Annotated in this window: 54 protein-coding genes and 1 tRNA gene (2 of these 55 cut by a window edge); 44 read left to right on the forward strand and 11 right to left on the reverse strand. The window is 59.2% G+C overall.

The annotated features are described in order from the left end of the window. Nucleotides 1-547, forward strand: partial view of a lipid-A-disaccharide synthase gene (gene lpxB, locus AC13QE_RS19660; protein WP_488484920.1) — the 3' portion only. Its footprint begins 635 nt before the window's first position; 547 of the gene's 1182 nt are visible here — the last part of the coding sequence; the start codon falls outside the window, past its left edge; it ends in the stop codon at nt 545-547. Between the two features lie 27 nt (nt 548-574). Here the strand turns inward: lpxB and gltA are convergent, their stop codons facing one another. Continuing rightward, nucleotides 575-1864 carry a citrate synthase gene (gene gltA, locus AC13QE_RS19665; protein WP_015339806.1) on the reverse strand — a complete coding sequence of 430 codons (1290 nt, stop codon included), beginning with the start codon at nt 1862-1864 and terminating at the stop codon, nt 575-577. Nucleotides 1865-2155: 291 nt separating this feature from the next. On the opposite strand from gltA, the gene AC13QE_RS19670 reads away from it, so the two are divergent. Then, nucleotides 2156-4624 carry a ComEC/Rec2 family competence protein gene (locus tag AC13QE_RS19670; RefSeq protein ID WP_488485011.1) on the forward strand — a complete coding sequence of 823 codons (2469 nt, stop codon included), beginning with the start codon at nt 2156-2158 and terminating at the stop codon, nt 4622-4624. Here AC13QE_RS19670 and lexA read toward each other — a convergent pair. After that, on the reverse strand, nt 4605-5327 hold the full coding sequence (lexA, locus tag AC13QE_RS19675; protein WP_015339808.1) for a transcriptional repressor LexA: 723 nt from the start codon (nt 5325-5327) through the stop codon (nt 4605-4607). The two genes, AC13QE_RS19670 and lexA, sit on opposite strands and share 20 nt — an antisense overlap. Nucleotides 5328-5745: 418 nt before the next feature. Here lexA and AC13QE_RS19680 point away from each other — a divergent pair, with 418 nt between their 5' ends. From AC13QE_RS19680 to AC13QE_RS19745, 14 genes are all read left to right on the forward strand, one after another. Continuing rightward, nucleotides 5746-6633, forward strand: a complete 888-nt coding sequence (locus AC13QE_RS19680; RefSeq protein ID WP_488484921.1) for a VOC family protein — start codon at nt 5746-5748, stop codon at nt 6631-6633. Beyond that, nucleotides 6630-7469, forward strand: a complete 840-nt coding sequence (gene kdsA, locus AC13QE_RS19685; RefSeq protein ID WP_488484922.1) for a 3-deoxy-8-phosphooctulonate synthase — start codon at nt 6630-6632, stop codon at nt 7467-7469. The genes AC13QE_RS19680 and kdsA overlap by 4 nt, the downstream gene beginning before the upstream one ends. Nucleotides 7470-7617: 148 nt before the next feature. Next, entirely contained in the window at nt 7618-8892 is a 1275-nt protein-coding gene (eno, locus tag AC13QE_RS19690) for a phosphopyruvate hydratase (RefSeq protein WP_015339811.1), read from the forward strand. A 219-nt stretch (nt 8893-9111) separates the two neighbouring features. Further along, a complete protein-coding gene (locus AC13QE_RS19695; RefSeq protein WP_488484923.1) occupies nt 9112-9423 on the forward strand; it encodes an FtsB family cell division protein in 312 nt (103 codons plus the stop codon). A gap of 156 nt (nt 9424-9579) precedes the next feature. Then, the gene (gene pdhA / locus AC13QE_RS19700) at nt 9580-10623 is read left to right on the forward strand and encodes a pyruvate dehydrogenase (acetyl-transferring) E1 component subunit alpha (protein ID WP_488484924.1); all 1044 of its coding nucleotides are present in this window, start codon (nt 9580-9582) and stop codon (nt 10621-10623) included. Between the two features lie 16 nt (nt 10624-10639). Then, on the forward strand, nt 10640-12022 hold the full coding sequence (locus tag AC13QE_RS19705) for a pyruvate dehydrogenase complex E1 component subunit beta (protein WP_488484925.1): 1383 nt from the start codon (nt 10640-10642) through the stop codon (nt 12020-12022). A gap of 15 nt (nt 12023-12037) precedes the next feature. Further along, the gene (locus AC13QE_RS19710; protein WP_488484926.1) at nt 12038-13390 is read left to right on the forward strand and encodes a pyruvate dehydrogenase complex dihydrolipoamide acetyltransferase; all 1353 of its coding nucleotides are present in this window, start codon (nt 12038-12040) and stop codon (nt 13388-13390) included. A gap of 25 nt (nt 13391-13415) precedes the next feature. Beyond that, complete coding sequence (locus AC13QE_RS19715) at nt 13416-14057, forward strand: SGNH/GDSL hydrolase family protein (RefSeq protein ID WP_069612108.1); 642 nt, start codon at nt 13416-13418, stop codon at nt 14055-14057. Nucleotides 14058-14109: 52 nt separating this feature from the next. Then, nucleotides 14110-15555, forward strand: a complete 1446-nt coding sequence (lpdA, locus tag AC13QE_RS19720) for a dihydrolipoyl dehydrogenase (protein WP_488484927.1) — start codon at nt 14110-14112, stop codon at nt 15553-15555. Nucleotides 15556-15610: 55 nt separating this feature from the next. Then, nucleotides 15611-15865 carry a GlsB/YeaQ/YmgE family stress response membrane protein gene (locus tag AC13QE_RS19725; RefSeq protein WP_488484928.1) on the forward strand — a complete coding sequence of 85 codons (255 nt, stop codon included), beginning with the start codon at nt 15611-15613 and terminating at the stop codon, nt 15863-15865. A 70-nt stretch (nt 15866-15935) separates the two neighbouring features. Continuing rightward, nucleotides 15936-16184, forward strand: a complete 249-nt coding sequence (locus AC13QE_RS19730) for a GlsB/YeaQ/YmgE family stress response membrane protein (RefSeq protein ID WP_488484929.1) — start codon at nt 15936-15938, stop codon at nt 16182-16184. Nucleotides 16185-16220: 36 nt separating this feature from the next. Beyond that, nucleotides 16221-17192, forward strand: coding sequence for a lipoyl synthase (lipA, locus tag AC13QE_RS19735; RefSeq protein WP_132716520.1), 972 nt, complete (start codon nt 16221-16223; stop codon nt 17190-17192). A gap of 157 nt (nt 17193-17349) precedes the next feature. After that, nucleotides 17350-17943, forward strand: a complete 594-nt coding sequence (locus AC13QE_RS19740; protein ID WP_488484930.1) for a P-loop NTPase family protein — start codon at nt 17350-17352, stop codon at nt 17941-17943. 9 nt (nt 17944-17952) lie between these two features. Continuing rightward, nucleotides 17953-18399 (forward strand): type II toxin-antitoxin system RatA family toxin, encoded by a 447-nt coding sequence (locus AC13QE_RS19745; RefSeq protein ID WP_132716523.1) that lies wholly within the window; start codon nt 17953-17955, stop codon nt 18397-18399. A gap of 12 nt (nt 18400-18411) precedes the next feature. Here AC13QE_RS19745 and AC13QE_RS19750 read toward each other — a convergent pair whose 3' ends face one another. Both AC13QE_RS19750 and AC13QE_RS19755 read right to left on the reverse strand, forming a co-directional pair. Next, nucleotides 18412-18909 carry a CinA family protein gene (locus AC13QE_RS19750; protein WP_488484931.1) on the reverse strand — a complete coding sequence of 166 codons (498 nt, stop codon included), beginning with the start codon at nt 18907-18909 and terminating at the stop codon, nt 18412-18414. Beyond that, nucleotides 18906-20126: a bifunctional 2-C-methyl-D-erythritol 4-phosphate cytidylyltransferase/2-C-methyl-D-erythritol 2,4-cyclodiphosphate synthase gene (locus AC13QE_RS19755; RefSeq protein ID WP_488484932.1), complete on the reverse strand. Its 1221-nt coding sequence runs from the start codon at nt 20124-20126 to the stop codon at nt 18906-18908. The genes AC13QE_RS19750 and AC13QE_RS19755 overlap by 4 nt, the downstream gene beginning before the upstream one ends. A gap of 221 nt (nt 20127-20347) precedes the next feature. Between AC13QE_RS19755 and dusB the strand changes: the two genes are divergently transcribed. The 8 genes from dusB (at nt 20348) to hflX (ending at nt 30565) form a co-directional block, all read left to right on the forward strand. Then, on the forward strand, nt 20348-21376 hold the full coding sequence (dusB, locus tag AC13QE_RS19760; RefSeq protein ID WP_488484933.1) for a tRNA dihydrouridine synthase DusB: 1029 nt from the start codon (nt 20348-20350) through the stop codon (nt 21374-21376). Further along, on the forward strand, nt 21373-22530 hold the full coding sequence (locus tag AC13QE_RS19765; protein ID WP_132716527.1) for a two-component system sensor histidine kinase NtrB: 1158 nt from the start codon (nt 21373-21375) through the stop codon (nt 22528-22530). Before dusB ends, AC13QE_RS19765 begins: the two co-directional genes overlap by 4 nt. Then, complete coding sequence (gene ntrC, locus AC13QE_RS19770) at nt 22527-23978, forward strand: nitrogen regulation protein NR(I) (protein WP_113240895.1); 1452 nt, start codon at nt 22527-22529, stop codon at nt 23976-23978. Before AC13QE_RS19765 ends, ntrC begins: the two co-directional genes overlap by 4 nt. Before the next feature lie 283 nt (nt 23979-24261). Next, on the forward strand, nt 24262-26535 hold the full coding sequence (locus AC13QE_RS19775; RefSeq protein ID WP_112338342.1) for a sensor histidine kinase NtrY-like: 2274 nt from the start codon (nt 24262-24264) through the stop codon (nt 26533-26535). Continuing rightward, nucleotides 26525-27889, forward strand: a complete 1365-nt coding sequence (ntrX, locus tag AC13QE_RS19780; protein ID WP_132716528.1) for a nitrogen assimilation response regulator NtrX — start codon at nt 26525-26527, stop codon at nt 27887-27889. Before AC13QE_RS19775 ends, ntrX begins: the two co-directional genes overlap by 11 nt. Nucleotides 27890-27938: 49 nt before the next feature. Continuing rightward, nucleotides 27939-28802 carry a D-amino-acid transaminase gene (locus AC13QE_RS19785; protein WP_132716529.1) on the forward strand — a complete coding sequence of 288 codons (864 nt, stop codon included), beginning with the start codon at nt 27939-27941 and terminating at the stop codon, nt 28800-28802. A gap of 107 nt (nt 28803-28909) precedes the next feature. Then, the gene (gene hfq, locus AC13QE_RS19790; RefSeq protein ID WP_003539403.1) at nt 28910-29152 is read left to right on the forward strand and encodes an RNA chaperone Hfq; all 243 of its coding nucleotides are present in this window, start codon (nt 28910-28912) and stop codon (nt 29150-29152) included. 78 nt (nt 29153-29230) lie between these two features. Next, nucleotides 29231-30565 carry a GTPase HflX gene (gene hflX / locus AC13QE_RS19795; protein ID WP_488484934.1) on the forward strand — a complete coding sequence of 445 codons (1335 nt, stop codon included), beginning with the start codon at nt 29231-29233 and terminating at the stop codon, nt 30563-30565. Nucleotides 30566-30571: 6 nt separating this feature from the next. Here hflX and mazG read toward each other — a convergent pair whose 3' ends face one another. Further along, nucleotides 30572-31420, reverse strand: a complete 849-nt coding sequence (mazG, locus tag AC13QE_RS19800) for a nucleoside triphosphate pyrophosphohydrolase (protein WP_488484935.1) — start codon at nt 31418-31420, stop codon at nt 30572-30574. Nucleotides 31421-31442: 22 nt separating this feature from the next. After that, nucleotides 31443-32030: a deaminase gene (locus AC13QE_RS19805; RefSeq protein ID WP_488484936.1), complete on the reverse strand. Its 588-nt coding sequence runs from the start codon at nt 32028-32030 to the stop codon at nt 31443-31445. A gap of 295 nt (nt 32031-32325) precedes the next feature. Here AC13QE_RS19805 and cysG point away from each other — a divergent pair, with 295 nt between their 5' ends. From cysG to AC13QE_RS19830, 5 genes are all read left to right on the forward strand, one after another. Further along, nucleotides 32326-33762, forward strand: a complete 1437-nt coding sequence (gene cysG / locus AC13QE_RS19810; RefSeq protein WP_488484937.1) for a siroheme synthase CysG — start codon at nt 32326-32328, stop codon at nt 33760-33762. Between the two features lie 3 nt (nt 33763-33765). Further along, nucleotides 33766-34080 carry a DUF2849 domain-containing protein gene (locus AC13QE_RS19815; RefSeq protein ID WP_132716533.1) on the forward strand — a complete coding sequence of 105 codons (315 nt, stop codon included), beginning with the start codon at nt 33766-33768 and terminating at the stop codon, nt 34078-34080. Nucleotides 34081-34097: 17 nt separating this feature from the next. After that, complete coding sequence (locus tag AC13QE_RS19820; RefSeq protein WP_132716534.1) at nt 34098-35777, forward strand: nitrite/sulfite reductase; 1680 nt, start codon at nt 34098-34100, stop codon at nt 35775-35777. An 11-nt stretch (nt 35778-35788) separates the two neighbouring features. Continuing rightward, entirely contained in the window at nt 35789-36301 is a 513-nt protein-coding gene (locus AC13QE_RS19825; RefSeq protein WP_488484938.1) for a DUF934 domain-containing protein, read from the forward strand. Between the two features lie 246 nt (nt 36302-36547). Beyond that, entirely contained in the window at nt 36548-37360 is an 813-nt protein-coding gene (locus AC13QE_RS19830; protein ID WP_132716536.1) for a ferredoxin--NADP reductase, read from the forward strand. Between the two features lie 53 nt (nt 37361-37413). Here the strand turns inward: AC13QE_RS19830 and AC13QE_RS19835 are convergent, their stop codons facing one another. The 3 genes from AC13QE_RS19835 to AC13QE_RS19845 all read right to left on the reverse strand — a co-directional run bounded on the left by AC13QE_RS19835 (nt 37414) and on the right by AC13QE_RS19845 (nt 38870). Beyond that, the gene (locus AC13QE_RS19835; RefSeq protein WP_132716537.1) at nt 37414-38028 is read right to left on the reverse strand and encodes a GntR family transcriptional regulator; all 615 of its coding nucleotides are present in this window, start codon (nt 38026-38028) and stop codon (nt 37414-37416) included. Nucleotides 38029-38212: 184 nt separating this feature from the next. Next, nucleotides 38213-38419 carry a hypothetical protein gene (locus AC13QE_RS19840; protein WP_132716538.1) on the reverse strand — a complete coding sequence of 69 codons (207 nt, stop codon included), beginning with the start codon at nt 38417-38419 and terminating at the stop codon, nt 38213-38215. A gap of 193 nt (nt 38420-38612) precedes the next feature. Then, a complete protein-coding gene (locus AC13QE_RS19845) occupies nt 38613-38870 on the reverse strand; it encodes a GlsB/YeaQ/YmgE family stress response membrane protein (RefSeq protein ID WP_015339842.1) in 258 nt (85 codons plus the stop codon). Nucleotides 38871-39247: 377 nt separating this feature from the next. Here AC13QE_RS19845 and AC13QE_RS19850 point away from each other — a divergent pair. Next, a tRNA-Lys gene (locus AC13QE_RS19850) sits at nt 39248-39323 on the forward strand. A 680-nt stretch (nt 39324-40003) separates the two neighbouring features. Next, complete coding sequence (locus AC13QE_RS19855; RefSeq protein WP_132716541.1) at nt 40004-40483, forward strand: hypothetical protein; 480 nt, start codon at nt 40004-40006, stop codon at nt 40481-40483. An 835-nt stretch (nt 40484-41318) separates the two neighbouring features. Here the strand turns inward: AC13QE_RS19855 and AC13QE_RS19860 are convergent. Then, nucleotides 41319-41600, reverse strand: coding sequence for a PsiF family protein (locus tag AC13QE_RS19860; RefSeq protein ID WP_041677417.1), 282 nt, complete (start codon nt 41598-41600; stop codon nt 41319-41321). Nucleotides 41601-41884: 284 nt separating this feature from the next. Here AC13QE_RS19860 and AC13QE_RS19865 point away from each other — a divergent pair, with 284 nt between their 5' ends. Together AC13QE_RS19865 and AC13QE_RS19870 are read left to right on the forward strand one after the other, a co-directional pair. Further along, nucleotides 41885-42637: a cytochrome c biogenesis CcdA family protein gene (locus AC13QE_RS19865; RefSeq protein ID WP_488484939.1), complete on the forward strand. Its 753-nt coding sequence runs from the start codon at nt 41885-41887 to the stop codon at nt 42635-42637. 37 nt (nt 42638-42674) lie between these two features. Next, nucleotides 42675-43664 carry an AEC family transporter gene (locus AC13QE_RS19870; RefSeq protein ID WP_488484940.1) on the forward strand — a complete coding sequence of 330 codons (990 nt, stop codon included), beginning with the start codon at nt 42675-42677 and terminating at the stop codon, nt 43662-43664. Here AC13QE_RS19870 and AC13QE_RS19875 read toward each other — a convergent pair. Then, nucleotides 43641-44843, reverse strand: coding sequence for a UbiH/UbiF family hydroxylase (locus tag AC13QE_RS19875; protein ID WP_488484941.1), 1203 nt, complete (start codon nt 44841-44843; stop codon nt 43641-43643). The two genes, AC13QE_RS19870 and AC13QE_RS19875, sit on opposite strands and share 24 nt — an antisense overlap. A 212-nt stretch (nt 44844-45055) precedes the next feature. Here AC13QE_RS19875 and pcsA point away from each other — a divergent pair, with 212 nt between their 5' ends. The 11 genes from pcsA to AC13QE_RS19930 form a co-directional block, all read left to right on the forward strand. Beyond that, entirely contained in the window at nt 45056-45781 is a 726-nt protein-coding gene (pcsA, locus tag AC13QE_RS19880) for a phosphatidylcholine synthase (protein ID WP_488484942.1), read from the forward strand. A 12-nt stretch (nt 45782-45793) separates the two neighbouring features. After that, nucleotides 45794-46777: a quinone oxidoreductase family protein gene (locus AC13QE_RS19885; RefSeq protein WP_488484943.1), complete on the forward strand. Its 984-nt coding sequence runs from the start codon at nt 45794-45796 to the stop codon at nt 46775-46777. A 42-nt stretch (nt 46778-46819) separates the two neighbouring features. Continuing rightward, a complete protein-coding gene (locus AC13QE_RS19890) occupies nt 46820-48394 on the forward strand; it encodes an ABC transporter ATP-binding protein (RefSeq protein WP_488484944.1) in 1575 nt (524 codons plus the stop codon). After that, nucleotides 48384-49469, forward strand: coding sequence for an ABC transporter permease (locus AC13QE_RS19895; protein ID WP_112338363.1), 1086 nt, complete (start codon nt 48384-48386; stop codon nt 49467-49469). Before AC13QE_RS19890 ends, AC13QE_RS19895 begins: the two co-directional genes overlap by 11 nt. Continuing rightward, nucleotides 49466-50386, forward strand: a complete 921-nt coding sequence (locus AC13QE_RS19900) for an ABC transporter permease (RefSeq protein ID WP_488484945.1) — start codon at nt 49466-49468, stop codon at nt 50384-50386. The genes AC13QE_RS19895 and AC13QE_RS19900 overlap by 4 nt, the downstream gene beginning before the upstream one ends. Before the next feature lie 53 nt (nt 50387-50439). Next, nucleotides 50440-51516 (forward strand): BMP family ABC transporter substrate-binding protein, encoded by a 1077-nt coding sequence (locus AC13QE_RS19905; protein WP_015339856.1) that lies wholly within the window; start codon nt 50440-50442, stop codon nt 51514-51516. 141 nt (nt 51517-51657) lie between these two features. Further along, nucleotides 51658-52620: a galactofuranose ABC transporter, galactofuranose-binding protein YtfQ gene (ytfQ, locus tag AC13QE_RS19910; protein WP_112338366.1), complete on the forward strand. Its 963-nt coding sequence runs from the start codon at nt 51658-51660 to the stop codon at nt 52618-52620. A gap of 130 nt (nt 52621-52750) precedes the next feature. Beyond that, nucleotides 52751-54274: a galactofuranose ABC transporter, ATP-binding protein YtfR gene (gene ytfR / locus AC13QE_RS19915; protein WP_488484946.1), complete on the forward strand. Its 1524-nt coding sequence runs from the start codon at nt 52751-52753 to the stop codon at nt 54272-54274. Then, nucleotides 54271-55299 carry an ABC transporter permease gene (locus tag AC13QE_RS19920; protein ID WP_488484947.1) on the forward strand — a complete coding sequence of 343 codons (1029 nt, stop codon included), beginning with the start codon at nt 54271-54273 and terminating at the stop codon, nt 55297-55299. The genes ytfR and AC13QE_RS19920 overlap by 4 nt, the downstream gene beginning before the upstream one ends. Then, entirely contained in the window at nt 55296-56264 is a 969-nt protein-coding gene (gene yjfF / locus AC13QE_RS19925) for a galactofuranose ABC transporter, permease protein YjfF (protein ID WP_132716551.1), read from the forward strand. Before AC13QE_RS19920 ends, yjfF begins: the two co-directional genes overlap by 4 nt. A 28-nt stretch (nt 56265-56292) precedes the next feature. Further along, nucleotides 56293-56885 carry the 5' portion of a FadR/GntR family transcriptional regulator gene (locus AC13QE_RS19930; protein ID WP_488484948.1) on the forward strand. Its footprint extends 142 nt past the window's final position, so only the first 593 of its 735 coding nucleotides appear in the window; it begins with the start codon at nt 56293-56295; its stop codon lies off the right edge, out of view.

Raw genomic sequence — 56885 nt, forward strand, 5'->3', positions numbered from 1 at the left:
GCTCCCGGTTTTTGAGCAGGCTATCGAAGAACTTAGCCGGAGAAATAACAATCTTCGTTTTCTGCTGCCGACAGTGCCGAAGCAGGAGGCGCTGGTTCGTTCGCTGACGGAAAAATGGCAGGTCAAGCCGGATATATTTGTCGGGCAGGATGCCAAGTGGAGCGCCTTTGCTGAGGCCGATGCTGCCATGGCCGCCTCCGGAACCGTGATCCTGGAGTTGGGCCTAGCCGGGGTTCCTGTGGTTTCGACCTATAAGACCGAATGGCTGGCGAAATTCGTGCTGTCGCGGATCAAGATCTGGACGGCCGCCTTGCCGAACCTCATCGCCGACTATGCTGTCCTGCCGGAGCTCATCAATGATGTTCTGCGGCCGGGCATGCTGGCCCGCTATATGGAGCGGCTGGCGAGCGAGACGCCGGAGCGTGCGGCGATGTTGGCGGGTTACGATCTGGTCTGGGAGCGAATGCAGACCGAGGAGCCGCCCGGTGATAAGGCGGCGCAGATTGTTCTGGATGTTCTAGCCCATAAAAAAACCGGTCATCTCTGACCGGTTTTTTTGTTTCAATACCGAAGCTTAGCGCTTGGAAACAGGCACATATTCGCGCAGCGGAGCACCGGTGTAGAGCTGGCGCGGACGGCCGATGCGCTGATGCGGATCCTCGATCATTTCGTTCCACTGGGCGATCCAGCCGACGGTGCGGGCAAGAGCGAAGAGAACGGTGAACATGGTCGTGGGGAAGCCGAGAGCCTTCAGCGTGATGCCGGAGTAGAAGTCGACGTTCGGATAGAGCTTCTTCTCGATGAAATACTCGTCCGTCAAAGCGATGCGCTCCAGCTCGATCGCGATGTCGAGCAGCGGATCGTCCTTGATGCCGAGTTCGCCGAGAACCTCATGCGCCGTCTTCTGCATGATCTTGGCGCGCGGGTCGTAGTTCTTGTAGACGCGGTGGCCGAAGCCCATCAGGCGGAACGGATCGTTCTTGTCCTTGGCGCGGGCGATGAATTCCGGAATGCGGTCGACCGTGCCGATTTCGTTCAGCATGTTCAGGGCCGCTTCGTTGGCACCGCCGTGAGCCGGTCCCCAGAGGCAGGCGATGCCTGCTGCGATACAGGCAAACGGATTGGCACCGGAAGAGCCTGCCAGGCGAACCGTCGAAGTCGAAGCGTTCTGCTCGTGATCTGCATGCAGGATGAAGATGCGGTCCATGGCGCGGGCAAGCACCGGGTTGACGACATATTCTTCGCAGGGAACGGCAAAGCACATGCGCAGGAAGTTGGACGCATAGTCGAGATCGTTCTTCGGATAAACGAAGGGCTGGCCGATATGGTACTTGTAGGCCATGGCGGCGAGCGTCGGCATCTTGGCGATCATGCGCAGGCTTGCGACCATGCGCTGGTGCGGATCGGTGATGTCGGTCGAGTCGTGATAGAAGGCAGAGAGCGCGCCGACACAGCCGCACATGACGGCCATCGGATGCGCGTCACGGCGGAAGCCTGTGAAGAAGCGCGACATCTGCTCATGCACCATCGTGTGGTGGGTCACGCGATAGTCGAAGTCCTTCTTCTGCGCTGCCGTCGGCAGTTCGCCGTAGAGAAGGAGGTAGCAGACTTCCAGGAAATCGCCGTGTTCGGCCAGCTGATCGATCGGATAACCGCGGTGCAGCAGAACGCCTTCGTCGCCATCGATATAGGTGATGCTCGACTCGCACGATGCGGTGGAGGTGAAACCAGGATCGTAAGTGAAAGTAGAGGTGTTCTTATAAAGGGCACCAATATCAATGACACTCGGGCCGATGGTTCCGGTCTTGACCGGCAGGTCCACCGTCTTTTCACCCCAAGTTAGTTTCGCGCTTTGTTCCGTCATGCTGATCCTCCAAGATTTGGCGGGATTGACGCCATAAAAAGCGCCAAAAGGTTAAGCGACTACCGACTAGCTATATGATCCAGAGCCTAATGCCAAGTTATCCTAACGCTGAATTGTGCAATGCAGTATCAACTTTTGGGCACTGCAGAAGCGCCCTTTCGTATGCTACGCCGGGAAACCGGCCCAATTGAGCTTTGTTCCCGCCGATTTCAGTTGAATTCACTGTGTGGTGACGGCACAAATCGCGCAGAAGCTGTAATTTGGCGCGGGGGCAGTCAGCGAGTGCCTAATTTGGAGGCATCCGACCAGCAGGAAGAGAGCAGGGACGTCACCGCGTCTCCGCAATCTCGCGCCTTTTCCGCCACGATTACCCCTAGCGCCAAAGCGCAACAATGGGAACGAACACAGGATCAGGCGCCGCTGACGTCGCGTTTGCTGCGTGTTCAGAAGCGTCTTGGAACTGCCGTCCTCGGCTTGATTGCGGAGGAAGCGGCCCATGGCCGCGCTGTTCTTTTCGCGCCGATCTATATGGGTTTGGGTGCGATTATCTGGTTCGAGGCGCAAGTCGATCCGCCTCCGCAGGCGTTTCTCGCAGGCCTCGTTTTGTTTGCTTTGGGTTTTTTGCTAAAGCGCGATGCGGGCAGGCTGCTTCATCACACACTTTTCGCCGGTATGCTCATCTGCCTGGGCATGGCGCTCGCGCAGTGGGAAAGTTGGCGGGTTTCCACCGTCATGCTCGACTCGGCCGTGACGACGACCGTGACCGGGCAGATCGAGCGACGGGAATCCTATGACAATGGGCGCTGGCGCTATGTCGTCCGCGTCGAGGCAACGGAAAAACCCTCTATCCGCCGCGCGCCGCAGCGGGTTACGGTCTTCGTGCGCAAGCAGGTAGAGCCGTTCGATCTGGGGGATCGGATCCAGGGCAGGGCGCGCCTGACGCCTCCGGCCGGACCGGCATTGACGGGTCTTAACGATTTCGCTTTCAGCTCTTATTTCAACGGCATCGGCGCGAATGGCTTTGCCTACGGAACGCCGGAATTATTGTCGCCATCCGGTGACGATGCTGCCGGCTCGTTACTGGATGCGGCCGATATCTGGCTCGCTGGCCTGCGTAACAGCATCGGCGACCGCATCAGGCAAACTTTGCCTGGAGACACCGGCGCCTTTGCAGCAGCGCTTGTCACCGATGAGCGACGTGCGATCTCGAAGGATACGACCGAAGCCCTGAGAATTGCCGGCCTGACCCACATCATTGCAATTTCCGGCCTCAACATGGCGCTGTCGGCCGGCATCTTCTATGTCGGTCTGCGCTATTTGTTCAGCCTGTTTCCCGGTGTCGTCCAGGCCTGGCCGACGAAGAAGTTCGCAGCCTTCGGCGCGCTTCTGACGGTCACGGCCTATTACCTCATTTCCGGCTTCGGCGTCTCTGCCGAACGCGCCTTCATCATGATGGCGATCATGCTGGTGGCCGTGCTTTTCGACAGGCCATCCATCAGCTTGCGCAATGTGGCGCTCTCAGCCATCGTCATCCTGGTCTTGTCATCGTCTCAGGTACTCGGTCCGAGTTTCCAGATGTCTTACGCCGCAACGCTGGCGCTGGTATCAGGCTATTCGCTGTGGAAACGACGGCGGCATCGCGAAAACATCCTGCCGCGCATCCGTCTGTTAAGTCCACTACTGTTCGTCACGCGCTTCTTTGGAGGCGTGATGTCGACCTCGTTCATCGGCGGTGCGTCGACGGCCATTTTCTCGATCGAGCACTTTCACCGGTTGGCGACATATGGACTTGCTGCCAACCTTGCGGCCATGCCCGTCGTCTCTTTCATCGTCATGCCCTTCGGTATGATGGCGATGCTGCTGATGCCTTTCGGAATCGATGGACCGTTCTGGAAAGTCACCGGTGAGGGACTGGAGCTTGTGATCGCTATTGCAAAAACGGTGGCTGGGTGGGGAGGTGATATCACCTTCGGCCGCCAGCCTGGCTGGCTGATGCCGACTTTCATTGCCGGCTTCCTGATCATGAGCATGTTGCGGACCCGGCTTCGCCATCTGGGCCTGTTGCTGCTGCTGTCATCTGTCGGTGTGGCCGCGTTCGGCTCTGGTGTGCCGAAGCCGGATCTGATGATCTCGGAAGATGGCATTCTGGTTGCCTTGCGCCAGGATGATATCCTCGCCACCAATCGCGAGAGACCGCAGGCCTTCATCTTTGAGCAATGGCAAAAAGCACTGGTCGCAGCCGAACATCAACCGCCGACCATGCTTCCGACCGATAGCCGGCTTCCGCAGATCAGCAAGACGGATCGGCACAAGCGACTAAGTAACGAGGAGGAGAAGGCGGTCCGCACCGCAATGGAAGAAGCTTTGGACCGCACCATGCAAGGCAGCTTTGCCTGTCAGAAGGGAGCATGGTGTGTCGCCATGCTCGAAAACGGCGCGATATTGGTCACCATTGAGAATGCAGCCTATCTGCCCGCGGCTTGCGACACCGGGAGCATTGTTGTGACGCCAATCCGGCTGCGGCTGGACCATTGCCGTTCCGGAGCAACGCTCATAACCGGTGCGACATTGCGCAAAACCGGCTCCATCGAAATGGTGCTTACCTCAGACAAGCCCATTATATCCGCCGCATTCAACAACCCGCAGCGCCCCTGGACCAGGCATCGAACCTATGATTGGCGCACCGGCAAATTCGACGCGCCAATTGCAAAGGCGCCGCCAGTCCCGGACAATTCACCGGTCAGTGATAGCGACGAATAAGGCCGACGAGCTTGCCCTGAACCTTGACGCGATCCGGCCCGAAGATGCGGGTTTCATAGGCTGGGTTCGCGGCTTCCAGCGCGATGGAGGCACCCTTGCGACGGAAGCGCTTCAAGGTAGCTTCTTCATCGTCGACGAGTGCAACGACGATATCGCCGGGATTGGCCGTGGTCGAATTGCGGATAATGACCGTATCGCCGTCGAAAATTCCGGCGTCGATCATCGAATCCCCTCGAACTTCAAGCGCATAATGTTCGCCGGAGCCGAGCATGTCGGCGGGAACCGTAATGTCGTGCGTATTGTTCTGGATGGCCGAGATCGGAACGCCCGCTGCGATGCGACCCATCACCGGTACGGACGCCGAGCCGTTGTGATCGTCATTTGCCACCTTCGACGGAGCGGGCGGGGCAACGGGCTGCGGCTTGCCGAGGCTGCCCTCGATGACGCTCGGCGAAAAGCCGCGACGCGGCTGAAGGCTGGGATTATAAGCATCCGGGAGCTTGATGACTTCGAGAGCCCTGGCCCTGTTCGGCAGCCGGCGGATAAAGCCGCGCTCCTCCAGCGCCGTGATCAGACGATGGATACCGGATTTGGATGCCAAATCCAATGCATCCTTCATCTCGTCGAAGGACGGCGGAACACCGGATTCCTTCATGCGTTCGTGAATGAAGAGAAGCAGTTCCTGCTGCTTGCGCGTCAACATCGTCTTGGAACCCCAGAATCAAGAAAAGCCGTGAAACAAATCCAGAACGGACACTATATGTTCCATATGTGTTCCGCAAGTGCTTAAATTTCGGTAAAGCCTTGTAGTGTCAGTTAAATAATTACGACTTACGAATGGGTCGGGTTAGGATGTCGAGACGTTATATAGGCCTCAACCATTTGAAAAATATAGAAAATATCGCCATTTCCGTTCTCGGGCTTTACTGCTCGGTCGGCGTATTCAAGAAGCGGATCCATATTGGACGTCATTGGCCACACGCGTTGAGGGTAAGAATCAGCAATCACGTTTGCGAGATTGCTTTCAGTCCTGCCCCTATGCGTTGAGTGTTCCATACTCCTATCTTGAATTGCGCGGGGGAAGGGCGCAAATCTGCTGCCACAGGCAAACAGGAGGAACCATGATTTCGTCACCGCACCCGCTGGATCATCTCGTGCTGCCGACCGTCAATATCGCTCTGGCGCGCGAACGCCTCGGCAAGCTCGGTTTCACGGTGGCTCCGGATGCGCGTCATCCCTTTGGCACACAGAACGCCTGCGTCTTCTTTGCCGATAAAACCTATCTCGAACCCCTGAGCGTGGCATCTCTGGAGCAGTGCGAGAGGAGCATTTTGGACGGCAATGTTTTCGTCGCGCGCGATCAGGCTTATCGTTTCCGGGTGGGGGAAGATGGTTTTTCGGCCGTGGTGTTCGGCACGGATGATGCCGTGGCGGATGACGAGCGCTTCAACGCGGCGGCGATTTCCGCAGGGCGAATGCTGGATTTTTCCCGTCCGATGAAGATGCCTGACGGAACGGAAACCACGGCCGGCTTTCGTCTTGCCTTTGCCGCTGATCTGCGCGCGCCTGATTTTCTCGCCTTCTGCTGTCAGCGCATCAATCCGCTGCCGGCTGACCGCAGCGTGCTTGAGCGTCACGAGAACGGCGTGACCGGCATTGCGCGGGTAGCGCTTTGCGCGCCGCAACCGGCCGTCTATCGCCGCTTCTTCGAAGACGTTGTCGGCAGCCCGCAAATAACGGAGCATTCCTTCGGTTTGACCATCAAGGCGGCCAACGCCGATCTGGAGATTTTGACGCCGCAAGGCATGGAGGCGTTCTATGATCTGGCTGTTCGCACGAATGATCCGGGGCTCAGGGCGCGGGCAATCCTTTTCAAAACGCGCGATCTTTCCGTGACATCGTCGCATTTCACTGCTAACGGCGTCACCTATACGCGTAAGAACAATCGTCTATTGGCGAGGTTGGCGCCCGGTCAGGGTGCATTGTTCGCCTTTGAGGAGACAAAATGAGCACAAATTCCGAAGTCACCGTCGGCGAGGGTGCCTCCAAGGTCCTTTTTTCCAATACTGCAAAGCTGTCGCTGATCGCCGGCCCCTGTCAGATGGAAAGCCGCGATCATGCCTTTATGATTGCCGGCGTGCTGAAGGAACTCTGCGGCAAGCTCGGCATCGGCCTTGTCTACAAGTCCTCCTTCGACAAGGCGAACCGCACATCGCTGTCGGGCAAGCGCGGCATCGGCCTGGAGAAGGCCCTGGAAATTTTTGCCGACCTCAAGAAGGAATATGGCTTTCCCGTCCTGACCGACATCCACACGGAAGAGCAGTGCGCCATCGTTGCCAAGACGGTCGATATCCTGCAGATCCCGGCCTTCCTGTCGCGCCAGACAGACCTTCTGGTTGCCGCTGCCAAGACTGGCCGCGTGGTCAACGTCAAGAAAGGCCAGTTCCTGGCGCCATGGGATATGAAGAACGTGCTTGCCAAGCTGAACGAAAGCGGCAATCCGAATATTCTTCTTTGCGAGCGCGGCGCCTCCTTTGGCTATAATACGCTGGTCTCGGATATGCGCTCGCTGCCGATCATGGCGGCGATGGGCGCGCCCGTCATCTTCGACGCGACCCATTCCGTGCAGCAGCCAGGCGGGCAGGGCGGTTCGACCGGCGGCGATCGCCGGTTCGTCGAGACGCTGGCACGCGCCGCGGTCGCTGTCGGCGTCGCCGGTGTTTTTGTCGAGACACATGAGGACCCGGACAATGCACCGTCCGATGGCCCGAACATGGTCTATCTGAAGGATATGCCGCGGCTTCTGGAAAAGCTGCTGGCCTTCGACGCTATCGCCAAGGCCTGAAACGTAGCCGGCATTCAACAGGCTGACATGAACTTGCGTTACGGGCCTGCAGGAGTGCCAAATCGCGGCGCGGATCGCCATTGAAATTTCCGCGCCTTCGATTAAGACGATTTAAATCGATTTATAAACCAGCGAGCAGGGAGCTATCATGACCGCAATCACCGACATTATCGCCCGCGAGATTCTCGACAGCCGTGGCAATCCGACCGTTGAAGTCGATGTCTACCTCGAAGACGGCAGCTTGGGCCGCGCGGCGGTTCCGTCGGGTGCGTCGACCGGCGCACATGAAGCCGTCGAGCTTCGCGATGGCGGCAAGCGCTACCATGGCAAGGGTGTCGAGAAGGCCGTCGAAGCCGTCAATTCGGAAATCTTCGATGCGATCGGCGGCATGGATGCCGAAAACCAGATCCAGCTCGACAACATCATGATCGAGCTCGATGGCACCCCGAACAAGTCGCGCCTCGGCGCCAATGCCATCCTCGGCGTCTCGCTCGCCGTTGCCAAGGCTGCTGCCCAGAGCGCGAACCTGCCGCTCTACCGTTATGTCGGCGGCGCTCACGCCCGCCTGCTGCCGGTTCCGATGATGAACATCATCAACGGTGGCGCTCATGCCGACAACCCGATCGACTTCCAGGAATTCATGATCCTGCCGATCGGCGCCGACTCGATCCGCGAAGCCGTCCGCATGGGTTCGGAAGTCTTCCACGTTCTGAAGAAGGAACTGGCATCGCAAGGCCACAACACCAACGTCGGCGACGAAGGCGGTTTCGCACCGGGCCTTTCCAGCGCGCCTGCAGCTCTCGACTTCATCATGAAGTCGATCGAGAAGGCGGGCTACAAGCCGGGCGAAGAAATCGCTCTCGGCCTCGATTGCGCCTCGACCGAATTCTTCAAGGACGGCAAGTACGTTCTTGAAGGCGAAGGCCGTACGCTGGAATCCGGCGCCATGGCTGAATACCTCGCAGAACTCGCCGCCAAGTATCCGATCGTTTCGATCGAAGACGGCATGGCTGAAGACGATTGGGAAGGCTGGAAGACGCTGACCGACCTCATCGGCAAGAAGACGCAGCTCGTCGGCGACGACCTGTTCGTCACCAACTCTGCCCGCCTGCGCGATGGCATCGGCATGGGTGTAGCCAACTCGATCCTCGTCAAGGTCAACCAGATCGGCTCGCTGACCGAGACCCTCGACGCCGTGGAAACTGCGCACAAGGCGAACTACACCGCCGTCATGTCGCACCGCTCCGGCGAAACGGAAGATTCCACGATCGCCGATCTTGCCGTTGCCACCAACTGCGGCCAGATCAAGACCGGCTCGCTGTCGCGTTCGGACCGTCTTGCCAAGTACAACCAGCTCATTCGTATCGAGGAAGCGCTCGGCCCGCAGGCAAAATATGCCGGCCGCTCCATTCTTCGTGGCTGATATCTGAAGCCTTGGATCCGCACGGGTCTGCGGCCAGATTGTTCGCTTGGATCGAACCGCGCCTTCGGGCGCGGTTTTTTGTTGGCCCTGGCAGTTAGAGTCAACGGACGGTTAATCTCTGCCGGTTATCTTGGCTCCAGGTATTTGATTTCATGTGATCTTGTTTGGGCCGAATAGGCTTTGAGGAGATCGCGTAAAGCCAGAGCGTGACGAGCGAGTATGTGGACAAAGTATCATAAAAAGAGAAGGTTCGGCCGTCTCATCCTTCCCGCCATCACCATCGCTTTTGTGAGCTACTTCGGTTATCATTGCATTCATGGCGATTACGGCCTGAAGGCGACCGAGGTTTTCGAGCAGCGTCGCGTCGACCGTGCCAAGGAGCTGGCTGACCTTGTCGCCAGGCGCGAGCACCTTGAAAGGGAGGTTGCGCTGTTGAGTGATGGCTCTCTGGATAAAGATATGCTCGATCAATATGCGCGCTATCAGTTGACCTATTCCAAGACGAACGAGATCGTCATCTTCAATAAATAGTCACAATTAACCGAATTCCGGTTAATTGCATTTTTGTGAGTTAGATCAATAACTTGCAGTGAATATGAGCCATGCAATTATAGCATTGCTGTGGCGGACAATCTTCCCTATGTTACGCCTCACCAAAAACGAGGCTACTCACACAGGGAGGGTTGAATGGCGCCGCGAAAGAACGCGACCGTTTCCAGCCGTAAAACAGCATCAAGGCCTGCCAAGGAAACCAATGGCGGCCCGATCGCAGATTTCGATCGTGATGCGGAGCTCAAGGCTTATCGTGAGATGCTCCTGATCCGCCGCTTCGAAGAGAAGGCCGGCCAGCTTTATGGCATGGGCTTCATCGGCGGCTTCTGTCACCTTTATATCGGTCAGGAAGCAGTCGTCGTCGGCATGCAGCTGGCGCTGAAGGATGGCGACCAGGTCATTACCGGCTATCGCGACCATGGCCATATGCTGGCGACCGGCATGAGCGCACGTGGCGTCATGGCCGAGCTCACCGGACGCCAGGGCGGCTATTCCCGAGGGAAGGGCGGCTCCATGCACATGTTCTCCAAGGAAAAGAATTTCTACGGCGGCCATGGCATCGTCGGCGCACAGGTTTCGCTCGGCACCGGCCTTGGCTTTGCCAACTGGTATCGCGGCAATGACAATGTCAGCGTTGCCTATTTCGGCGATGGTGCCGCCAACCAGGGCCAGGTCTACGAAAGCTTCAACATGGCGCAGCTCTGGAAGCTGCCGGTTATCTTCGTGATCGAAAACAACCGCTACGCCATGGGCACCTCGACGGCTCGCGCCACCGCTCAGGCCGATTTCTCCAAGCGTGGCGCTTCGTTCGGCATTCCCGGTATTCAGGTCGACGGCATGGACGTCCGCGCCGTCAAGGCTGCGGCTGACGAAGCCGTTGCGCATTGCCGCTCAGGCAAAGGCCCGATCATCCTGGAAATGCTGACCTACCGCTATCGCGGTCACTCCATGTCCGACCCGGCGAAGTACCGTTCCAAGGACGAAGTGCAGAAGATGCGCTCCGAGCACGACCCGATCGAGCAGGTCCGTATTCGCCTGCTCGACAAGGGCTGGGCGACCGAGGACGATCTGAAGGATATCGACAAGGATGTCCGCGACATTGTCGCAGACAGCGCCGATTTCGCCCAGAACGATCCGGAGCCGGATGCATCCGAGCTCTACACCGACATTCTGCTCTAAATCGGGGAGGGACACTATGCCCATCGACATTCTCATGCCCGCCCTTTCTCCGACTATGGAAGAGGGTACCCTTTCGAAATGGCTCAAGAAGGAAGGCGACAAGGTCGTTTCCGGTGACGTCATTGCCGAAATCGAAACCGACAAGGCCACCATGGAAGTGGAAGCCGTCGACGAAGGCACGATCGGCAAGCTGCTGATCGACGCCGGCACCGAAGGCGTCAAGGTCAACACCAAGATCGCCATCCTCTTGCAGGACGGCGAATCCGCAGACGCCATTTCGTCCGCAAAGGCTGCACCTGCCGCCGAGCCGGCAAAGACCGAAGCTCCTGCCGCCGCTCCGGCGCCGGCCGCTGCACCGGTCCCGGCCCAGCCAAAGGCTGCCGCTCCTGCCGATCCGGAAATTCCAGCTGGCACGGAACTGGTGTCGATGACGGTGCGTGAAGCGCTGCGCGACGCCATGGCCGAAGAAATGCGCGCCAACCCGGACGTCTTCGTCATGGGTGAAGAAGTCGCCGAATATCAGGGCGCCTACAAGGTGACCCAGGGCCTGCTGCAGGAATTCGGCGCTCGCCGCGTGATCGACACCCCGATCACCGAGCATGGCTTTGCTGGTATCGGCGTCGGCGCTGCGATGGCGGGTCTTCGTCCGATCGTCGAGTTCATGACCTTCAACTTCGCCATGCAGGCGATCGACCAGATCATCAACTCCGCCGCCAAGACGCTGTACATGTCCGGTGGCCAGATGGGCGCTCCGATCGTCTTCCGCGGCCCGAACGGTGCTGCTGCCCGCGTCGGCGCTCAGCACAGCCAGGACTATGCCGCCTGGTACAGCCACATTCCGGGCCTCAAGGTCGTCATGCCCTACACGGCAGCCGACGCCAAGGGCCTGCTCAAGGCGGCGATCCGCGATCCGAATCCGGTGATCTTCCTCGAAAACGAAATCCTCTACGGTCAGCACTTCGACGTGCCGAAGCTTGATAACTTCGTTCTGCCGATCGGCAAGGCTCGTATTCACCGTCCGGGCAAGGACGTCACGGTCGTCTCCTTCGGCATCGGCATGACCTACGCCACGAAGGCCGTCGCCGAGCTGGAAGCCCAGGGCATCGATGTCGAACTCATCGACCTGCGCACCATCCGCCCGATGGATCTTCCGACGATCATCGAATCGGTCAAGAAGACCGGTCGCCTGGTCACCGTCGAGGAAGGCTATCCGCAGTCCTCCGTCGGCACGGAAATCGCCACCCGCGTCATGCAGCAGGCCTTCGATTATCTCGATGCGCCGATCCTGACGATCGCTGGCAAGGACGTACCCATGCCATACGCCGCCAACCTCGAAAAGCTGGCGCTTCCGAGCGTCGCCGAAGTGGTCGATGCGGTGAAGGCCGTTTGCTACAAGTAAGGGGAGGGCTCATCGATGCCTATCAACATCACTATGCCTGCCCTCTCGCCGACCATGGAAGAGGGCAACCTCGCCAAGTGGCTGGTCAAGGAAGGCGACAAGATCAAGTCCGGCGATGTCATCGCCGAGATCGAGACTGACAAGGCAACGATGGAAGTCGAGGCTGTCGATGAGGGCACGGTCGCCAAGATCGTCGTTCCCGCCGGCACCGAAGGCGTGAAGGTCAATGCCCTGATCGCCGTGATCGCTGCCGATGGCGAGGATGTTGCGGCTGCAGCATCAGGCGCTGGTGCCGCTGCTGCTCCGGCAGCCAAGGAAGCTCCGAAGGCGGAAGCCACACCTGCGGCAGCTCCGGCTTCGGCAAGCGTTTCGGCTCCTGCACCTGCACCCGTTGCATCGGCTCCGACTGCAAACGACGGTCATCGCACCTTCGCGTCTCCGCTCGCACGCCGTCTCGCGAAGGAAGCCGGCATCGATGTGACTGCAGTTTCCGGCACCGGCCCGCATGGCCGCGTGGTCAAGAAGGATATCGAAGCTGCCGTTTCCGGCGGCACCGCCAAGGCTGCTCCTGCAACAGCACCGGCTGCACAGCCGGCCTCCGCTGCTGCTCCGGCCGCTGCGAAGGGCATGTCCGACGACGCCGTGCTCAAGCTGTTCGAGCAGGGTTCCTACGAGCTCGTGCCGCATGACGGCATGCGCAAGACGATCGCCAAGCGCCTGCAGGAATCCAAGCAGACGATCCCGCACTTCTACGTCTCGGTCGATTGCGAACTCGACGCGCTGCTGGCTCTCCGCACGCAGCTCAACGATTCCGCTCCGAAGTCGAAGGATGGTGTTCCGGCCTACAAGCTCTCGGTCAATGACATGGTCATCAAGGCCCTGGCGCTGGCGTTGCGCGATGTTCCGGATGCGAATGTCTCCTGGACCGACAGCGCCATGGTCAAGCACAAGCATGCCGATGTCGGCGTTGCCGTCTCCGTTCCGGGCGGCCTGATCACCCCGATCATCCGCAGCGCCGAGCAGAAGACGCTCTCCACCATCTCCAACGAGATGAAGGACTACGGCAAGCGCGCCAAAGAGCGCAAGCTGAAGCCCGAGGAGTATCAGGGCGGAACGACTGCCGTATCGAACATGGGCATGATGGGCGTCAAGAACTTCGCCGCCGTCGTCAACCCGCCGCATGCGACCATCCTGGCCGTCGGCGCGGGCGAGCAGCGCGTCATCGTCAAGAAGGGCGAAATGGTGATTGCCAACGTGATGACCGTCACGCTGTCGACCGACCACCGCGCCGTCGACGGTGCACTCGGTGCCGAGCTCCTGGCAGCCTTCAAGGGCTACATCGAAAATCCGATGGGGATGCTCGTCTGAGCCTTGTTGTGACACGGAGGCATGAATGACCAAGACTGTTCTGTGTTACGGCGACTCGCTGACATGGGGCTACAGTGCCGAAACGGTCGGCCGTCATGCCTATGAAGATCGGTGGCCGAGCGTGCTGCAAAAGGCGCTCGGCAACCAGGTGCGCGTGATCCCGGAAGGATTGAACGGCCGCACGACCGCTTTCGACGATCATCTCGCCGATTGCGACCGCAACGGCGCGAGGATCCTGCCGACGATCCTGCAGACCCACAATCCCCTCGATCTCGTCATCATCATGCTCGGCACCAACGACATGAAGCCCGTCGTCGCCGGTTCGGCCTTTGCCGCTCTGCAGGGCATCAGCCGCCTGGTCCAGCTGGTGCGCAATCATGCCTGGGGGTTCGACTACGAGGTGCCCGATATCCTCATCGTCGCCCCGCCGGCAATCACGGAGACTGCCAATGCCGCTTTTGCGGCCAGCTTTCTCGGCGCAGTCAAGGAATCGAGCAAGCTGCCGACGCTCTATAGCGATCTGGCGGACGAACTCGGATGCGGCTTCTTCGACGCTAATACGGTCGCTGTGACCACGCCGCTCGATGGCGTTCATCTCGATGCGGAAAACACCCGGGCGCTCGGTCGCGGCCTCGAGCCGATCGTGCGGATGATGCTCGGTCTCTGATAGATTCAAGGCGCCGGCTCCGATCCGCCGCCAGCAATAAGGCAGGAAACACATGGCTGAGAATTACGACGTCATTATCATCGGCTCCGGTCCGGGCGGTTATGTCGCCGCCGTGCGCGCCGGCCAGCTTGGCCTGAAGACCGCGATCGTCGAGCGCGAGCACCTGGGCGGCATCTGCCTCAACTGGGGCTGCATTCCCACCAAAGCGCTGCTCCGTTCGGCCGAAATTCTCGATCATTCCAACCATTTGAAGGATTACGGCCTCGTTCTCGAAGGCAAGGTAAGCGCGGATGTGAAGGCCGTGGTTGCCCGCTCGCGCGGTGTCTCCGCCCGCCTCAACCAAGGCGTCGGCTTCCTGATGAAGAAGAACAAGGTCGACGTCATCTGGGGCGAAGCCAAGATCACCAAGCCCGGCGAGATCGTTGTCGGCAAGTCGACCAAGCCGGTCGTCGAGCCGCAGCATCCGTTGCCGAAGAACGTCAAGGGCGAAGGCACCTACACCGCCAAGCACATCATCGTCGCGACCGGAGCCCGTCCGCGCGCGCTGCCAGGCATCGAGCCGGACGGCAAGCTGATCTGGACCTATTTCGAAGCGCTGAAGCCGGATTTCCTGCCGAAGTCGCTGCTCGTCATGGGTTCGGGCGCCATCGGCATTGAATTTGCAAGCTTCTATCACTCCATGGGCGTCGACGTTACCGTCGTCGAAGTCATGCCGACCATCATGCCGGTCGAAGACGCCGAAATCTCCGGCATTGCCCGCAAGCAACTGGAAAAGCGCGGCCTGAAGATCTTCACCAAGGCGAAGGTCACGAAGGTCGATAAGGCTGCCAACAGCATCACCGCCCATGTCGAAACCGAACGCGGCAAGGTGCAGCAGATCGTTGCCGACCGCATGATCTCGGCCGTCGGTGTCCAGGGCAATATCGAGAACCTCGGCCTCGAGGCGCTCGGCGTGAAGACCGACCGCGGTTGCGTCGTCATCGATGGCTACGGCAAGACCAACGTGCCGGGCATCTACGCGATCGGCGACGTTGCCGGTCCCCCGATGCTGGCGCACAAGGCCGAGCACGAGGGCGTCGTCTGCATCGAGAAGATCGCCGGCTTGCCGAATGTTCACCCGACCGACAAGAGCAAGGTGCCGGGCTGCACCTATTGCCAGCCGCAGGTTGCTTCCGTCGGCCTCACGGAAGCCAAGGCCAAGGAACTCGGCCGCGATATCCGCGTCGGCCGCTTCTCCTTCGTCGCCAACGGCAAGGCGATCGCGCTTGGCGAAGACCAGGGTCTCTGCAAGGTCATCTTCGACAAGAAGACCGGTGAGCTTCTGGGCGCACATATGGTTGGCGCCGAAGTCACCGAACTCATCCAGGGTTTCGTCGTCGCCATGAACCTGGAGACGACCGAAGAAGAGCTGATGCATACGATCTTCCCGCATCCGACCGTTTCGGAAACGATGAAGGAAGCCGTGCTGGATGCCTACGGCCGGGTGCTGAACGCTTGATAATTTCCTGCCATGCCCTTTATCCAGGGGGTGGAAAACAGGAAAGGAAATCAACATGTCTATAACGGCGGAAGGTTGGATCGTCTTTCTTCTCATCGGGCTGGTCGCAGGTTTCCTCGCGAGCCTGATCGTTGGAGGCGGCGGGCTCATCGGTTGCCTGGTGAGTGGTGTGATCGGGGCTTTCGTGGGTGGTTTCCTGTTCCGTTATTTCGGGATATCGCTCGGCATTGAAAATGCGCTTGTCGTGGAGATCGTTCATGCCACGGTCGGTGCGATCATCGTGGTGCTGTTGGCGAGATTGATCGTCTAGGGCATCATCGTTAAGACGCAACGCGACGCCCGGCAGGACTGTCCTGAAGGGCGCCCGAAAAGAGGGTTTGATGGAAAGCGTAGGTTGGCTGGGTCTGATCATCATCGGCGGTCTTGCGGGCTGGCTCGCGGGCAAGCTGATGGACGCACGCTATGGGGTCATCCTGAACATCATCCTCGGCATTGCCGGCTCGGTCGTGACTGCGGCGCTGATGGTGGCCCTGCATGTCGGCGTACCCGGCGGCCGGCTTGGCTTTTTCATCACCGGTTTCATCGGTGCATGCATTCTGATATTCCTCGCCAAATTCGCTCGGCGATGAAGGGCCGCATTTCAAGCGGCGGAAAGTAGACGTTTCATGGTCACCATTCTCGACACGATCAACCCGGACGCCAAGCGCGTGCGACACCCGGAGAAGGCGCATCGGCCGGACACGGAAGTCCTGCGCAAGCCGGACTGGATCCGCGTGAAGGCGCCGACATCGAAGGGCTACGCCGAAACCCGCTCGATCGTGAAGGAGCACAAGCTCGTCACAGTGTGCGAGGAAGCCGGCTGCCCGAATATCGGCGAGTGCTGGGACAAGAAGCACGCCACCTTCATGATCATGGGCGAGATCTGTACCCGCGCCTGCGCCTTCTGCAACGTCGCGACCGGCAAGCCGAACGCTCTCGACATGGCGGAGCCGGAAAACGTCGCCAAGGCCGTCAAGCAGATGGGCCTCAGCCACGTCGTCATCACCTCGGTCGACCGCGACGATCTGGAAGATGGCGGCGCCGAGCATTTCGAGAAAGTCATCTGGGCGATCCGCGCCGCTTCGCCCTCGACCACGATCGAAATCCTGACGCCGGACTTCCTGAAGAAGCCGGGCGCCCTGGAGCGCGTCGTCGCAGCCAAGCCCGACGTCTTCAATCACAATCTGGAAACCGTACCCGGCAATTATCTGACGGTTCGTCCCGGCGCGCGCTACTTCCACTCCGTCCGCCTGCTGCAGCGGGTCAAGGAACTGGACCCTACCATGTTCACCAAGTCGGGCATCATGGTCGGCCTCGGCGAGGAGCGAAACGAAGTGCTGCAGTTGATGGATGACCTGCGCACCGCCGATGTCGACTTCCTCACCATCGGCCAGTATCTGCAGCCGACGCGCAAGCATCATCAGGTGATGAGCTTCGTCACGCCGGAAGAGTTCAAGTCCTACGAAACCGTGGCTTACACCAAGGGCTTCCTTATGGTCGCTTCCAGCCCGCTGACGCGCTCGTCGCATCACGCCGGCGACGATTTCGAGCGTCTGCGCGCGGCTCGCGAGAAGAAGCTGCTGCTGGCTGCGGAATAAACGCACCAGGATTACATCTTGCCATTTGAACGAACCGCGGCGATTGTGCCGCGGTTTTTGTTCGCGCTGTCATTTGTTTGTCATTGACGCGGCCTACGGAACACGCCGCCGTTTGTTACCGGTTTCGGCGCTTTAGAATCGACTATGGAGCTGAACCGTGGAGCAGATTGTTGCGCCGCAGGCGCTTGTTCATGCCGTGGATATCACCGAAGCGGCCGATCATATCCGCAGGGCGAACCGAATCCTCGTCATGGGCTGCTCCGGCGGGGGCAAGTCGACGCTGTCGCAAAAGATTGCCGCCCGCTTCGGCCTTGCCTATGTCTCGATCGATCGCGACGTTTTGTGGCTGCCGGGTTGGGTTCAGCGCGATAGGGACGAGCAGCGTGCCATCATCGTTACCAAAGTTCAGGAGGAGCGATGGATCATGGACGGGACCAATCCCTCGACATTCGACATACGCCTGCAGCGTGCGGATTTCGTCATCTGGGTTCGAATGCCCCGGCTGTTATGCATTTGGGGCGCCGTTTCCCGTTGGATCAAATGGATGGGCCGCACGCGACCGGAAATGGCGCCAGGTTGCATCGAGAAGATCGATTGGGAGTTCCTGCGCTTCATCTGGACATTTGAAGAAAAATTCACGCCGCGGGTTCTTGCCGGTCTTGCCGAGCACGGCCCCGATGTGCCGGTTTTGCAGCTGAAATCCCGCGGCGAAATGCGTCAGCTTCTTGATCTTCTCGGCCGTCCTGCTTAATTGCGGCTCATGCCTCAGTTCGAAACTCATCGCCCCGTTCCGCATTCGCCCGACCAGATGTTCGACCTCGTCGCCGATGTGGAGCGCTATCCGGAATTCTTGCCGCTTTGCGAGGCGCTGACGATCCGCAGCCGCAAGGAGCGTGACGGTAAGAGCCTGCTCGTTGCCGATATGACCGTCGGGTATAAAGCCATCCGTGAGACGTTCACCACGCAAGTGCTCTTAAACAAGGCGGAGCGCGCGATCGACGTGAAATACATCGACGGCCCGTTCAAATATCTCGACAATCGCTGGCGTTTTGCGCCGCTGGAAAATGGCGGCTGCAGCATCGATTTCTTTATCGATTACGAGTTCAAGAGCCGCATCCTCGGCGCTTTGATGGGATCGATGTTCGATCGGGCCTTCCGCATGTTCACGGATGCCTTCGAGACGCGCGCGAACAAAATCTATGCTTGAAACCGCGCCCGGTTATTGAGCGAGCGTGACAAGCATCTCCAGCGCCGTTTTCAAAGTGGCGAGCCGAACCTTGTCGCGGCCGATATCGCCATAGCGCATTTCGTGATGGAGGAGCGCGCCGCTGCGAGCCTTGGCGGCGAGGTGGACGAGCCCGACCGGCTTTTCTGTCGAACCGCCCCCAGGGCCGGCGATACCGGTTACCGCTACGGCAAAATCAGCCCGAGAGCGGAAGAGGGCGCCGTGGACCATTTGCAGCGCCGTTTCCTTTGATACAGCGCCGAACTGCGCCAGCGTCTGCTCCTGAACGCCGAGCATCTCCATCTTGGCAGTGTTGGTGTAGGTGACGAAGCCGCGATCGACGACGGCGGATGAGCCGGGGACCTCCGTCAGCGCGCCGGCGATCAGTCCGCCGGTGCAGGATTCGGCCGTCGCGACCATCCAACCTCTAGCCGTAAAGTCGGTGACGATCTTTTGCGCAAGCGCGAGAATCTCCTCCGGGAAATGGGTCACGCCTTGCCTCCGCGATAAACGACGGTGGCGGTCGCGATGGCCGCTATGCCTTCGCGGCGGCCGACGAAGCCGATCTGCTCGTTCGTCGTTGCCTTGACCGAGCAGCGATCGATGCTGATGCCCAGAAACTCCGAAAGCCTGGCGCGCATGGTGTCGCGATGCGGCCCGACCTTCGGCGCCTCGGCGATCAGCGAGACATCGGCATTCATGATGGTGCCGCCGCGTTCGCGCACGATCTTTGCCGCATGCTCGATGAAGATGCGCGACGGCGCGCCCTTCCATTGCGGATCGGAAGGCGGGAAATGATCGCCGATATCGCCGGCGCCGCAGGTGGCGAGCAGCGCGTCCGTCAGAGCATGCAGGGCGACATCGGCGTCCGAATGCCCCTTCAGCTTCTGGTCGTGGGGAATGAAGACGCCGCAAAGGGTGACGCCATCGCCCGGCTCCAGCTGGTGTACGTCATAGCCGTTGCCGGTGCGTACATCAGGCAGCAGGCCGGCGCCGAGCTTTTCATCGGCCATGGCAATATCCTTTTTGATTGTCAGTTTTACGTTGTCGGCGCTGCCGATCACTAATGTCACCGGTAGGTTACACCATTCCGCGATTGCTGCATCGTCCGTGAAATCGGTTCTGCCATCGGCAGCGGCTTTTTCATGGGCGTCGAGAATATCGGCGAAACGGAAGGATTGCGGCGTCTGCGCGGCGTGCAACCCGGTGCGGGGAATCGTGTCGACGACTAGCCCATCGGCATTGCCGCGCTTCAGCGTGTCGGTGACGGGCATAGCTGGCAGCACGGCCGGCGCGCCGTCTGCAAGCGCTGCGGCGACACGATCGAGCAGATCATGGTCGAAGAAGGGGCGGACAGCATCGTGGATCATCACATGCGTGACGCCGCTGTCTTTCAAAGCGCGCAGCCCGGCAAGCACGGATTGCTGGCGAGTCGCCCCACCGAAGGCGATCTTGATCCCAGGCAGGCCTGAAGCCTGTTCCAGCGCCGCACGCAGCAGTTTCTCATCGTCGCGATGGATGACGGCGACGATTTTCGATGCCTGCGGCCATGTCACGAATCTTTCAAGCGTATGCGCAATAACCGCTCTGCCGCCGATCGGGCGATATTGCTTGGGGCCTTCTTCCGGAGAGCCCGCCCGTTCGCCGCGCCCGGCGGCCACGATGACGATTCCCACCGACAACGGTTGCTTTGAATGCATTTGCGTCATAAATCCCCGAAGATGAAAGGCTCCGTCTGCGGCATGGCTTTGAAAAGCGTAGAGCTTTCTTTTGAACAAGCACATGCTAAATAGATCGCCAAAACGGGACCCTGCTCAAGCAGGGTCTATCGCCTCAACTGAATATTTTCCAGCATCTGCCCAAAAAATATCGGGATTCGTCGAAACCCCTTGGCAAACTTTCAAAGCGTGTCTAAAAATAGTGCAGACGTATGGTGTGCCCGAAAGATAATCATTTGCTGTCTTCCAAGCTTGCAGCCCCATTTTCCATCGGTTCCGTATCCATCCGGAATCGTGTGATCCTGGCACCGATGTCGGGCGTAACCGATCTGCCTTTCCGGCAGCTTGCCTTGCGCTACGGCGCCGGTCTGGTCGTTACCGAGATGGTCGCAAGCCGTGAGCTTGTGCAGGATACGGCTGAATCCTGGGCGCGTCTGAGAAGCGCGGGGCTGAAGCCGCATATGGTGCAGCTTGCCGGCCGCGAGGCGCATTGGATGGCCGAGGCCGCAAAGATCGCCGCGGACAATGGCGCCGATATCATCGATATCAATATGGGCTGCCCCGCCAAGAAGGTGATTGGCGGCTATTCCGGCTCGGCACTGATGCGCGACCCGGACCATGCGCTGACATTGATCGAAGCGACAGTCCGTGCGGTGAACATTCCCGTCACGCTGAAGATGCGGTTGGGTTGGGACGAGAATTCCATCAATGCGCCTTATATCGCGCGCCGGGCCGAAGAGGCCGGCATCCAGCTCGTCACTATTCACGGTCGTACGCGCATGCAGTTCTATGAGGGCAGGGCGGATTGGGATGCCATCCGCGCCGTGCGCGATGCCGTCTCCATACCGCTTGTGGCGAATGGCGATGTCGAAACGGCAGAGGACGCGCAGGAAATTCTGCATCGCTCCGGCGCCGACGCTGTCATGATCGGCCGTGGTTGCCAGGGCCGTCCGTGGCATGCGGGCGTGATCGCCGGCCATCGCGAGCCAAATCGTCAGGAGATCGTCGAGATCGCTCTCGAACACTATCGCATGATGCTGGAATTCTACGGCGAAACAGTCGGCATTCGTCATGCCCGCAAGCATCTCGCCTGGTATCTCGATCGCTATGCGCCGGCAACGGCAGGTGCGGACAAGGCAAAAATCATGACGTCGAAAGAAAGCGGCGAGGTGGCTGCATCCTTCCGTGCCGCGCTGCAGGCCGGCGCCGATCTCGCCCAATGCGTTCAGGAGGCTGCATGACTTCGAAATCCAGCTCCGGCGCCGGTGATACCGCGGCCAACTCTGTCGCCATGGCGGTTCTCAACGCGATCCAGAATCCCGTCGTCATGGTCGACGAAGCGGGTCTCATCGCTTTTGCCAATTGGGAGGCAGAGGCCTTCTTCGGCGCCAGCGCATCGCATCTGTCGCGCTACAAGATTTCGAGCTTCATTCCCTTCGGCAGCCCTCTGCTGGCGCTGATTGACCAGGTGCGCGAGCGCCGCGCGCCGGTCAACGAATATCGCGTCGATCTGAGTTCGCCGCGCCTGGGACAGGACAAGCTGGTGGATATCTATGTTGCGCCGGTTTCCAGCGAGCCCGGCTCCGTGGTGGTCGTATTCCAGGAGCGCTCCATGGCCGATAAGATCGACCGGCAGCTGACGCATCGCGCCGCAGCTCGCTCGGTCACCGGTCTTGCCTCCATGTTGGCGCATGAGATCAAGAATCCGCTTTCGGGCATCCGCGGCGCCGCACAGCTTCTCGAACAGTCGGTCGAGGACGACGATCGCGCACTGACGCGCCTCATCTGCGACGAGACGGACCGTATCGTCTCGCTGGTCGACCGCATGGAGGTTTTCTCCGACGAGCGGCCGGTCGATCGCGTCCCCGTCAACATCCACTCGGTGCTTGATCATGTGAAGGCCGTCGCCAAGGCGGGCTTTGCCCGCAACATCAAGATCTCAGAGAATTACGACCCCTCGCTGCCGGCGGTCTTCGCGAACCGGGACCAGCTCGTGCAGGTGTTTCTCAATCTGGTGAAGAACGCCGCTGAAGCGGTAGGCGACCGTCAGGATGGCGAGATCATGCTGACGACGGCCTATCGTCCCGGCATCAGGCTCTCGGTCGCCGGCACGCGGGAGAAGATCTCGCTGCCGCTGGAATTCTGCGTCATCGACAATGGCCCGGGCGTGCCCGCCGATCTCGTGCCGCATCTCTTCGATCCGTTCATCACGACCAAGACGAACGGAACCGGCCTCGGCCTTGCGCTGGTCGCCAAGATCATCGGTGACCACGGCGGCATCGTCGAATGCGACAGCCAGAACCATCGCACCACTTTCCGTGTTTTGATGCCTGCCTCCAAGGGCATCACCTCAGAAGATGCCCCACTTCCGAACTCTACAGGGACTACTCGATGACAGCCACGATCCTTGTCGCCGATGACGATGCGGCCATCCGCACCGTGCTCAACCAGGCTTTGAGCCGCGCGGGTTACGACGTACGCATCACGTCGAACGCCGCCACGCTCTGGCGTTGGGTCTCCGCCGGCGAAGGCGACCTTGTCGTAACCGACGTCGTCATGCCCGATGAAAACGCATTCGACCTGTTGCCGCGCATCAAAAAGGCGAGGCCGGATCTGCCTGTTCTGGTCATGAGTGCGCAGAACACCTTCATGACGGCGATCAAGGCATCCGAGAAGGGCGCTTACGACTATCTCCCGAAGCCGTTCGACCTGACCGAGCTGATCGCGATCGTCGGCCGTGCCCTGTCCGAACCGAAGCGCAAGCCGGCAAAGCTCGACGACGACATGCAGGACGGCATGCCGCTTGTGGGGCGTTCGGCCGCGATGCAGGAAATCTATCGCGTGTTGGCGCGTCTGATGCAGACCGATCTCACGCTGATGATCACCGGCGAATCCGGTACCGGCAAGGAACTGGTGGCGCGTGCCCTGCATGACTACGGCAAGCGTCGTAACGGTCCCTTTGTGGCCATCAACATGGCCGCCATCCCGCGCGACCTGATCGAATCCGAACTGTTCGGCCACGAGAAGGGCGCCTTCACCGGTGCGCAAACCCGCTCGACCGGACGTTTCGAACAGGCCGAAGGCGGCACGCTGTTCCTCGACGAAATCGGCGATATGCCGATGGATGCGCAGACGCGTCTGCTGCGCGTGCTGCAGCAGGGCGAATATACCACCGTTGGCGGCCGCACCCCGATCCGCACCGATGTCCGCATCGTCGCCGCCACCAACAAGGATCTGAAGCAGGCCATCAATCAGGGCCTCTTCCGCGAGGATCTCTATTACCGCCTCAACGTCGTGCCGCTGCGCCTGCCGCCGCTGCGCGACCGCGCCGAGGACATCCCGGATCTCGTGCGTCATTTCATCCAGCAGGCCGAGAAGGAGGGGCTGGGTTCCAAGCGTTTCGATCAGGAAGCGCTCGAACTCATGAAGGCCTATCCCTGGCCCGGCAACGTCCGCGAGCTGGAAAATCTTATCCGCCGGCTAATGGCGCTTTATCCGCAGGATGTCATCACCAAGGAGATCATCGACGCGGAGCTGCGCGCCGACGTGCCCGACAGCCCGATCGAAAAAGGGCCGGTCCGCACCGGCTCCATGACCATCGCGCAGGCGGTGGAAGAGAATATGCGGACCTATTTCGCCAGTTTCGGCGAGAACCTGCCGCCCCCGGGTCTCTACGACCGCGTATTGACGGAGATGGAATATCCGCTGATTCTCGCCGCCCTGACCGCGACACGCGGTAATCAGATCAAGGCAGCCGATCTTTTGGGTCTGAACCGCAATACGCTGCGCAAAAAGATCAGAGAACTGGGTGTTTCGGTTTACAGAAGTTCCCGAACGGCTTGACAACGCGAGCCGATGCGTTGCATTTTCGCCACATTGCGTTGCTTAAAGGTCACGCAGTTGATTCGTCGTTTTTGCAGTGGCGATTCGTCTGGCCAGCTCTCCAAAAGGCAAGAGTTCGTCTGATTTTTCAGCTATTTGCAATGATGACCTGAAGTAAGGGTTTCGCTCCTTAGCGAAACCGGACGACAGTTCCCGCCTCTGCCTGTCACTCGCATGAAGGTCGTAATTGGCCGTGCATTTGACCAGGGCGCCGACCGTCGCTCGGGCGTGGAGATTGATGGGAATGATACAGGACGCGGTGTCGCCGGCGGCGAGCGACGAGACGGTTGTCAAGGTGACGGATCGTCGTGCTTCCTTTGCCCTACCTGGTCTGATCCTGGCCGGCGGCGCGCTTTTGTGCGCCATCGCGACCTTGCTGATGCTTCTCGGGCTGACGCCGGTTGCCCCGACCTCCTCGGTCGTTTTCACCTCCGTCGTTATCAACGGACTGTTCGTCCTGGGTCTGATCGCTCTGATCGCCCGCGAGGTAGCGCGCCTGATGAAGGCACGCAGCCGTGGCCGCGCGGCGGCCCGCCTGCATATCCGCATCGTCGTTCTGTTCTCGATCGTCGCGATCACACCGGCCATTCTCGTTGCCATCGTTGCCAGCCTGACGCTCAATGTCGGCCTGGATCGCTGGTTCGGCGTGCGCACGCAGCAGATCATCAGCTCCTCCCAGAACGTCGCGCAAGCCTATCTGATGGAGAATGCGAGCTATCTGCAGGGTCAGACCGTGTCGATGGCAAACGATCTGGAGCGTAACCGTTCGCTCTTCAATCTCGATCGCACCGGCTTTGCCGACTTGATGACCCGTCAGGCACGCGGGCGCGGCTTGCTGGGTGCATTTCTCGTGCGCCGCGACGGCAGCGCCATTGTCCAGGCCGAGATCAAGACCGAACGCCCGCTGCCGGCCATTCCAAAAGACGCGCTTGATTCTTCGGCCAACGGGCAACCGACTCTCATCCCGCCTGGCGTGACCAATCTTGTCGGCGCTGTCATCAAGCTCGATGAAATACCCGGCGCGTTTCTCTACACCGTTCGGGCGGTCGACCCGCGCGTCATGAATGCCATGCGGATGGTGGAGGACAATACGGTCGAGTACAAGGCGATGGAAGAAGGGCGCATGTCGCTCCAGATCGCTTTTGCCGTTCTTTATATCGGCTTTGCTCTCATCGTGCTTCTGGCGGCGATCTGGACCGCGATTGCGATCGCTGACCGCATCGTGCGGCCGATTCGCCTTCTTATCAGCGCCGCAGACAATGTCGCCTCGGGCAATATGAACGTGCTGGTGCCGGTACGCTCGGCTGACGGCGACGTCGGCAGCCTGTCGCGCACCTTCAACAAGATGATCTCGGAAATTCGCACGCAGCGCGATGAAATCCTTGAAGCGAAGGACGAGGTCGACGACCGCCGCCGCTTCATCGAAGCCGTGCTTTCGGGTGTGACGGCGGCCGTGATCGGTGTCGAGCACGATCGGCGCATCACCATCGTCAACACCTCGGCCGAAGACCTGCTGACGTTAAAGAGTGATGAGCTCATCGGCAAGAATCTGTCTGATATCTCACCAGAGGTCGATCAGGTCGTGACGGAAGCGACGACGCGCCATCGCAGCGATTTCCGCAAGCAGATCAGCCTTGTTCGCGGTGGCACTGTGCGAACGCTCAGCGTTCAGGTGACGCGTGAGGAATCGCGCGATGCCAATGAATCTTATGTCATCACCCTCGATGACATTACCGATCTTGTCATAGCGCAACGTTCGACCGCCTGGGCCGATGTCGCCCGCCGCATTGCCCATGAGATCAAGAACCCGCTGACGCCCATTCAGCTGTCGGCCGAGCGTATCCGCCGCCGTTTCGGCAAGAACATCGCCGATGCCGACCGCCCGGTCTTCGACCAGTGCACGGATACGATCATCCGGCAGGTAGGCGATATCGGCCGTATGGTAGACGAATTCTCCTCCTTCGCCCGCATGCCGAAGCCGACCATGGAGCCGACCGATCTCCGCGATATTCTGCGTGACGCCGTGTTCCTGCGCGAAATGGGCAATACGCATGTCCAGTTCGGGCGTGAGTTGGGCGACGAACGGCTCGAGGGCATGTTCGATGCGCGAATGCTCGGCCAGGCGTTCGGCAATCTCATCAAGAATGCGGTCGAGGCAATCGAAGGCGTACCGAGCGACCAGGCTCGCGAGCAGCCGAAGATCCTCGTGCGCTCGTCGCTCGATCCGGATCGCGATCGCTTCACTGTCGACGTCATCGACAATGGCCGCGGCCTGCCGGTGGAAAACCGGCACAGCATTCTCGAACCCTATATGACGATGCGCGAGAAGGGCACGGGCCTTGGCCTCGCCATCGTCAAGAAGATCATTGAAGACCATGGCGGGCAGATCGAACTCCACGACGCGCCAGCCGATTTCGACCAGGGCAGGGGGGCCATGATCCGCGTGCATCTGCCGCGCCGTGAGCAAGCCGCCGTCGCCCATACAGAAAATGACAAGGAAAGCGTCTATGGCATCTGATATTCTCGTAGTCGACGACGAGGAAGACATTCGCGAAATCGTTTCGGGAATTCTTTCGGATGAGGGGCACGAAACTCGCACTGCGCATGACAGCGATAGCGCTCTCGCCGCGATTTCCGATCGCGCGCCGCGGCTGATCTTCCTCGATATCTGGATGCAGGGCAGCAAGCTCGACGGTCTGGCGCTCCTGGATGAGATCAAGGCGCGCCATCCGGAGCTGCCCGTGGTTATGATTTCTGGTCATGGCAATATCGAAACGGCCGTGTCCGCCATCAAGCGCGGCGCTTTCGATTTCATCGAAAAGCCGTTCAAGGCCGATCGCCTCATCCTGATCGCCGAGCGCGCGTTGGAAAACTCCAAGCTGAAGCGTGAGGTCTCCGAGCTGAAGCGCCGCACGGGCGACGCCGTTGAATTGATCGGCACGTCGGTAGCCGTGTCGCAGCTGCGCCAGACCATCGACAAGGTATCGCCGACCAACAGCCGTATCATGATCTTCGGTCCATCGGGCTCCGGCAAGGAGCTTGTGGCCCGGATGATCCACAAGAAGTCGACCCGCTCCAATGGCCCCTTCGTGGCGCTGAATGCAGCGACGATCACGCCAGAGCGCATGGAGATAGCGCTGTTCGGCACCGAAGGTTCGCCGGGGCAGGCGCGCAAGATCGGCGCCTTGGAAGAGGCCCATCGCGGCATCCTCTATCTCGACGAAGTCGGTGAAATGCCGCGCGAGACGCAGAACAAGATCCTGCGGGTGCTCGTCGATCAGCAGTTCGAGCGTGTCGGCGGTTCCAAGCGGGTGAAGGTGGATGTGCGCATCATCTCGTCCACGGCCTACAATCTCGAGAGCCGCATTGCCGAGGGCCTGTTCCGCGAAGATCTCTATCACCGCCTAGCTGTCGTTCCTGTCCGCGTCCCGGCTCTTGCCGAGCGCCGCGAAGATATCCCCTTCCTCGTCGATCAGCTGATGCGCCAGATTTCGGAGCAGGCGGGCATCCGGCCGCGTCGCATCGGTGACGACGCCATGGCCGTGCTGCAGGCGCATGATTGGCCCGGCAACATCCGCCAGCTGCGCAATAATATCGAGCGGCTGATGATCCTGGCGCGCTCTGACGGCGCAGAAACGCCGATCACCGCGGAAATGCTGCCGACCGACCTCGGCGACATGCTGCCGAAGGTCTCCGCCAAGAATGATTATCACATCATGACATTGCCGCTGCGCGAAGCCCGCGAAATGTTCGAGCGCGATTATCTCATCGCTCAGATCAACCGGTTCGGCGGCAATATCTCGCGCACGGCGGAATTTGTCGGCATGGAACGCTCGGCACTCCATCGCAAGCTGAAGTCGTTGGGCGTCTGAACGGCCGTCCGACATTTCGAACATCACAGAATTCGGATCAGGGGCTTCTATGCCGAGAATAGCTTACGTCAACGGCCGCTATGTCAAGCACAGCGATGCCATGGTGCATATCGAGGACCGCGGCTATCAGTTCGCCGATGGCGTCTACGAGGTGTGCGAGGTTCGCCATGGTGTGATCGTCGACCTGACACGCCATCTCGATCGCCTCAACCGTTCGCTGAGCGAGCTGCGCATCGCCTGGCCGATGACGCGCCAGGCATTGGTTCTCGTGATTCGCGAGACGCTGCGCCGTAACCATGTCCGCAACGGCCTATTCTATCTGCAGGTGACGCGCGGCGTTGCTCGGCGCGATCACGTCTTCCCGCCGGCCGGCACGCCATCCTCGATCGTCGTCACCGCCAAGAGCACGGACCAGTCCGTGATCGCCAAGAAGAACGCCAATGGCATCAAGGCGATCACCGTCCGCGACAACCGCTGGGACCGCGTGGATATCAAGTCGGTCGGTCTGCTTCCGAACGCGATGGCCCGTCAGCAGGCTAAGGAGGCCGGCGCGCAGGAGGCGATCTACATCGATCACAACGGCATGGTGAAGGAAGGCGCGGCGACCAACGTCTGGATCGTCGATCACGACGGGAATCTCGTCACCCGCCCGGCCGAACACGGCATCCTGCGCGGCATCACCCGCACGACGCTGATGGACGTTGCAGCCAAGCTCGACGTGACGATCGTCGAGCGATTCTTCTCGGTAGAAGAGATGATGAAAGCCCGCGAAGTCTTCATCACGGCGGCGACAAGTATCTGTTTTCCGGTCGTTTCTATCGATGGAGAGACGATAGCGAACGGTCATCCGGGCAGCATGTCACAGAAAATTCGTGAAGCCTTTTTCGACGTTGCGGAAAAGACTGCGATTTGATACCAACATTCGCTGGGGGGAGAGAATGAGGGTATCTCCCGTCCGGGACCTCTGTATACCATGACATTCAACCGGCTCAGGTCGGCAAAAAAGAAAGAAGCGGCGCGATGGCGGAACGTTCTCAGAACTTGCAGGACTTGTTTCTCAATACTGTTCGCAAGCAAAAGATTTCACTCACAATTTTCTTGATTAACGGCGTGAAGCTCACAGGTGTCGTAACCTCATTCGACAATTTCTGCGTCCTGCTCCGCCGCGATGGCCATTCGCAGCTCGTCTACAAGCATGCGATCTCGACGATCATGCCGGGTCAGCCGATGCAGATGTTCGAGAGCGAAGAAGCCGCATCCTAACCGGGACTTGCCGTTATCACGACACGCGATACCAAAAATGATTCCCTCATCCCGGAGACCGTAAAACACCGGGATGACATGCGGGCTGTTGTCGTCGTGCCTGTGCTGAAACAGGCACGCGCGGCGCGTTCCGCTCAAGCCGACAATGCCATCTCCGTTTCACGCCCGCCCGAAAGCCGGCTGGAAGAGGCCAAGGGCCTCGCGCTCGCCATCGACCTTGATGTCGTCAACGGCTCCATCGTTCCGATCAACGACCCGCGGCCGGCAACGCTGCTCGGAACCGGCAAGATCGAGGAAATCCTCGCGCTCCTAGATGAGTTCAACGCCGGGCTCGTCATCGTCGATCATCCTCTGACGCCGGTACAGCAGCGCAATCTCGAGAAGGCATGGAACGCCAAGGTCATCGACCGTACCGGCCTCATTCTTGAAATCTTCGGCCGCCGCGCCTCCACCAAGGAAGGTACGCTGCAGGTCGAGCTTGCACATCTGAACTATCAGAAAGGCCGGCTGGTTCGAAGCTGGACCCACCTTGAACGCCAGCGCGGCGGTGCCGGCTTCATGGGCGGCCCGGGTGAAACCCAGATCGAAGCTGACCGTCGCATGCTGCAGGAACGGATCATCCGGCTGGAGCGCGAGCTGGAGCAGGTCGTTCGCACGCGCCAGCTCCATCGCGCCAAGCGAAAGAAGGTGCCGCATCCGATCGTGGCTCTGGTCGGCTATACCAATGCCGGCAAGTCGACGCTGTTCAACCGCATCACCGGCGCCGGCGTTCTGGCCGAAGACATGCTGTTTGCGACGCTCGACCCGACGCTGCGCCGCATGAAGCTGCCGCATGGCCGTACCGTCATCCTCTCCGACACAGTCGGCTTCATCTCCGACCTGCCGACTCACCTGGTGGCCGCCTTCCGGGCGACGCTGGAAGAGGTGCTGGAAGCCGACCTGGTCCTGCATGTCCGCGATCTCTCGGATGACGACAATCAGGCCCAGAGCGCTGACGTGATGCGCATTCTCGGCGATCTCGGCATTGGCGAGGCCGAAGGCGCCGAGCGCATCCTAGAGGTCTGGAACAAGATCGACCGCCTGGAGCCGGAAGCTCACGATGCCATCGTCCAGAAGGCGTCGACCGCGGAAAACGTCATTGCCGTCTCAGCGATAACAGGCGAGGGCGTTGAGCGTCTGATGAATGAAATCAGCCGGCGCCTTTCCGGCGTGCTGACGGAAACGACGATCACCTTGCCCGTCGAAAAGCTGGCGCTGCTGCCCTGGCTTTACAATCACGCCATCGTCGATAACCGCGAGGACAATGAGGACGGCACGGTGACGCTCGACGTGCGCTTGACCGAGGCTGAAGCGGCTGAGTTGGAGCGGCGCATGGGCAATGGCCCGAAGCCGCAACGCGAAGACTGGGAATAGGCGGGTTTACGCCGACTCGACGCCTGCCAGCTGTCGCTCGATGGCTTTTGCCGACTGCCAGATTTCTTCCATCCGCTCTAGCGAGGCGCCTTCCAGCGTCTCGCCTTTAGCCTCGAGCGTCGTTTCGATGTGATGGAAGCGGCGGCGGAATTTGGTGTTGGTGCCGCGCAACGCCTGTTCTGGATCGGCGTTCACATGCCGGCCGATATTGACGACAGCAAAGATTAGATCGCCGAGTTCGTCGCTGACCTTGGCCTTGTCGCCGCTTGCAAGCGCTGCCCGTAATTCGCCGATTTCCTCCTCGATCTTGTCGAGGATCGGCTCCGGCGCAGACCAATCGAAACCGACCTTGGCGGCGCGCTCCTGCAGTTTCAAGGCTTCGGTCAGGGCAGGGAAGGTCCGCTGCACTGAGCCCAGAAAACCGGCCTTGAAGTCTTCGGTGATGCCGCTCTTCGCCCGCCGCTCAGCCCGTTCCCGCTTCTCTTCGGCCTTGATCCGGTCCCATTGCAGCGTCACCGCATCCTCGGTCTTGGCATCGGAGACGGCAAAGACATGCGGATGGCGGCGGATCATCTTGCGGGTAATGGCATGCACGACATCGCCGAAGGAAAATGCTCCGGCCTCCTCGGCGATCCGCGCGTGGAAGACGACCTGCAGCAAGAGATCACCGAGCTCGTCGCAAAGATCGTCGTTATCCTTGCGCTCGATCGCATCCGCGACCTCATAGGCCTCCTCAATCGTGTAAGGCTTGATGGTTTCGAAGGTCTGGACGATGTCCCAAGGGCAGCCGCTCTCCGGGTTTCGCAGCGCCGCCATGATGTCGATCAGACGGGAAATGTCTCGCGATGCTTCCATCGTTGCCTCAAATTTTGCTCTGTCAGTTCAAAGGAATGTCGTTGTCGCTTTTCGACGCCTGGTAGTTCTCGGAGAGACCGGCATAGGCCTGCTTGATGCGTGCCGTCTGGTCCTTCAGCTCGGCCTTACGCGGATCGGCTTCGGTCTCCACAAGGTCGGAAATGGCAAAGCTGTTCCAGAATGCGTTTTGGCGGCGATAGCCCCCCGGCTCCAGGCCAAAGACTTCCTTCAGGATCTTGAGATCATGCGGGATTGCGAAAGCGTCCCGCGAATCTTCATGGCTGAAGAAGTAGTAGAAATTGTCGAAACCGGCCCAGGTGATCGCCGACATGCACATGGTGCAGGGCTCATGGGTCGACAGAAAGATCAAATCCTTGGTCGGGGGCTTCTCGCCGAGCTCGTAGAAGCGCTTCAGGGTGTGAACCTCGCCATGCCAAAGCGGGTTTTCCAATTCATTGTTGGTTTCCGCGATGACGAGCGAGAGATCGGACTTGCGCAGGATGGCCGCGCCGAAAACCTTGTTGCCGACAGCTACGCCTTTGCGGGTCAGGGGCAGAATGTCATGCTCGACGACGTTGAGAAGGCGTGCAGCGATGCTATTGTCAGACAAGGGTTTTCTCCAACGATTTTCGCTGCAGTCTATCGGGGTTGCAAATGCCGCGATATGCGTAAATAACTTAAAGACTGTGTTTGCCACAAGCAATAAAGCAGCTCGGCAACGGGGCCGAGTAATAAAAATCTATAGATTTTATAGGCTTATTGCAATCTGCTCGCCTGGTGAGTTTTGCTCAAATCCTTGTCATGTCGAGCAAAAGAATACGCGCACGCATGGGCATTAGAATTTCTGTTTCTTCAATCTCTTGGCAGCAGGGGCGATATTCGCAAAATCTCGAAGTGGAACCATGATGCCTCCCAGGACTGAACAGCTTTCAGTGTTTCCCGCTTTCTTCCGCGTGGAAGGAAGGGTAGCGGCTGTCTTCGGCAATGGCGACGAGGCCTTTGCCAAGGTGCGACTGCTTTTGAACACGCAGGCGAAAGTCGTTGCCTTTACGCCGGCGCCCGAGGCTGACTATCATGCTTTCCTCATCGCCAACCGCATCGAAACCGTACGTGGCGATTTTTCATCCGATCAGGTCAAGGGCGCGACGCTCGTCTTTGCTGCTACTGGCGATGCCGAGGCGGATCGCGCGATCGTCGATGCGGCTCGCGCCGAGCGAGTTCCGGCAAACGCCGTCGATCAGCCCGACTATTGCGATTTCTATACGCCGGCGCTGGTCAATCGCGCCCCAGTGGCCGTCGCCATCGGCACCGAGGGCGCCGGTCCTGTGCTGGCGCAGATGATCCGCGCGCAGATCGATCAGCTGCTGTCGCCGTCGCTCGGCAAGCTTGCGGAATTGGCGACGCGCTTCCGCAAGCCGGTCGAGCGCTTCGTGCCGCGTGGCGTTGCTCGCCGCATCTTCTGGCGGCAGTTCTTTTCCGGGCCGGTCGCCGATGCCGTCAATGCCGGCCATGTCGCGCAGGCGGAGCAGGTGGTCGATGAGCTGCTGCGGTCGTCCCGCGAAGTCGAGGGCCGTGTCTGGCTGGTCGGTGCTGGCCCGGGCGCCGAAGATCTGCTGACGCTGCGGGCGCAGCGCGTGATGATGGAGGCCGATGTCATCGTCTATGACGCGCTGGTGCCGCAGGCGATCGTCGATATGGGACGTCGCGACGCCGAGCGCCTGTCCGTCGGCAAGCGCAAGGGATGCCATAGCAAGTCGCAGGAAAAGATCAACGATCTGCTGGTGCAGCTTGGCCGCGAAGGCAAGCGTGTCGTGCGGCTGAAATCGGGCGATCCGCTGGTTTACGGCCGTGCCGGCGAGGAAATGGCGGCTCTGCGCGCCGCCGGTATCGGCTATGAGATTGTTCCCGGCATCACCTCGGCCTTTGCCGCCGCTGCCGATTTCGAATTGCCGCTGACGCTGCGTGGCGTCGCCTCGTCGCTGGTCTTTACAACCGGTCACGATCTCACGGGCGATGTGCTTCCCGATTGGGCGAGTTTGGCCGTATCCGGCGCCACGATTGCGGTGTATATGGGACGTACGGTTGCCGCTTCCGTCGCCGGCCGTCTGATGCAAGCCGGCCTACCGCCCGAGACGACCGTTGCCATCATCGAGAATGCTAGCCGGCGCGATCGCCGCCTGATGCACGGCATCCTGCGGGACCTGCCCGATCTCGAGCATCGCGATGAACTGGGCGGCCCGGTCATGGTCATTATCGGCGACGCCGTCGCCGGTGCGAATTTTGAACAATCCGAGCCGCTGGTCCGTCGCGAGGCCGCTGCTCAAGACTATGCAAGGAACTGATTGATGGTCGACAAGGTTCTGACCGCAAACCGGCTCACCGATGGCGTCGCCGTCTGGCTGAACGCAAATGGCGAGTGGGTGACATCGCTGCAGGAGGCGCTTGTCGCTCGGCATGCCGAAGCGGAAGCCGCGCTGGAAGCGATCGGCAAGCAGGCCTATGCTGACAACAAGGTCGTCGACGTCAATCTCATCGACGTGCAGGAAACGGGTGGCAAGCTTTGGCCGCTGCGTCTGCGCGAGCGCATCCGCGCCGAAGGCCCCACCATGGAATATGCTGCGGGCTATGCCCCGGCCGATCCCGATTTCATTGCAGTCTGAGAAGTCCCGAGGAAGTCATGTATCGTTACGATGAATTCGACCACGCCTTTGTTGCGGAACGGGTTGCCCAGTTTCGCGATCAGGTGGAGCGACGCCTCTCGGGTGAGCTTTCGGAAGACGCCTTCAAGCCGCTGCGCCTAATGAACGGCGTCTATCTGCAGCTGCACGCCTATATGCTGCGCATCGCCATTCCCTATGGCACGCTGAGCTCGCGCCAGATGCGCATGCTCGCCCATGTCGCACGCACCTATGACCGCGGCTATGGCCACTTCACCACGCGTCAGAACCTGCAGTTCAACTGGCCGAAGCTTTCCGAGATGCCGGATGCGTTGGCCGATCTTGCTTCGGTCGAGATGCACGCCATCCAGACCTCGGGCAACTGCATTCGCAACGTGACCGCCGACCATTTTGCCGGCGCTGCGGCTGACGAAGTCGCCGATCCCAGGCCTTATGCCGAAATCCTGCGCCAATGGTCCTCCGTTCATCCGGAGTTCTCCTTCTTGCCGCGTAAGTTCAAGATTGCCGTCACCGGCGCCGAGCGCGACCGTGCCGCCATTCAGGTGCATGATGTCGGCCTGCATCTGAAGAAAAACGACAAGGGCGAGATCGGTTTTGCTGTCTATGTCGGCGGCGGGCAGGGGCGTACGCCGCTGGTTGCCAAGCTGATCCGTGACTTCCTGCCGGAAGCGGATCTTCTCTCCTACATCACCGCCATCATGCGCGTTTACAATCTGCATGGCCGCCGCGACAACAAGTACAAGGCGCGCATCAAGATTCTCGTGCATGAAACGGGCGCCGAGGAACTGGCACGCCAGGTCGAAGTCGAGTTCGACAAGCTGCGAGATACCGAGCTGAAGCTGCCGGAAGCCGATGTCCAGGCCATCTCGGCCTATTTCGCGCCGCCAGCGCTGCCGCAGCGCCCTGAAGGCTGGGAAAGCCTGGCGCGCTGGAAGAAGGCCGATCCGGCTTTCGCGCGCTGGGTGCAGCAGAACGTGCAGCCGCACAAGAATCCCGATTACGGCATGGTGACAATCTCGCTGAAGCCGATCGGCGGCATTCCTGGCGATGCGACGGATGTCCAGATGGAAGCCGTCGCCGATATCGCCGAGGAATATGCCTTCGACGAAATCCGCGTCAGCCATGAGCAGAACCTCATCCTGCCGCACGTGGCGCTGGCCGACCTCGAAGCCGTCTATCGCGGTCTGGTGGCCAACGGTCTCGAGACGGCGAATGCGGGCCTGATCACGGATATCATCGCCTGTCCCGGTCTCGATTATTGCGCGCTTGCCAACGCGCGTTCCATTCCGGTTGCGCAGGAAATCTCTACGCGTTTCGGTTCGCCTGAGCGCCAGGCGGAGATCGGTGAGCTGAAGATCAAGATTTCCGGCTGCATCAATGCCTGTGGCCATCACCACGTCGGTCATATTGGCTTGCTCGGTGTGGAGAAGAAGGGCGCAGAACTCTACCAGATCACGCTCGGCGGCTCCGGCGACGAAAATACCTCGATCGGTGAGATCATCGGCCGCGGCTTCGAGCCCGACAAGGTGACCGACGCCATCGAAACCATCGTCGACACCTATCTCGGTCTTCGTCTGGATCCCTCCGAAACTTTCCTGACCGCCTACCGTCGCGTCGGGCCGCAGCCGTTCAAGACCGCGCTCTACGGCGCGTCCTCGTCGGCAGCCGAAGCAGCGTAAGGAGATCGACCATGACCAAGATCTGGCGTGAAACAGGCTTTGTGGAGCATGATCCGTGGGTCATCGAGACTGACGAGGTCAAGGCAACCGAGGCGCATAAGCCGCTGCTCGACCTCGATGCGTTGATCGCAAAGGCGGAAGAGAGCAATGAGGCCGGTCTCGGCGTTGTCATCAAGCCAGCCGACGACGTGACACGGCTGCAGCCCTATCTCGACCGTCTCGATATCGTCGCGGTTGCTTTTCCGGCATTCAACGACGGCCGCGCCTTCAGCCATGCCTCGCTGCTGCGCCAACGCCTCGGCTACGCCAATGAGCTGCGTGCTGTCGGCGACGTGCTGATCGACCAGATTCCATTGATGCTGCGCGTCGGCATTGATAGTTTCTCGGTGACGAATGAGACCGCACTAAAGAGATTGGCGGAGAACCGCCTTCCGGGCATTCCGCATTACTATCAGCCGACCGCGCGCCGCGCAGAAGGCGGGCAGGCCTATAGCTGGCGGCGATTGCCGGCAAAGTCGGCCTGATATCGAAAGGCGGCTGTTGCGGCAATTTGACAGTGTCGGATTGCCGTATTCAAGCCTTTCGAATTATGTACGCTCGGTGAGATGGGAAACTTGACTGGAATAGACATATTTCAGTCCGATAACGTCGGTTGGAATGGAATGCCTTTCAAAACCGGCTATATTGTTATATCAGCGTCGCGAAATGAGCCTGCCAGGGAATACGTGCCCAGGAAGAACGCGTAAGACTAATACGGGATTCGAGACAGAATGAACGCCCCCGCAAAGACAGATGAATTTGCTTCAGCAGTACCCGCCGGCGTTTTCGCCGAGAAGGTGCTGAGCGTCACGCATTATACCGACCGGCTCTTTCGCTTCACCATGACCCGGCCGCAGGGCTTCCGTTTCCGCTCGGGCGAGTTCGCCATGATCGGGCTCATGGTCGATGGCAAACCGCTTTATCGTGCCTATTCGATCGCAAGCCCCGCCTGGGCTGACGAGCTTGAATTCTTTTCCATCAAGGTGCCGGACGGTCCGCTGACCTCGCACCTACAGAACATCAAGCCCGGCGACGAAGTGCTGATGCGCAAGAAGCCGACGGGCACGCTGGTTCTGGACGCGCTGACCCCCGGCCGTCGGCTCTATATGTTCTCGACTGGCACCGGAGTTGCGCCGTTTGCGAGCCTTATCCGCGATCCGGAAACCTATGAAAAATTCGAGGAAGTCATCCTCACCCACACGACGCGCGATGTTGCCGAGTTGAAATACGGCTTCGATCTTGTCGAGGAAATCCGCAATGACGAGATCCTCAGCGAAGTCGTCGGCGATAAGCTGCGCCACTACGCGACCGTCACCCGCGAGGAATTCCCCTTCAAGGGCCGCATCACCGATCTCATCGAAAACGGCAAGCTTTTCAGCGACCTCGGCGTACCGCCGCTGGATCCCGCGATCGATCGCGGCATGATCTGCGGCTCCTCCGCCATGCTGAAGGACACCAAGGGCCTGCTCGAAAAGGCCGGCCTGAACGAAGGTGCCAACAACAAGCCGGCCGAGTTCGTCATCGAACGCGCTTTCGTCGGTTAAGCGAATTATTCCAATGCATGAAAAAGGCGGTTTCGGCAACGAAGCCGCCTTTTTCATGCATTGTTGAGATAATCGATGAGTGCGGCCATGGCTGTGCGCGCCTTGTCGGCATCGCCGCCGCGGATGGCGTCTATCGCTTGAACATGCATGGCAATCGCGCCGCCCATGCGGTCATGCGTTCCAGTCGAATACCACAGCCGGCGCGCATGTGTTTGAACTGGGGCGAGCGCTGCCGTGATGAAGTTGTTGGGGCAGGCGGCTTCTAGAATTTCATCGAATGTCTTGTCGGCGGCGAAAAAACCGGGCAGGTCGCCGGTACTGGCGCATTCCGCCATCCGTCGGGCGCATTCCCGCAATCGCTCCCGCTGCTGCGGATCGGCATAGGTGGCGGCGAGTGCGGCGGCAATCGGTTCCAGTTCGCGCCGCACCTGCATGACATATTGATGATCTTCCGGACGAATTTCCGCGATTTGCAGGCCGACGCGCGGGCGCACATGGATCAATCCCTGCCAGGCAAGCTTCTGAATGGCCTCGCGCACCGGCGTCCGTCCGTGTCCCGCCATCTCGATCAGCTGTTTTTCGGTCACAAGGTCGCCTGGCTTCAACTTAAGCGACACGATCGCATATTCCAGCGCGAGATAGGCAAGATGGCTGAGCGAATTCTGCATCCGAAATCAGGTCCGGCTTATGCGTGGGGGCACACAGTGTCATCTGGCCTCGTCGAAGGCAACGGTCGTGACACGTCAACAAGGCCGGCTTGGCGGCCCGTTCAAATCGCCTTATCCGAAATCGTCGTCCCTAAGGGCCGACGATTTCGGGATATTTCGCAAGTGGAGCAAAGGAGCCGCGTCGTTATTGGCCGATTGCGGTGGCAAGGGTGGGCGGTCTTCGTTTGGCGGCCATGAGCAGGTCCAGCTCGGTGGACGACGGGCCGAACTTGTAGAAGAGGCGTTTTGCCTCCGCATCGTCGAGACGGTATTTCCGTGTAAACTCGGCAATGCTATATGGGCGGCCGCGGATGACTTTGCGGGCGGTTGTCCGATTGGCGTTTTCTGTCATGTTTCCAACCTCCTTTCGGTTCCTCATCCGATAGATAGCGCCAAGGTGGAGCTTGGAAAGACCTTGAAAACCGCGTTGCCTCCGCTAAAGGCAGTCTTCCGCCGGGGCTCACGCAACAAAAAAGGGAAGGCGATTTGCTCCGCCTTCCCTTTTTTCCTCTTCCCAATTCGGGCGTATGCAGCCCGATACGCTGCTATCGCCTGATCAATCGCCCGATGAAAATAAGAATGCAGGCGCCGATAAAGCCAGTGACCAGATAGTTCAGCCATACATGGAACGGCAGCGCGATGCCGAGGGCACGGAACAGCCAGCTGGCGACGAGCGCGCCAACAATGCCGAGGATGATGTTCATGATGATGCCGGTGTTGCTCTTCATGATCATCTCGGCGAACCAGCCAGCCAAACCGCCGATGATAATTGCTGCAATCCAACCTACGTTTGCGTCTTCCATAAAAGAACCTCCTGAGGGCCCGACAGGTTGTTAACAATAGCTGATATACACCAAAAACGATTCGCACCCCAACTGTTGCGCATGGCGAGCCGATTGATCCGTTCATTGCAACCCTGATTATTAAGGGAAATTGTTACGGTTGTTTGGGTCTCTGAGAATCGATTGTCTTGCCGGAGCTCATTCATCGCTGGCGCCGGAGTTCTGATTTTCCTGAAGAACGGGCGGCTTCTTCGGCCCTATGGCGTCGTTTCGTGGTAGTAAGGCGAGGAAAAGCATCCTCGGCCGCTGACAACCGCAATTTTATGGGTTGACCACAATAAGGCGTCTGCATATGTTCCGCGCACTTCCAGCCGGGGCAGCTTCTGCCAGCGGAGAGGGAGAGCGTAGCTCAGTCGGTAGAGCAACTGACTTTTAATCAGTAGGTCATGGGTTCGAATCCCATCGCTCTCACCATCGTTTCTTTGTCCAGCCCGGAGAGATAGGCCGCCAAACGCCCTTAGGCGAAGGTGCGGATTTTCGTATTGCCGATTTTCCAATGATATCGCCGTTACCTAGACCAGGCACCTGGCCAAGGTGCGGCACACAAACAGGAAGAGCCAATTTTTAACGAGCAACCCAGACACAAGAATAGCCCGGTATTCGCTGCCTGCAAGGGAGATGCGCGAATCGAGATATTTAACTGAGCGCGCTGATCCACTAAATGGGCGCTCTTAAATACCAAAGGATCAAGATGTCTGACCATCCGCGTTCATTAGAGTCGACAAGGCGTTGCTTGTCGGACCGAAAGCCTAAAGGCACCATTATTTACATAATGGTCGCTGCGGTTGCGGTCATCATCGGATTGACTTCCGGACGGCACGAGAGCGCGATGCAAACCGTCCCCCAGGTTGCGAAGCTGGTTCATTAGAACGATCATGAGCTCACCCGAAGGCTACGCACAGCCCGGCAACCTTCGCAGTTTTTGCGTTGCTGAATCTCACGGATTGTCTTGCCTCGGTTCGCATCTCGCTTTCATCCGTCAATCAGAATGCACAGGTTGTTGATGACGTTTGGTCCGAATTGGCTGGCGGCGAATCTCGATTTGATAGTATCATAGCTCCATCAATAAAACTGTTGGTGAAGACGACGGGCGAATGATGGAATTCGTGGCAGAGCTGTCTCTGTGGGAGATTTATGCAATCGTTTGCGGGTTGCTGGTATCCTTCGGCCTTTTGGCCGGGCTGATCGCAGGCAGGCGGTTTTCTATAGCCTTGAGAGTGCTGCCGCTTCTCGGAATCGCGATCACCGCGCCCGTGACCGAGCGGCTTGTGATCCCCTACCTCTCCGAGCGTTATCCGGTGATCTTCGCCAACAAGGATTTGCCTAAGAAGATCGACCAGAAAACCACGCTGACGAAGATAGACCTCAGCGATCACATCTATAGCTATTTCTACGATCTCGATGACGATGACGACGATTTCGATCCGCCTCTCGTCAAATCCGCGCAGCTTACCGATCTCTGCGACTTCCTGCTGCCGAAATTCAGTTCGGGCGAAGCATCTTTGGCGAATTACATCTATCAGCTGAAGGGCAGGGACTATTCGTTTTCGGTCGACAGCACCGACTGTTCCTGACGTTGGGCAGGCGAAATATCAGTGGCGCAGTGATTCGGGACTAGCGATCGCCTTGCGGCGCTCTCGCCTTTGTGCCGTTCGCAGCTGGTACTTACGCGATTGTCGAGAGCGCAACGACTGCGACTACCGTCAGTCCCCCGAAGATCGGCAGCAATTTGAGCATAACAAGCCGCGCGAGCTTCTTTCTTTCGATCGACGTCATGATCAGCATTCCTCACATGGCAGCGAAGCTTAAACGGATGGAATTCAAGATTCGTTTCATGCCTGTCGTCGCATTATTATATTATATGTCGCTAAAAGTACAGCGAAGCGGCATTTGCCTAATTCGAAGACAACAAATCCGCTCGTTATTGGGATAGGGAGCGCTGAGCATAATCGTGTCGCGCCTTCGATCGGAACCTAATTTCATCAAGTGAGTTCCCTCTTTAACAAAAAGGAGGCACGTCTTGGCACAGGATCGACATGAATCGAATGGCGAACGTGAGAAGAAGCAAGCGCTGGCAAAGATACAGCACAGCAAGGCGCAGGAGAGCGATCGAATGAATAGGGAAAGGGATGGAGCTTCAGTCGTTGCCGATCCCAGAAATAGGCTTGCGGAGGGCAAGACCGATCCGGCGACAAAGGAGCGCAAACCGAGAGATGCATGAGCGATAATTGCTGCTCATACATTTGGCGGCCATCTGAATGATCGAACGAAATTCAAATCCGGCTGACGCGATTTTTCGCCAAGGCCTGGCATTTCGTCTGAATTTTGCGTGAGAGTAACGAACCGGTTGCGGTCAACCTTACCGCCAGCTGGATGGTAAAGTTGACCGCGATTTCAGAGTGAAAAAGTCTAGGCCTTGCCGCCGTTCTTCTTGCAATCGCTTCGGAATTTGGCGCGCGCCTTTCCATGCAGGCCCTTGGCATCGGCCTGGGCCGAACATGCCTTGGAAACGGCAGTTTGGGCAGGCTTCGCTGCCTTTGGCTTCATCGTATTGGTCGTCGATGGCGTCGATGTTGTTGCACTGGGCGTGGTCGTTGTCGTGGTGCTGGGGGTAGTTGCCGTCTGTGCCATCGCGCTTACGCTGAAGAGTGCGACAAAGGCTGCAGTCGTGAACATAGTAGCAATTCTCATGGGGGCTTTTCCTCCGCTGACTAGCTTGAGTGGAATGTGCGTTGTTCGACGAACATCAACAGCTTGAACCAATATTTTTACAAATGCAATTCGCTCATCGCATAGCTTCGCGACCCCTGGTTGGGCCCGGAAAACCGGGGAAAATCGGGGTTTTGCACCCGGGTGCAGCTATCCCAATTCCGTCAACTTTAAGGCACGACGGCGAGCTCGCTCGAAAAGGTGATTGGCTTTCCGGCACTCGCGTCGTTAGGAAGGGAGCCGGAATGACATAGCCGGAGTCCATCGTGTCGCTTGCCGATATTTCGCTTCTAAGTGCCTTGCTTGCCGGAGCCCTTTCGTTTCTTTCACCCTGCGTGCTGCCGCTCGTGCCGCCCTATCTCTGCTACATGGCGGGAATCTCGGTCGAGCAGTTTCGGGGCGGAGGAGCGGCAGTTGCCGCAACACCGAGCGTACGCGGCAATGTGTTGATGTCGGCGCTGTTCTTCACTCTGGGGTTTGCCACGGTATTCGTCGCGCTTGGCGCCGGTGCGTCCTCGATCGGCATGCTTCTGCGCCAACATCTCGATGTTCTCGCCAAGATCGGCGGTTTGATCATCGTCGTCATGGGGCTGAATTTCCTCGGCGTCTTCCGCATCGGCCTTCTGGCACGGGAGGCGCGCTTCCAGAGCGGCGGCAAGCCGGCGACGCTGACGGGCGCCTATATCATGGGCCTTGCCTTCGCCTTCGGCTGGACGCCCTGCATCGGCCCGGTGCTCGGCGCCATCCTCGGCATTGCCGCATCGCGCGAAACGGTCGGCGCGGGCGCCGGCCTGCTCGCCGTCTATTCTCTCGGGCTTGCCATCCCCTTCTGGATCGCCGCCGGCTTTTCCGGCGCCTTCATGCGCTTTCTCTCCCGTTTCCGCCGTCATCTGGGCACGGTCGAAAAGGTCATGGGTGCGCTTTTGGTGCTCACCGGTCTCGCCTTCATCTTCGGCTATATCAGCGACATGGCGATCTGGTTTCAGCAGACCTTTCCGATCCTGATGAAAATCGGCTAAGTCGGGCGATATTTTCGCCTCTCGTTCTTCTCGGCAAATGGAACATGCCCGATGGCTGACCCCCACGGCTGATATTGTTGGTCTGTTGCTGCCGTTCTTCGGGCTGATCCTGGTCGGCTACGTCGCCGCACGCGTTACGAAGCAGCCGGCCGAGGCGCTCGGCTGGTTGAACACGTTCATCATCTATGCCGCGTTGCCGGCCCTGTTCTTCAAGCTTGTGTCCCAGACGCCGATCGAACAACTAACGCGGATCGACTTCATCGCCACCGATATCGCCGCGACTTACTCGATTTTCCTGCTGCTGTTTCTGATCGGCCGTTTCCTGCGCTGCAATTCGGTTGCCGACAGCACCATCCAGAGCTTTGCGGGAGCTTATGGCAACATCGGCTACATGGGGCCGGGACTTGCGCTGCTGGCGCTTGGCGAAAAGGCGGCCGCTCCGGTGGCGCTGATCGTCTGCTTCGAAAATGCGCTGCACTTCATCGTCGCACCCGCTCAGATGGCACTGGAAAGTGCCGACAGGCGTTCGCCGGCGAAGCTCGCCGTGGATATTGGCCGCAAGGTGCTGCTGCACCCCTTTATCCTGTCGACCGCGCTGGGTTTCGTCGTGGCAGCGTTTTCTCTCCATCAGCCGCTCGCCTTCGAGCGATTTGTCAATTATCTCGCGCAAGCTGCTGCTCCTTGCGCACTATTTGCCATGGGTGTGACGCTCGCGCTGCGTCCGCTAAAGCGGATTCCGATCGAGATCGGCTACATCGTGCCGGCAAAACTCGTCCTGCATCCGCTCTTGGTCTATGTCGTTCTACAAGCGGTCGGCGGCTTCGATCCGATCTGGATCGAGGCGGCCGTATTGCTTGCGGCGCTCCCGACGGCAACGAATGTCTTTGTCATTGGTCAGCAATACGACGTCTGGCAGGAGCGGGCCTCCGCCACTATCCTGATCACCACGGCCTGTTCCGTGGTGACGGTTTCGCTGGTGCTTTACCTGATAAAGTCGGGCGCCCTACCGGCGCAGCTTTTCCCGTAATGCCGAGGAAAAATTGCGCAGGCCGCCGCCGGGTTCGATGCCCTCGCGCATGACGATGTTGCGGAGCGGCGCGATGGCCGAAAGCACATGCAGGCCTGCTGCCCGCAGCATCTGCACGGGCAGGAAATCCGACAGAAGCGAGCGATTGAGGAGATCGACACTCGCCGTGCGGCTGACAATATCGGCGCGCCTCTTGCGATCGAAACTGTCGCCCGATGTCGCCGAGATCGGCTGGTCAGCGCGCGAGCAGAGAATGTCCGACAAGGCCAGGATATCGCGAAGGCTGAGATTGAGGCCCTGCGCGCCGATGGGCGGGAAGACATGGGCTGCTTCGCCGATCAGCGCGGCGCGCCCCTTGCCGAAGCGATAGGCCGTCATGCCGGAAAGCGGCCAGACCTGCACGCTGTCCTCGATCGTGACCTGGCCGAGCATCGACTGCATCCGCTCCTCGACCAAGCGGCCGAGTTCTTCGAGCGACTTCTCCGCATTGGCAGCGGCTTCGGCCGGCTTCTGCACCCAGACGAGACTGGAGCGTCTGCCGGGCAGAGGTACCTGCGTGAAGGGGCCGCTTTCGGTGTGGAATTCCGTGGAGATGTTCTGGTGCGGCAGGCTATGCGCGAAATTCAGAACCATCGCCGACTGCGGATAGGACCAGCCCTTGGTTTTGATTCCGAGGGTCTCTCGCACTGTCGAATTGCGGCCGTCCGCGCCAACGACGAATGCCGCATCGATCGAATCACCATTGTCGAGAGTGATAGCGACACCATCATCGCGGAAGGTGATTTCGGAAGCCGTCGCTTCGATGCGGCTGACATTGCCTTCCGCTTCGATGGCTTGGCTGAGGTTGTCCAGCAACACGGCATTCGGAATATTGTAACCGAAGGCATCCAGGCCGATTTCCGATGCCCGGAACGAGACCGTCGGTGCCCGCAGCAGCCGTGACGTGCCATCGATGATGCGCATCGTGGTCAGCGCCGCCGCCGAAGGCGCGATCTTTTCCCATAGCGTCAGTCGCTCCAGAAAGCGGATCGATTGATCCATCAGCGCCGTGGTCCGCTTGTCGGCTTTGTTGTGCGGCGCGGCCACAAGGGCGACGGATCTTCCGCCGCGCGCCAGTGCGAACGCCGTGATCATGCCGGCGAGCCCACCGCCGATAACGGCCACTTCAATCTGCTTCATATCGATGCCTCAATTGCCTTCGGTACTGAAAATAAGCGCTTAGCCTGTTGAAATCCATGGGATGAAACATCGCAACGGGTGAAAATGACAGTAAGTCGCGCTAGCGTGCCCCGATAAACGCTTTTGCGCTGGCGATGCCGACCAAAGGATGCATATTAGCAAGAAAAACCGCCTGCCGGGGCAGGTGAATAAGCTGACGAGTCGTGGGGCGGATGAAAATCTTCAATTACAAGCGGGTGCCTTATGCGGAGATGCGTGCCTTCTCCGTTCATATACTGACGGCATCCGGATCGTTTCTCGCCTTTCTCGGCGTCGTCGCGGCATCAGAACATCGCTTTGTCGATATGTTCTGGTGGCTTGGCCTGGCGTTGCTGGTCGATGGCATCGATGGGCCGATCGCGCGCAAGGTCCGCGTCAAGGAGGTGCTGCCCAACTGGTCCGGCGATACGCTCGACAATATCATCGATTACGTGACCTATGTGCTTCTGCCAGCATTCGCGCTCTATGAGAGCGGCATGATCGGCGAGCCCTGGTCGTTTGTTGCAGCCGGGATGATCGTCGTTTCCAGTGCCATCTATTACGCCGATACCGGCATGAAGACGGACGAATATTTCTTCTCCGGGTTCCCGGTCGTCTGGAACATGGTGATCTTCACGCTTTTCGTCATCGGCGCCAGCGCCACGACAGCCATGATTCTCGTGGGCGTTTCCGTCGTCCTGACCTTTCTGCCGATCAATTTTCTGCACCCCGTGCGCGTCAAGCGCTTGCGGCCGCTGAATCTTGGCATATTTCTCTTCTGGTCGGCACTCGGCATCTATTCGCTGCTGATGCATTTCGTCATGCCGCAATGGGCCGTTGTCCTCTTCGTCATCAGCGGTATCTATCTCTATTGCATCGGTGCCGTGCTGCAGTTTTTCCCGTCGCTCGGACGTCAATGAGGATTGCGCATCATGAAGAAGACCAAAGTCATCCGTATCCATGAGAATGGCGGTCCGGAGGTCATGAAGCTGGAGGAGGTGGATCTGCCGCCTCCCGGCGCGGGTGAGGTGCAGCTTCGTCAAGCCGCGATCGGTCTCAACTTCATCGACGTCTATTTTCGATCCGGCCTCTACAAGGCACCTCAGTTTCCATTGCCGCTCGGCAAGGAAGCTGCGGGCACGATCACCGAAGTTGGGCCTGGCGTGACCGATTTTGCTGTCGGCGATCGCGTCGCCTATGTCGGCAGCGATGGCGCCTACAGCGTCGAACGCAACATCGAGACCCGCCATCTGGTGAAGGTGCCCGACGATATCCCGCTTGAAACCGCCGCATCGATGATGCTGAAAGGCATGACGGCCGAATATCTGCTAAACCGCACCTTCAAGGTCGGCCCTGGAACGACGCTTTTGTTCCACGCGGCCGCCGGTGGCGTTGGCCTGATCGCCGGCCAGTGGGCCAAAGCCCTCGGCGCCGAAACCGTCATCGGCACTGCCGGTTCCGCCGAAAAGGTCGAACTGGCGCTGGCGCATGGCTACGACCACGTCATCGACTACAGCAAGGAGAATTTTGCCGAGCGCGTTCGCGAAATCACCGGAGGCAAGGGCGTCGATGTCGTCTATGACTCGGTTGGGAAGGATACTTTCCCGCAGTCGCTCGATTGCCTGAAGCCGCGCGGGATGTGGGTCACCTTCGGCCAGTCTTCCGGTCCGATCGAGAATTTCAATCTCGCCATCCTCAACCAGAAGGGTTCGCTCTTTGCCACGCGGCCGAGCCTTTTCGCCTATGTCGGTACACCTGAGGAGTTGAGAGCCAGTGCAAAGGCGTTATTTGCTGTTGTGCAAAGCAGCAAAGTGCGTATCAATATTCATCAAACTTATCCGCTTGTTGACGCAGGGCGCGCACATGCGGATCTGGAAGCCAGGAAAACGAGTGGAACTACACTGCTGATCCCATAGATCCGTAAAGGGCAGGAACGGTGGGAAGGAAATGAGGGGAACGTGTCGTCATCTGATGCGCCGACAGCCGGTGCACTATTGTCAGTACGCAAACTGACGAAACTCTTCGGTAGTTTTGCAGCCTGCAACGAAATCGATCTCGAAATTCAGCCAGGCGAAATTCACGCCCTTCTAGGCGAAAACGGCGCTGGCAAATCCACGCTGGTCAAGATGCTGTTCGGCGTGCTCGAACCGTCGCATGGGCAGATCGTCTGGCAGGGACAGCCTGTGGCGATCGATGCGCCCGGCACGGCGCGCAAGCTCGGCATCGGCATGGTATTTCAGCATTTTTCTTTGTTCGAGGCACTGACTGTCGCGGAAAATATAGCGCTCTCGCTCGACAACAATATCCCGCTCGCAAAAATTTCCGAAGAAGCCGCGAAGCTCTCTCACGCCTATGGCTTACCGCTCGATCCGAATGCACATGTGGCCGATCTGTCCGTCGGAGAACGCCAGCGCATCGAGATCGTTCGGGCGCTCCTGCAAAACCCTAAACTGATCATTCTCGACGAGCCCACCTCGGTTTTGACACCGCAGGAAGCTGATCGCCTTTTCGAAACCCTGTTTAAGTTGAGGGATGAGGGCCGCTCTGTGCTTTATATCAGCCACCGGCTTGAAGAAGTGCAGCGCATCTGCTCGCGCGCCACCGTCCTGCGTCACGGCAAGGTCACAGGCGCCTGCGATCCCAGGCAGGAAACGACCGGTTCTCTCGCCCGCATGATGGTCGGCAATGATGTCGCCAGCGTGCAGCACGAGGGGCTTGGCAATAAGGGGGATATTCTCCTGGAGATCGCGGGCCTCTCGGCACCGTCGCGAACCCCGTTTGCCATGGCGCTGAAGGACGTTTCCCTGCGCGTACGGGCCGGTGAGGTGTTGGCGATTGCCGGCGTTGCCGGTAACGGCCAGGGCGAATTGTTCGATGTCATTTCCGGCGAATACACGGTCCCCGCGGATGATCTCGTCCAGCTTCGCGGCAAGTCCGTCGGCACCAAGGGCATCAATGCGCGCCGGTTGATCGGCGCTGGCTTCGTGCCCGAGGAACGCCACGGCCATGCTGCGGTATCGACGTTGAAGTTATCGGATAACCTCGTGCTTGCCCGGCATCAGTCGGATCGCAAGTCGTTCCTGGGGGGTGGCTTCTTCAATGTCATCAGGCACGGCGCGGTCAAGCAGGCGACGAAGCGCATCTGCGAGGCAATGGATGTGCGCAAGAGCGGCGAGGATCCGGCTGCCGGCGCGCTGTCTGGCGGCAATCTGCAGAAATTCATCGTCGGCCGTGAGCTGGATCGCCAGCCGAGCGTACTCGTCGTCAATCAACCGACCTGGGGCGTTGACGCCGGCGCCGCAAGCCGCATCCGCCAGGCACTGGTCGATCTCGCCCGCGACGGCTCGGCCGTGCTCGTCATCAGCCAGGATCTGGATGAGATTTTCGAAGTCGCGACCGATATCGCCGTCATCTCGGAAGGGCGTCTGTCGCCGTCCTATCCGGCCGGCGAGCTGACCCGCGAGAAGATTGGACTGCTGATGGGCGGTCTGCATGAATCGAAGACGCATTCGGAGCCTGCACATGCGCATTGAACTTGAAAAGCGCCCGCAGGTCTCCAAGCTGTTCGGCTTGCTATCGCCCCTGCTTGCTCTCGCATTGGCGTTGATCGCTGGCACCATCATGTTCGCCGTCATGGGCAAGGATCCCGTCGAGGCGCTCGATGCATTCTTCGTCGAACCTCTGCTGGAGGTCTGGTCGCTGCACGAACTGGCGATCAAGGCCGGACCGCTGATCCTGATCGCCGTCGGCCTTTGCCTCTGTTATCGCTCCAACAACTGGAATATCGGCGCCGAAGGGCAGTTCACCATGGGCGCGATCGCCGGCTCCTTCATCCCTATCGTCTTCACCGATTGGCATTCGCCCGTGATCCTGCCTTTGATGCTGATCGCTGGCGCCGTCGGCGGCGCGCTCTATGCCGCCATTCCGGCGCTCCTGAAGGCGCATTTCAATACCAACGAGATCCTGACGAGCCTGATGCTGGTCTATATCGCGCAGCTATTTCTGGATTGGCTGTCGCGCGGGCCATGGCGTGATCCGCAGGGCCATAACTTCCCGCAGAGCATTGACTTTCCGCCGGAAGCGGTTTTGCCGGCGATCTGGGAGGACTCCGGGCGTGCGCATTGGGGCATCGTCTTCGCCGTGGTCGCGGCGATCCTTGCCTGGTTCATTATGAAATATACGCTGAAAGGCTTTGAGATAAGCGTGCTTGGACAGTCGGCGCGGGCAGGGCGCTTTGCCGGTTTTTCCTCGCGGAAAATGGTCTGGTTCGCCTTCCTCGTCTCCGGTGCACTCTCGGGACTGGCGGGCATATCTGAAGTTTCCGGTTCCATCGGCCATCTGCAGCCGGCGATTTCGCCGGGTTACGGTTTCACCGCCATCATCGTCGCCTTTCTTGCACGCCTTAATCCGCTCGGAGCCATTCTCTCCGGTCTGGTGCTGGCGCTGACTTATCTCGGCGGTGAAGCCGCGCAATTGTCGCCGGGTATCTCCGCCAAGGCGGCCAGCGTCTTCCAGGGCTTGCTTTTGTTCTTCGTACTCTCCTGCGACACACTGATCTATTACAAAATCCGTGTGGTCTGGTCGCGGGTCCGTGGAGGTGCGGCATGAATGTGTTTGAAGCCATCCTGCTCACCATCATCACCGCATCGACGCCGCTCGTCATCGCCGGCCTCGGCGAGCTCGTGGTGGAACGCTCCGGCGTCCTCAACCTCGGTGTCGAAGGCATGATGATCATTGGTGCGGTCGCTGCTTTCGTCGGAGCGCAGATGAGCGGATCGCCCTATGTCGGCCTGCTGACCGGCATCGTCGGGGGCGCGCTCTTCTCGCTGCTGTTTGGTTTTCTCACGCTGACGCTGGTGACGAACCAGGTTGCGACCGGCCTGGCGCTGACCATCCTTGGGCTCGGCCTTTCGGGCATGATCGGCGAAGGTTATGTCAGCGTGCCGGGCGTGCAGCTGCACGAGATCGTCTTTCCGCTGCTGTCGGACATACCGTTCCTCGGCCCGGTGCTGTTCAAGCAGGACCTGACCTTCTATCTGTCGATCGCGCTGCTCGTCGGCGTCAACTGGTTCCTCTTCCGCAGCCGTGCCGGCCTGAAGCTGCGCGCCGTCGGCGATAGCCATGGCTCGGCCCATGCTCTCGGCATCGACGTCATCCGCACCCGTTATCTCGCAGTCATGTTCGGCGGTGCCTGCGCGGGGCTTGCAGGCGCTCAGCTGTCGCTGGTCTACACCCCGCAATGGGTCGAGAACATGTCGGCCGGCCGCGGCTGGGTGACGCTGGCATTGGTCGTCTTCGCATCCTGGCGGCCGATGCGCGTTCTGGCTGGCGGCTATCTCTTTGGTGCCGTGACGATCCTGCAATTCCATGCGCAGGGCTTCGGCGTCGGCATTCCCTCGCAATTCCTGTCGATGCTGCCCTATGCGTCGACTATTGTGGTTCTCGTTATCATCTCTCAAAATCGCCGCGCGACCTTGATCAACACGCCAGCGTCGCTCGGCAAAGCCTTCGTTCCGGAGCGCTGATTGCAACAGCCGGACCGATTTCTGCAAAACACGTCAAACCAGTAGGGGTAACCATGAAAAAACTAGCACTCGCCCTCACAACGACAGCCGCCGCCATCGTTGGTTTCGCTGCCGCTGCTGAAGCAGCACCGACCAAGGTCTGCTTCGTCTATGTCGGTTCGCACACGGACGGCGGCTATTCGCAGGCGCACGATCTCGGCCGTCAGCAGATCCAGAAGGAATTCGGCAACAAGATCGAAACGCCCTATCTCGAAAACGTACCGGAAGGCCCGGATGCCGAGCGCGCCATCGAGCGCCTTGCCCGTTCCGGCTGCTCGCTGATCTTCTCGACCTCATTCGGCTTCATGGACGCGACCGTCAAGGTTGCCGCCAAGTTCCCGAAGGTGAAGTTCGAGCATGCGACCGGGTTCAAGAGCGGCCCGAACCTCGCAACCTACAACTCGCGCTTCTATGAAGGCCGCTATATCCTCGGCCAGATCGCCGCCAAGACATCGAAGAATCATGGTGCCGCCTACATCGCTTCCTTCCCGATTCCGGAAGTGGTGATGGGCATCAACTCCTTCGAACAGGGCGCCCGCTCCATCGATCCGAGCTTCAAGCTGAAGGTGGTATGGGTTAACACCTGGTTCGACCCGGGCAAGGAAGCCGATGCCGCCAAGGCTATGGTCGACCAGGGTGTCGATATTCTGACGCAGCACACCGATACGACGGCGCCGATGCAGGTGGCTGAAGAGCGCGGCATCCACGCTTTCGGTCAGGCTTCCGACATGATCAAGGCGGGCCCGAAGGCGCAGTTGACGGCGATCATCGACACCTGGGGTAACTACTACTCCAAGCGCGTTCATGCGCTGCTCGATGGCACGTGGAAGTCCGAGCAGAGCTGGGACGGCCTGAAGGACGGCATCCTGAAGATGGGCGACTATACGAATATGCCTGACGACGTGAAGAAGATGGCTCAGGAAACCGAAGCCAAGATCAAGTCAGGCGAGCTTGCTCCCTTCACCGGCCCCATCAACAAACAGGACGGTACGCCCTGGCTCAAGGCCGGCGAAAAGGCCGATGACGGCACCCTGCTCGGCATGAACTTCTACATCGAAGGCGTGGACGACAAGCTGCCGGCTTCTAAGTAAGCACGAGAAATAGTTTAAGTTGAGAAGGGGCGTTCAAAACGCCCCTTTTTGTTGCGCTGCAACATCGAATGCTGATTTACAAAAGTATTACTATATGATTTTTAAACCTTGGCCTGAGGAAATGGCCTTTGGGAGGAAATCATGAAGTTGAAGACTGCACTGATCAGTGCGACGATGCTCGCTGCCTGCATGTTCACATCGGCATCGGCTAAAGACCTGGTCGTCGGATTCTCGCAAATCGGTTCGGAGTCTGGTTGGCGTGCGGCCGAAACGACGCTGACGAAGCAGGAAGCCAAGAAGCGCGGCATCGATCTGAAGTTCGCCGATGCGCAGCAGAAGCAGGAAAACCAGATCAAGGCGATCCGGTCCTTCATCGCGCAAGGCGTTGATGCGATCCTGCTGGCACCGGTCGTCGAGACCGGCTGGGATGCTGTCCTGAAGGAAGCCAAGGAAGCCAAGATCCCGGTCATTCTGCTTGACCGCACGGTTGCTGCACCGAAGGACCTTTATCTGACAGCTGTCACGTCCGACCTGGTTCATGAAGGCAAGGTCGCCGGTGACTGGCTTGTAAAGACGGTCGGCGACAAGAAGTGCAACATCGTCGAGCTGCAGGGCACGACCGGCTCCTCGCCGGCCATCGCCCGCAAGAAGGGCTTCGAGGAAGCCATCAAGGGTCACGACAATCTGAAGATCGTTCGTAGCCAGACCGGCGATTTCACCCGCGCCAAGGGCAAGGAAGTCATGGAAAGCTTCCTGAAGGCTGAAAACGGCGGCAAGGATATCTGCGCGCTTTACGCCCATAACGACGATATGGCCGTCGGCGCTATTCAGGCGATCAAGGAAGCTGGCCTGAAGCCGGGCAAGGACATCCTGACCGTGTCGATCGATTCGGTTCCGGATCTCTTCAAGGCCATGGCTGCCGGTGAGGCGAACGCAACCGTTGAACTGACGCCGAACATGGCAGGTCCTGCCTTCGATGCGCTCGATGCCTATTTGAAGACCAAGAAAGAGCCGCCGAAGTGGATCCAGACGGAATCCAAGCTCTATACCCAGGCGGATGATCCGCAGAAGGTCTACGAGCAGAAGAAGGACCTTGGCTACTAAGACGAAAGCCATCGCACCGGATCGGCAATGCCGCGCCGGTGCGATATCCTGTGCAAGATGCCGGCGCACCCACGGAATGCGCCGGCTATCGCTTTCGCAATTTGAATCATTCCAAGGAAATTCGCGCTTCATGGCTCACGACGTAGAGCGACTTCTGACGGCGACAGGTTTTTGTAAATATTTCCCCGGTTCGACCGCTCTCGATCATGTCGATTTCACATTGATGCGCGGCGAGGTCCATGCGCTTCTCGGCGAGAACGGTGCTGGAAAATCGACCCTGATCAAATGCATGACCGGCGCCTATCGCCGCGATGCGGGTGCCCTGGTTCTCGATGGGGCCGAGATCGATCCGCATGATACGCTTGCCGCTCAGAAGCTCGGTATTGGAACCGTCTACCAGGAAGTGAACCTGCTGCCCAATCTGAGCGTTGCGGAAAACTTGTTTCTGGGCCGTCAGCCGCGGCGATTCGGGATGGTCAGCAGCCGCGTCATGAATAAGATGGCCAGAGATCTGCTGTCGCAATATGGCCTGGATATCGATGTCAGCCGTCAGCTCGATCGCTTTTCGGTCGCCATTCAGCAGGTGATCGCCATCGCTCGCGCTGTCGACCTTTCCGGCAAGGTCCTCATTCTCGATGAGCCCACTGCGAGCCTGGATACGCATGAAGTCGAGATGCTGTTCGGCATCGTCAGGCGATTGAAACAGCGCGGGCTGGGAATTGTCTTCATCACGCATTTCCTGGAGCAGGTTTACGAAATCTGCGATCGCATTACCGTTCTCCGCAACGGCCGGCTGGTCGGCACGCGCGATGCGAAGGGTCTTCCTCGGCAGACCCTGATCGCCATGATGCTCGGCCGCGAACTCGCCGAGACGGAAAGTACGATAAAGCAGAGCGAGACGGAAAGCGGCCCGGTCAGATATCACTTCACGAATTTCGGTAAGCGCGGCAAGATCAAGCCGTTCGACATGGAGGTGCGCGTCGGCGAAGTAGTCGGCATTGCCGGCCTGCTTGGCTCAGGGCGCACAGAAACTGCCGAAGTGCTCTTCGGCGTCGAGCGCGCCGACAGCGGCGAGGCGAAAATCGAAGGCAAGACCATTGCGCTTTCCAGTCCACGCGCGGCGATTAAGAGCGGCTTCGGCTTCTGCCCGGAAGACCGCAAGACCGATGGGATCATCGGTGATCTCTCCATTCGCGAAAATATCGTTATGGCGCTGCAGGCAAGGCGAGGCTGGGCAAGGCCCTTGCCGCGCAGCGAGCAGAACGCCATCGCCGATCGCTATATCAAGGCGTTGGATATCCGCACGACCGATCGAGAAAAGCCGATCAGGCTGCTTTCAGGCGGTAACCAGCAGAAGGCGATCCTTGCTCGATGGCTGGCGACCAATCCGAGCTTCCTCATCCTGGATGAGCCGACGCGCGGCATCGATGTCGGTGCCCATGCGGAAATCATCCGGTTGATCGAGGATCTTTGCCGGCAAGGAATGTCCCTGGTAGTCATTTCATCCGAACTTGAGGAGCTTGTCGCCTATAGTTCGCGCGTCATCGTCCTGCGTGACCGCGAACATATTGCCGAGTTGGCCGGAAGTGAGATCACGGCCGGAAATATCGTCGAGGCCATCGCCACGGCTCAAAAGACGCGGGAGGACGCATGAGCTCGCCAATCAAAACCTCCTTGCTTCGGCTGCTGCCTCAGCTCATCGCACTCGCGGTTATTCTTCTCTTGAATTTCATAATGTTCCCGCATTTCTTTCATCTGGAAGTTCAGAATGGAAGACTCTACGGAAGCTTGGTGGACGTACTCAATCGTGGTGCGCCGGTAGCGTTGCTTGCCATCGGCATGACGCTAGTCATCGCCACGAAAGGCATCGATCTGTCCGTCGGCGCGGTCATCGCAATCTGCGGTGCTGTTGCGGCATCCTCGATCGTTGCCGGCTACTCGCTTTCCTATACGCTGTTGTTGACGATTGGCGTCGGTCTGGCATGTGGGCTCTGGAACGGTTTCCTCGTCGCCGTACTCGATATCCAGCCGATCATCGCAACGCTGGTGCTGATGGTGGCGGGCCGCGGCATTGCGCAATTGATCACTGAGGGCGCGATCCTTACCTTCAACAATGACGGACTGATCTTTCTTGGCAGCGGCTCGTTCGTTGCCCTGCCGATGCCGGTGGTGATCTGGCTTGTCGCTGCGCTTTTGGTGATCGCTTTGGTCCGGCGCACGGCTCTCGGAATGTTGGTCGAAGCCATCGGCATCAATCGCCGGGCAAGCACCTTGTCCGGTATCCGGACCCCGGTCCTGCTGATTGCGGTTTACGCATTGAGCGGCCTTTGTGCCTCCATCGCGGGTATCATCGTTACGGCCGACATCAAGGGTGCGGACGCCAATAATGCCGGTCTGTGGCTTGAGCTGGATGCGATCCTTGCGGTCGTGGTTGGCGGCAATTCGCTGCTCGGTGGTCGTTTCAGCATCGTCGGTTCGCTGATCGGCGCAATGATCATTCAATCGGTCAATACAGGCATCCTGCTCTCCGGCTTTCCGCCGGAATTCAATCTGGTGATCAAGGCGATTATCGTCATCGTCATTCTGGTCATCCAGTCTCCGGCGGTTCAATCCGCCACGTCATTCTTCTGGCGTCGCCGAGACGAGGGGCAGATGGTGCAAAAGGAGCAGGCAAAGTGAATTCGAAATATCTTCCGCTGCTTGCGACGATCCTCATCTTCATTCTGGCCTATATCGCCTGCGTGACGCAGTATCCGAATATGCTGTCGACGCGGGTGATGGGCAACCTGTTGACCGATAACGCATTTTTGGGAATTGCCGCCGTAGGCATGACCTTCGTCATCATCTCGGGCGGCATCGACCTGTCCATCGGCTCGATCATTGCCTTTACCGGCGTTTTCCTGGCTGTCATTCTGCGCGATACGGCGATCCACCCGTTGATCGCGTTCGTTCTTGCTCTTGTCATCACGACGATTTTTGGCGCCGGCATGGGTGCCATCATTCACTATCTCAGTATGCCGCCTTTCATCGTGACGCTGGCCGGCATGTTTCTGGCGCGAGGCATCGCCTTCGTGCTGTCGATCGACAGCATTCCGATCGAACATGATTTCTACTCTCAGCTCAACGACCTCTATTGGCTGATGCCTGGCGGCGGCCGGCTGACATTGATCGGCGGCCTCATGCTGCTCGTCTTTGCCGGCGGCATTGTGCTGGCGCAGCGCACCCGCTTCGGCGCCAATGTCTATGCTCTCGGTGGCGGCGCTCAAACGGCGGTGCTGATGGGCGTGCCTGTCGGCAAGACGACAATCCAGATCTATGCCCTTTCTGGATTTCTTGCTGGCCTATCCGGAATCGTTTTTTCTATCTATACATCTGCCGGATACTCGCTTGCCACGGTCGGCGTCGAACTCGATGCGATCGCTGCCGTGGTCATAGGGGGAACACTGCTGACGGGAGGAGCGGGGTTCGTCGGGGGAACACTCATCGGAATTCTCATACAGGGCTTGATTCAGACCTACATCACCTTCGATGGAACCCTTTCCAGCTGGTGGACGAAGATATTGATCGGCTTGCTGCTGTTTGCCTTTATTCTGATGCAGAAGGGACTTCTGCTGCTTTCCCGCTTGAACCGACGATATGTCTGAGGGAGGGACAGAGCTCTTGCGAAACCGAATGCTTGAGACCGGAAAAACCGAGGGAAAATCTCGCACGAGCCACGCTCAGGTGGTCGATGAGTTAGGCAAGGCGATCGTCTCGGGTGCATTTCCGATCGGAAGCATTCTTCCCGGTGACAGCGAGCTTCTGCAACGGTTCAAGGTATCCCGCACGGTTCTGCGCGAAAGCATGAAGACTTTGGCCGCAAAGGGGCTGGTGGTGCCGCGTGCGCGCGTCGGCACGCGCGTGACCGAGAAGATCCATTGGAACATGTTCGATAATGAAGTGCTCAATTGGCATTTCGAAAGCGGCGTCAACAAGGAATTTCTTCTTCATCTTTACGATATACGCATGGCGTTCGAGCCTTTCGCCGCGAGTCTGGTGGCGAAAAGGGCCAGCCGTGAGGACATCGAACTGCTTCGCAATCTTGCTGCCGCCATGGCAGCGCCGCACCATACTTCCGACAGCCTCGCAGTCGCCGATTTGCATTTTCACTTGGCAATTACTGAGGCTTCGCAAAATCCGTTCATGCGGTCGCTGGGTGGGCTTATCAAAGCCGCACTGGTGGGCATGTTCCGCATGAGCGCGCCGCCGTCTACCAATGGTTTCGC

This window comes from Martinezella sp. CNPSo 3957 (genome assembly GCF_057784395.1).

What these genes read in the sequence shown, in the direction of transcription:
- gltA (WP_015339806.1), bottom strand. Translation starts at nt 1,864, where the DNA reads ATGACGGAACAAAGCGCGAAACTAACTTGGGGTGAAAAGACGGTGGAC.
- lexA (WP_015339808.1), bottom strand. Translation starts at nt 5,327, where the DNA reads ATGTTGACGCGCAAGCAGCAGGAACTGCTTCTCTTCATTCACGAACGC.
- AC13QE_RS19680 (WP_488484921.1), top strand. Translation starts at nt 5,746, where the DNA reads ATGATTTCGTCACCGCACCCGCTGGATCATCTCGTGCTGCCGACCGTC.
- kdsA (WP_488484922.1), top strand. Translation starts at nt 6,630, where the DNA reads ATGAGCACAAATTCCGAAGTCACCGTCGGCGAGGGTGCCTCCAAGGTC.
- eno (WP_015339811.1), top strand. Translation starts at nt 7,618, where the DNA reads ATGACCGCAATCACCGACATTATCGCCCGCGAGATTCTCGACAGCCGT.
- AC13QE_RS19695 (WP_488484923.1), top strand. Translation starts at nt 9,112, where the DNA reads ATGTGGACAAAGTATCATAAAAAGAGAAGGTTCGGCCGTCTCATCCTT.
- pdhA (WP_488484924.1), top strand. Translation starts at nt 9,580, where the DNA reads ATGGCGCCGCGAAAGAACGCGACCGTTTCCAGCCGTAAAACAGCATCA.
- AC13QE_RS19705 (WP_488484925.1), top strand. Translation starts at nt 10,640, where the DNA reads ATGCCCATCGACATTCTCATGCCCGCCCTTTCTCCGACTATGGAAGAG.
- AC13QE_RS19710 (WP_488484926.1), top strand. Translation starts at nt 12,038, where the DNA reads ATGCCTATCAACATCACTATGCCTGCCCTCTCGCCGACCATGGAAGAG.
- AC13QE_RS19715 (WP_069612108.1), top strand. Translation starts at nt 13,416, where the DNA reads ATGACCAAGACTGTTCTGTGTTACGGCGACTCGCTGACATGGGGCTAC.
- lpdA (WP_488484927.1), top strand. Translation starts at nt 14,110, where the DNA reads ATGGCTGAGAATTACGACGTCATTATCATCGGCTCCGGTCCGGGCGGT.
- AC13QE_RS19725 (WP_488484928.1), top strand. Translation starts at nt 15,611, where the DNA reads ATGTCTATAACGGCGGAAGGTTGGATCGTCTTTCTTCTCATCGGGCTG.
- AC13QE_RS19730 (WP_488484929.1), top strand. Translation starts at nt 15,936, where the DNA reads ATGGAAAGCGTAGGTTGGCTGGGTCTGATCATCATCGGCGGTCTTGCG.
- lipA (WP_132716520.1), top strand. Translation starts at nt 16,221, where the DNA reads ATGGTCACCATTCTCGACACGATCAACCCGGACGCCAAGCGCGTGCGA.
- AC13QE_RS19745 (WP_132716523.1), top strand. Translation starts at nt 17,953, where the DNA reads ATGCCTCAGTTCGAAACTCATCGCCCCGTTCCGCATTCGCCCGACCAG.
- AC13QE_RS19755 (WP_488484932.1), bottom strand. Translation starts at nt 20,126, where the DNA reads ATGACGCAAATGCATTCAAAGCAACCGTTGTCGGTGGGAATCGTCATC.
- dusB (WP_488484933.1), top strand. Translation starts at nt 20,348, where the DNA reads ATGGTGTGCCCGAAAGATAATCATTTGCTGTCTTCCAAGCTTGCAGCC.
- AC13QE_RS19765 (WP_132716527.1), top strand. Translation starts at nt 21,373, where the DNA reads ATGACTTCGAAATCCAGCTCCGGCGCCGGTGATACCGCGGCCAACTCT.
- ntrC (WP_113240895.1), top strand. Translation starts at nt 22,527, where the DNA reads ATGACAGCCACGATCCTTGTCGCCGATGACGATGCGGCCATCCGCACC.
- AC13QE_RS19775 (WP_112338342.1), top strand. Translation starts at nt 24,262, where the DNA reads ATGATACAGGACGCGGTGTCGCCGGCGGCGAGCGACGAGACGGTTGTC.
- ntrX (WP_132716528.1), top strand. Translation starts at nt 26,525, where the DNA reads ATGGCATCTGATATTCTCGTAGTCGACGACGAGGAAGACATTCGCGAA.
- AC13QE_RS19785 (WP_132716529.1), top strand. Translation starts at nt 27,939, where the DNA reads ATGCCGAGAATAGCTTACGTCAACGGCCGCTATGTCAAGCACAGCGAT.
- hfq (WP_003539403.1), top strand. Translation starts at nt 28,910, where the DNA reads ATGGCGGAACGTTCTCAGAACTTGCAGGACTTGTTTCTCAATACTGTT.
- hflX (WP_488484934.1), top strand. Translation starts at nt 29,231, where the DNA reads ATGCGGGCTGTTGTCGTCGTGCCTGTGCTGAAACAGGCACGCGCGGCG.
- mazG (WP_488484935.1), bottom strand. Translation starts at nt 31,420, where the DNA reads ATGGAAGCATCGCGAGACATTTCCCGTCTGATCGACATCATGGCGGCG.
- cysG (WP_488484937.1), top strand. Translation starts at nt 32,326, where the DNA reads ATGCCTCCCAGGACTGAACAGCTTTCAGTGTTTCCCGCTTTCTTCCGC.
- AC13QE_RS19815 (WP_132716533.1), top strand. Translation starts at nt 33,766, where the DNA reads ATGGTCGACAAGGTTCTGACCGCAAACCGGCTCACCGATGGCGTCGCC.
- AC13QE_RS19820 (WP_132716534.1), top strand. Translation starts at nt 34,098, where the DNA reads ATGTATCGTTACGATGAATTCGACCACGCCTTTGTTGCGGAACGGGTT.
- AC13QE_RS19825 (WP_488484938.1), top strand. Translation starts at nt 35,789, where the DNA reads ATGACCAAGATCTGGCGTGAAACAGGCTTTGTGGAGCATGATCCGTGG.
- AC13QE_RS19830 (WP_132716536.1), top strand. Translation starts at nt 36,548, where the DNA reads ATGAACGCCCCCGCAAAGACAGATGAATTTGCTTCAGCAGTACCCGCC.
- AC13QE_RS19835 (WP_132716537.1), bottom strand. Translation starts at nt 38,028, where the DNA reads ATGCAGAATTCGCTCAGCCATCTTGCCTATCTCGCGCTGGAATATGCG.
- AC13QE_RS19840 (WP_132716538.1), bottom strand. Translation starts at nt 38,419, where the DNA reads ATGACAGAAAACGCCAATCGGACAACCGCCCGCAAAGTCATCCGCGGC.
- AC13QE_RS19845 (WP_015339842.1), bottom strand. Translation starts at nt 38,870, where the DNA reads ATGGAAGACGCAAACGTAGGTTGGATTGCAGCAATTATCATCGGCGGT.
- AC13QE_RS19855 (WP_132716541.1), top strand. Translation starts at nt 40,004, where the DNA reads ATGATGGAATTCGTGGCAGAGCTGTCTCTGTGGGAGATTTATGCAATC.
- AC13QE_RS19860 (WP_041677417.1), bottom strand. Translation starts at nt 41,600, where the DNA reads ATGAGAATTGCTACTATGTTCACGACTGCAGCCTTTGTCGCACTCTTC.
- AC13QE_RS19870 (WP_488484940.1), top strand. Translation starts at nt 42,675, where the DNA reads ATGGAACATGCCCGATGGCTGACCCCCACGGCTGATATTGTTGGTCTG.
- AC13QE_RS19875 (WP_488484941.1), bottom strand. Translation starts at nt 44,843, where the DNA reads ATGAAGCAGATTGAAGTGGCCGTTATCGGCGGTGGGCTCGCCGGCATG.
- pcsA (WP_488484942.1), top strand. Translation starts at nt 45,056, where the DNA reads ATGAAAATCTTCAATTACAAGCGGGTGCCTTATGCGGAGATGCGTGCC.
- AC13QE_RS19885 (WP_488484943.1), top strand. Translation starts at nt 45,794, where the DNA reads ATGAAGAAGACCAAAGTCATCCGTATCCATGAGAATGGCGGTCCGGAG.
- AC13QE_RS19895 (WP_112338363.1), top strand. Translation starts at nt 48,384, where the DNA reads ATGCGCATTGAACTTGAAAAGCGCCCGCAGGTCTCCAAGCTGTTCGGC.
- AC13QE_RS19900 (WP_488484945.1), top strand. Translation starts at nt 49,466, where the DNA reads ATGAATGTGTTTGAAGCCATCCTGCTCACCATCATCACCGCATCGACG.
- AC13QE_RS19905 (WP_015339856.1), top strand. Translation starts at nt 50,440, where the DNA reads ATGAAAAAACTAGCACTCGCCCTCACAACGACAGCCGCCGCCATCGTT.
- ytfQ (WP_112338366.1), top strand. Translation starts at nt 51,658, where the DNA reads ATGAAGTTGAAGACTGCACTGATCAGTGCGACGATGCTCGCTGCCTGC.
- ytfR (WP_488484946.1), top strand. Translation starts at nt 52,751, where the DNA reads ATGGCTCACGACGTAGAGCGACTTCTGACGGCGACAGGTTTTTGTAAA.
- AC13QE_RS19920 (WP_488484947.1), top strand. Translation starts at nt 54,271, where the DNA reads ATGAGCTCGCCAATCAAAACCTCCTTGCTTCGGCTGCTGCCTCAGCTC.